Here is a 57,671-nt window from a genome sequence, read left to right on the forward strand (position 1 = left end):
TCGAAGCGGAGTTCCCGCCGGAAGACGTTCATACCTGGTTGAAGCCGCTGCAGGCCGATCTGCGCGTGGACAGCCTGGTGCTGTATGCACCAAATGCCTTCATCGTCGACCAGGTCCGCGAGCTGTACCTGGCCCGGATCCGCGAACTGCTGGCTCACTTCGCCGGTTTCAGCGACGTTTTTCTTGAAATCGGCTCGCGCCCGCGCCCTGTGGAGACGCAGAACGCGCCGGTTTCCACGTCGTCGGCGCCTGTGTCCAGCGAACCGCAGGTGCCGTTTGCCGGCAATCTGGACAATCACTACACCTTCGCCAACTTCGTCGAAGGCCGCAGCAACCAGCTGGGCCTGGCCGCCGCCTTCCAGGCAGCGCAGAAGCCGGGCGACCGCGCGCACAACCCGCTGCTGCTGTACGGAGGCACCGGCCTGGGCAAGACCCACCTGATGTTCGCCGCCGGCAACGCCATGCGCCAGGCCAATCCGGGCGCGAAGGTGCTGTACCTGCGTTCGGAACAGTTCTTCAGCGCGATGATCCGGGCCCTGCAGGAAAAGACCATGGATCAGTTCAAGCGCCAGTTCCAGCAGGTCGACGCGCTGCTGATCGATGACATCCAGTTCTTCGCCGGCAAGGACCGCACCCAGGAAGAGTTCTTCCACACCTTCAACGCGTTGTTCGATGGCAAGCAGCAGATCATCCTGACCTGCGACCGCTATCCGCGCGAGGTCGAAGGCCTGGAAGCGCGCCTGAAGTCGCGGCTTGCCTGGGGTCTGTCGGTCGCGATCGAACCGCCGGACTTCGAGACCCGCGCCGCGATCGTGCTGGCCAAGGCGCGCGAACGTGGCGCCGAGATTCCCGATGATGTTGCGTTCCTGATCGCCAAGAAGATGCGCTCCAACGTGCGCGACCTCGAAGGTGCGCTCAATACCCTGACCGCCCGCGCCAACTTCACCGGCCGCGCGATCACCACCGAATTCGCCCAGGAAACCCTGCGCGACCTGCTGCGCGCCCAGCAGCAGGCGATCAGCATTCCCAACATCCAGAAAACCGTTGCCGACTACTACGGCCTGCAGATCAAGGATCTGCTGTCGAAGCGTCGGACCCGCTCGCTGGCCCGCCCGCGCCAGGTCGCCATGGCCCTGACCAAGGAACTGACCGAGCACAGCCTGCCCGAGATCGGCGACGCCTTTGCCGGTCGCGATCACACCACGGTGCTGCATGCCTGCCGCCAGATCCGGACCCTGATGGAAACCGACGGCAAGCTTCGCGAGGACTGGGACAAGCTGATCCGGAAGCTGAGCGAATGATGCACGGATGCCGATGAGGCGTCATCGCACAAAACGGTGCAGAATCCGGTAGCAAGCGCGGGACACGTTGTGGATAAAAATGGCGTTTGAAATCGCGCTGGAGTTACCCACAGCTTTCCCCACCCTCTGGGGGTCGGTAATACAGAGGGTTTCGAGGCCAGAAACTCTTTTATTTACAAAGACTTAGCGTTGTTTTCCAGCGATTCTGTCTCTACCAGCACCACCAAGCTTTTGATTTATTCCACATTTTTTAAAGCATAGGGGCACGGAACCACATGCGTTTCACACTGCAGCGCGAAGCCTTTCTCAAGCCGTTGGCACAGGTCGTCAACGTGGTCGAACGCCGCCAGACCCTTCCGGTTCTGGCCAATTTCCTGGTCCAGGTGCAGAACGGCCAGCTGTCGCTGACCGGTACCGACCTGGAAGTGGAGATGGTGTCGCGGATCGCGGTTGAAGATGCCCAGGACGGCGAAACCACCATTCCCGCCCGCAAACTGTTCGAGATCATCCGCGCCCTGCCCGACGGCAGCCGGATCACCGTCTCGCAGACCGGTGACAAGATCACCGTGCAGGCCGGTCGCAGCCGCTTCACCCTGGCCACCCTGCCGTCCAATGACTTCCCGTCGGTGGACGAGGTGGAAGCCACCGAGCGCGTGGCCATCGGCGAAGCAACCCTGAAGGAGCTGATCGAGCGCACCGCGTTCGCGATGGCCCAGCAGGACGTGCGCTACTACCTCAACGGCCTGCTGTTCGACCTGCGCGGCGATGCGCTGCGCACCGTCGCCACCGACGGTCATCGCCTGGCCCTTTGCGAAACCGACCTGGCCAAGCCCAGCGGTTCCAAGCGCCAGATCATCGTGCCGCGCAAGGGCGTGACCGAGCTGCAGCGCCTGCTGGAAAGCGGCGATCGCGAGATCGAGCTGGAAGTTGGCCGTAGCCATGTCCGCGTCAAGCGCGACGATGTCACCTTCACCTCGAAGCTGATCGACGGCCGCTTCCCGGATTATGAAGCCGTGATTCCGATCGGTGCCGACCGTGAAGTGAAGGTGGACCGCGAAGCCCTGCGCGCCTCGCTGCAGCGCGCCGCGATCCTGTCCAACGAGAAGTACCGCGGCATTCGCGTGGAAGTCTCGCCGGGGAACCTGAAGATCAGCGCGCACAATCCGGAACAGGAAGAAGCCCAGGAAGAGATCGAAGCTGACACCACGGTCAGTGATCTGGCCATCGGCTTCAACGTGAACTACCTGCTGGATGCCCTCTCTGCCCTGCGCGACGAGGAAGTGATCATCCAGCTGCGCGACTCCAACTCCTCGGCGCTGGTGCGTGAATCCAGCAGCGAGAAGTCGCGCCACGTGGTGATGCCGCTGCGTCTCTGACGGAAACGCTGTTTCACGTGGAACCCAGAAGCGCCCGGGACCTCCCGGGCGTTTTTTTATGTTCCACGTGGAGCATTGTCGAAACAGATCGGAGAAAGTCCGGACGCGCCCTGCTTGGCTCCAGACCAACTCGATCTCGCTTGCTCGAAGCAACTCAGGATCCAGGACCGTGGGGGGTCGCCTTGCAGTGCTCGTCGGGCTCCATGTTTTGGGGGTTCTGGCAGCGAGTTCTTCGCATATCCCACTTCGCTGTCCTGATCTTCACTGCTGGAAGCAGCAGATCCTCTTCCTGGAGGAGGTCCTCCGCTTCTGCAAACGGCACTGTCCACAGACCGGCTCGGGGGCAATTTTGGGAAATCCTAGCTTCTAAATCTGGGTATAAATCTAAAGCGTGGTGGTGATGGTAGAGCTAGATTTCGTGGAAAAATGTATTATCTATTTGTTTTTAAAGGGATTTATGAGCCTGAAACCCCCTGTATAGAGGGTCCTCGGGCTGGGGGGTAACCTGTGGATAGTTTTGAGCGCTTAACAAAAGGGCTTTTTTATCCACAGATTGCCCATACCTTGTGTATAAGTCATACATCCCCGCTGTGGACAGCGTGGAACGAGCGTCCTGAATTTCTTGAAATCTGTGGAACCCTCCAAGGCATCGGATCGCAGATTTGAAGGAATCGGCGGGGTCATCCGTCGGAGCCACCCGCGAGGTGTCCAGCGGGTGGCCCTGCAGTGCTCGCGAAATCGGCGAAATCCGAGGGCCTGGACGCTGGAACCTCGCGCAGATTTGAAGAAATTTCGGGCCTTTGCGGCCCGGAACGTGCGAGCGCGTCATCCGCATTCCACGTGGAGCGCGTCCATCGATGGTGCAGAAGCTGCACCTTCGGCTCGACCGGCCTGCCACCGCGCCCGGCTTGACCGATGCAGTAAGCTGATGGATTCCCTGCCCCTCTACCGCCTCGTGCGGATGGTCTTTCGCGCCCCATGCAGATCCGCCGCCTCGCCTTGCATCAACTGCGTCGCTTCAGTGCGGTGGACCTGTCGCCCCAGCCGGGATTGAACCTGCTGACCGGTGACAACGGTGCCGGCAAGACCAGCGTGCTCGAAGCCCTGCATCTGATGGCGTATGGGCGCAGCTTCCGTGGTCGAGTGCGCGACGGTCTGGTGCGGCAAGGCCAGGAAGCGCTGGAAATCTTCGTTGAATGGGACGAACAGCGTGCCAATCACCCGCCCCACCGCCGAAAAGCCGGGTTGCGCCACAGTGGCCAGGACTGGAAGGGGCGATTGGACGGGGAAGATGTCGCGCAGCTGGGCAATCTCTGCGCAGCACTGGCCGTGGTGACGTTCGAGCCCGGAAGCCACGCACTGGTCAGTGGTGGTGGCGAACCCCGCCGCCGCTTCCTCGATTGGGGCTTGTTCCACGTGGAACCGGATTTTCTGGCCTTGTGGCGCCGCTACTCCCGGGCGCTGAAGCAGCGCAACGCCCTGCTCAAGCAGGGCGGGCCGTCGCGGATGCTTGATACCTGGGATCACGAGCTGGCCGAGGCCGGAGAACCGCTGACCAGCCGCCGCCAGCACTACCTGGAGCGTCTACAGCGGCGCACTGTAGCTTTGGCCGCCAGCCTGGCGCCGCAACTGGGCATCCAGGGATTGGACCTGAGCCCTGGCTGGCGGCGGCATGAACTTCCGTTGGCCGACGCCCTGCTTCTGGCCCGGGAACGGGACCGGCAGGCCGGGTATACCTCGGTCGGCCCACACCGGGCAGACTGGAGCGTGGATTTCCAGAGCATTCCTGGTCGCGATGCGCTGTCCCGAGGCCAAGCCAAGCTGACGGCATTGGCATGCCTGCTGGCGCAGGCCGAGGACTATGCGGAACAGCGCGGGGAATGGCCGGTGATCGCGCTGGATGATCTGGCGTCGGAACTGGATCGCACTCACCAGGCGCGGGTATTGGAGCGCCTGCTCAATGGCCCGGCACAGATCTTCATCACCGCCACCGAAACCCCGGCGGCATTGCAGGCGCTGACCGACATCGCCCGGTTCCACGTGGAACATGCACAGATCATGGCTGTGCCATAGTGGGCACACCAGGGCCGCTCGACCCCGGCTGGTATAATTCGGGTTGGAATCCTTTCATTCTCGGCACACCGCTCCACGCGGTGGCCGACCTGCGGAGCCTACGGCAAGCGCAATGAGCGACGAACAGAACACCCCGGCAAACAACGGCAACTACGACGCCAACAGCATTACGGCCCTGGAAGGCCTGGAGGCTGTCCGCAAGCGTCCCGGCATGTACATCGGTGACGTGCATGACGGTACCGGTCTGCACCACATGGTGTTCGAGGTGGTCGACAACTCGATCGACGAGGCGCTGGCCGGCCACGCCGACCACGTTGCAGTGACCATCCACGCCGATGGCTCGGTCTCCGTGTCCGACAACGGCCGCGGCATTCCGACCGGCAAGCACGAGCAGATGAGCGCCAAGCTTGGTCGCGAAGTGTCCGCTGCCGAAGTGGTGATGACGGTCCTGCACGCAGGCGGCAAGTTCGACGACAACAGCTACAAGGTTTCCGGCGGCCTGCACGGCGTCGGCGTCAGCGTGGTCAACGCGCTGTCGCAGAAGCTGGTGGTGGATGTGTTCCAGAACGGCTTCCACTACCAGCAGGAGTTCAGCAACGGCGCCGCCGTGACCGCGCTGGCCAAGCTGGAAACCACCACCAAGCGCGGCACCACGGTGCGCTTCTGGCCGTCGACCGTCGCTTTCCACGACAACGTGGAATTCCACTACGACATCCTGGCCCGTCGCCTGCGCGAGCTGTCGTTCCTGAACTCCGGCGTCAAGATCGTCCTTGCCGACGAGCGTGGTGATGGCCGTCGCGATGATTTCCACTACGAAGGCGGCATCCGCAGCTTCGTGGAGCATCTGGCCCAGCTGAAGACCCCGCTGCATCCGAACGTCATCTCGGTCACTGGCGAGCACAACGGCATCGTCGTGGAGGTGGCGCTGCAGTGGACCGACTCCTACCAGGAGACGATGTACTGCTTCACCAACAACATTCCGCAGAAGGACGGCGGTACCCACCTGGCCGGTTTCCGCGGTGCGTTGACCCGCGTGCTCAACAACTACATCGAGCAGAACGGCATCGCCAAGCAGGCCAAGATCAACCTGACCGGCGACGACATGCGCGAAGGCATGATCGCGGTGCTGTCGGTGAAGGTGCCGGACCCGAGCTTCTCCAGCCAGACCAAGGAAAAACTGGTCAGTTCCGATGTGCGTCCGGCGGTGGAAAACGCCTTTGGTGCGCGCCTGGAAGAGTTCCTGCAGGAAAACCCCAACGAAGCCAAGGCGATCGCCGGCAAGATCGTCGACGCCGCGCGCGCGCGTGAAGCCGCGCGCAAGGCCCGCGACCTGACCCGCCGCAAGGGCGCGCTGGATATCGCCGGCCTGCCGGGCAAGCTGGCCGACTGCCAGGAAAAGGATCCGGCGCTGTCCGAACTGTTCATCGTCGAGGGTGACTCGGCAGGTGGTTCGGCCAAGCAGGGCCGCAACCGCAAGAACCAGGCAGTGCTGCCGCTGCGCGGCAAGATCCTCAACGTGGAACGCGCGCGTTTCGACCGCATGCTGTCCTCCGACCAGGTCGGTACGCTGATCACCGCGCTGGGCACCGGCATCGGCCGCGACGAGTACAACCCGGACAAGCTGCGTTACCACAAGATCATCATCATGACCGACGCCGACGTCGACGGCGCTCACATCCGCACCCTGCTGCTGACGTTCTTCTACCGTCAGATGCCGGAACTGATCGAGCGCGGTTACGTCTACATCGGCCTGCCGCCGCTGTACAAGATCAAGCAGGGCAAGCAGGAGCTGTACCTGAAGGACGACCCGGCGCTGGACAGCTACCTGGCCAGCAGCGCGGTGGAAAACGCCACGCTGGTGCCGGCCACCGGCGAACCGGGCATCGAAGGCCTTGCGCTGGAGAAGCTGCTTCTGGCCTACGCGGCCGCGCTGGATTCGATCGAGCGCAACGCACATCGTTACGACCGCAACCTGCTTGAAGCGCTGGTCGATTTCGTGCCGATGGACCTGGAGAGCCTGCGCAGTGCGGGTGAAGGCGAAGGGCTGGATGCACTTGCCAAGCGGCTCAACCAGGGCAGCCTGGGCAGCCCGCGTTTTACGCTGGAACTGCAGGAAGCCAACGACGAGCGCCCGGCCGCTGTGCTGGTGACCCGTCGCCACATGGGCGAACAGCACGTCCAGGTGCTGCCGATGTCGGCGTTTGAAAGCGGCGAACTGCGCGCGATCCATCAGGCCTCGAAGCTGCTGCACGGCCTGATCCGCGAAGGCGCCACCATTTCCCGCGGCGCCAAGTCGATCGAAGTGGACAGCTTTGCCAAGGCACAGAACTGGCTGCTCGAGGAGGCCAAGCGCGGCCGCCAGATCCAGCGATTCAAGGGCCTGGGTGAAATGAATCCGGAGCAGCTGTGGGACACCACGGTGAATCCGGAGACCCGCCGACTGCTGCAGGTGCGCATCGAAGACGCTGTCGCTGCCGACCAGATCTTCAGCACGCTGATGGGCGATGTCGTCGAACCGCGTCGCGACTTCATCGAAGACAATGCGCTGAAGGTCGCAAACCTGGATATCTGACACAATCCGGACACGGCCGGCGCGCGGGGAGGCGCGCCGGCTTTCGACTCTTGAACGCAGGTACCTGATGTCCGCATCCGCCCCGGTTTCCGCTCCGCCCCCGGTTCCGCCGTCTTCTGTCGCGCCGCGTGCGGTTTCGCCGTTGGCGGGGTTCTTCATCGACCTGGGCATCGCCGCTGTCACGTTGTTCGGCCTGAGCCTGGTCAGCGGCGTGCTGTGGGGCTTGTACCGTGGCGTGGTGGTCGGTTACGCGACCGCGCAGGCCGGCGCTGGCGCACCCGACGCCAGTTCGGTGGCGGCGTCATTGGGCCAGCCCGGCGCACTTGCGCAGATTCTCATGGCGCTGTTTGCCACCGGCGGCGCCGCGCTGCTGCTGTACTTCTGGCGACGGCCGGCCAACGCCGCCGAACGTCATGCGTCGCGCCAGGCACTGCGCCGCCCCTCCACCTGGGGCTGGACCCTGCTGGTGGCGACCCTGATCGTGCTGGGCAGCAACGGTATCGCCTTCCTGGCCAAGCAGTTCGGCATCGAACCGGTCCCCACCAACCTGGCGCTGATGCAGAGCGCGATCGCGCGCTTCCCCTTGTTCCTGATGCTGTTCGCGGTGGTACTGGCACCGGCCTACGAGGAACTGCTGTTCCGCCGCGTGCTGTTTGGACGCCTGTGGAAGGCGGGGCGCCCGTGGCTGGGTATTGTACTGAGCAGCCTTGCTTTCGCCCTGATCCATGAAATCCCTGGCACCAGTGCAAACGGCCCGGCCGAAATCGCACAGCTGTGGCTGGTCTATGGCGGCATGGGCGCCGCGTTCTGCTGGTTGTACCAGCGCACCGGCACGCTCTGGGCCGCGATCACCGCGCACGCCCTGAACAACGGCGTGGCGCTTGCCGCGCTTGTGTTTTTCGGGGCAACGTAACGCCGTGTCCGCTTGACGAAAGATTAAGCCGCTACGCTACACACTGCGCATATGAACACGGGGGTGGACCCATGAAACAACTGCTGCTGGCCCTTGTCATCACCACCCTGGTCAGCGCCTGCGCGACCACGACCTCCCCTACCGGCCGCCGGCAGATGGTGGGCGGTGTGTCGCAGGCACAGCTGGACCAGCTCGGCGAACAGGCGTTCGCCGAAACCAAGCAGAAGGAAAAGATCAGCACCGACGGCCGCCAGAACGGTTATGTGCAGTGCGTGGTCAACGCTCTGGTCGCGCAGCTGCCGCCTCAATACCGTGGCGTACGGTGGGAGACGGCCGTGTTCGTCGACAAGGAGCCCAACGCCTTTGCCCTGCCCGGTGGCAAGGTTGGCGTGAACACCGGCATCTTCACCGTCGCCAAGAACCAGGATCAGCTGGCCGCCGTAATCGGCCATGAAATCGGGCATGTCATTGCCCGTCACCACGAAGAGCGCATCACCCGCCAGATGGGCGCACAGACCGGACTGGCGGTGCTCGGTGCGTTGGCCGGTGCGGCGTACGGTGAAGGTGCCGCCAGCACGGTCAACCAGCTTGGCGGAATGGGCGCGCAGGCGGCCTTCCTGCTGCCCGGCTCGCGCACCCAGGAGAGCGAGGCCGACGTAATCGGCCAGCGACTGATGGCCCAGGCCGGCTTCAACCCGGCGCAGGCGGTCGATTTGTGGCAGAACATGATGGCTGCCAGTGGTGGCCGCAGCCCGCAGTGGCTGTCCACCCACCCTGATCCGGCCAACCGCATCCAGGAACTGCGGCGCGATGCGCCGGGGCTGACGCCGGTCTACCAGCAGGCGCAGGCCGCCGGGCTGCGGCCAAAGTGCGGATGAGTGCGCAGTTCTATGCTGTATTGCAGCACATAAAACGATTTCTCACGCCATCTGTTTCTGATACGTTTGGCGGCTCAGATTTTTCTGACAGTCCGACTTTGCCGCTATCCGGCGGTTCGATCGAGGTGAACGATGATTTTCCGTAACCACAAAGCTGTGCTTTCCGTCCTCGTCGCGACCGCCCTGACCGGCGCCGTGGTCACTGATGCCTTCGCGCAATCCTCGCGTTCCTCCGAGCGTGGCAACCGCGGCGGCAAGCAGGCCAAGGCCGAAGCGCTGTACCCCAACGCGACCCGCCAGGAGCCGACCGTCAAGGCATCGGCCAAGCTGGGCAGCAAGCTTCAGAAAATGATTGACAGCTACAACAAGGAAAAGTTCCCGGAGACGCGCACGCAGGCCGACGCGATCCTGGCTGACAGCGCCGCGAACGAGTATGACAAGTCGCTGGCCGCGCAGCTGGCGTCGCAGGCTGCCTACCAGACCGACGATACCCCGGCTGCCATTGCCTACCTGAAGCAGGTCCTGCAGTTCAACGGCCTGGACAACAACGGCCACTTCCAGTCCATGCTGATGCTGGGCCAGTTGCAGCTGCAGGAAGACCAGACCGCCGAAGGCCTGGCGACCCTGGACAAGTACTTCGCCGAGAGCAAGTCGACCAAGCCGGAAGAGCTGATCGCCAAGGGCCAGGCGCTGTACCAGCTGGAGCGCTACCAGGAAGCGATCCCGGTGCTGAAGCAGGCCATCGCCGGTGCCACCGAACCGAAGGACAACTGGAACCAGCTGCTGATGGCGGCCCTCGCCGAAGCCGGCCAGTCCGGCGAAGCGGTGAAGGAAGCCGAGGCTCTGGCCGCCAAGAACCCGAACGACAAGAAGGCCCAGCTGAACCTGGCCAGCATGTACATGCAGGCCGACCAGATGGAAAAGGCCGCCGCGGTGATGGACAAGCTGCGCAGCAGCGGCCAGCTCACCGAAGAGCGCGAGTACAAGCAGCTGTACTCGATCTATGCCAACACCGAACACAAGGAAAAGGACGTCATCGCGGTCATCAACGAAGGGTTGCAGAAGGGCATCCTGAAGCCGGATTACCAGGTCTACCTGGCGCTGGCCCAGTCCTACTACTACTCCGACCAGGTGCCGCAGGCGATCGATGCGTGGCAGAAGGCTGCCCCGCTGTCCAAGGACGGTGAGACCTACCTGAACCTGGCACGCGTCCTGCATGCCGAAGGTCGTATCCCGGAGGCCAAGCAGGCCGCCCAGCAGGCGCTGGCGAAGGGTGTGAAGAACCAGGCTGATGCCAAGAAAATCATCAACCTGAAGTAAGTAGGAATAACGCCTGAATGCCTGCACAGTTGATGCGCAGGCGCTCAGGATTGGTATAAGCTTGGAGGTTCCTGCGGTGTCATGCACCGCTGATCAGGGATTCCGCCCCCGGCATCCCGGCCCCACTATTGAGCTCTTGGCGCATGACGGAACAACTAGTCGTTCACCGGTACGAACAACCCGATGACAAGGGGCTGAGCTGGCCTCGCATCGTCGGCATCGCGTTTGTAATTGCCCTGCATCTGGCCGCCTTCATGATGCTCCTCATTCCCGCCGTGGCTCCCAAGGCCGTTGCGGAGAAGGAGCGCAACGTCATGGTGACCATCGTCGACGCACCGCCGCCGCCGCCCCCGCCGCCGCCGCCGCCGCCGACGGATACTCCACCGCCGCCGGTGAAGAATCTGTCGCCGCCGAAGCCGTCGCCGGTCCCGCCGCCGCCGCAGGCGCCGGTCGTGGACGTGCCGGAGCCGCGCCCGAACGACATCGTCACCCCGCCGTCGCCGCCGGCACCGCCGGCACCGCCGACCTCGATCGAGGCCAGCGTGGACATCTCGTCGAAGGCCATGAATCCGCCGCGCTACCCGCCGGCAGCCTTCCGCGCGGGTATCCAGGGCGAAGTGATCCTGATCATTGATGTCGATGCCAGCGGCAACGTCACCAATGTCACGGTGGAAAAGTCCAGCCGTAACCGCGACCTGGACCGTGCTGCGATGGAAGCGGCTCGCAAGTGGCGCTTCAACGCCGCTGAAGCAGGCGGTAAGAAGACGGCAGGTCGCGTTCGCGTTCCGGTCAACTTTGCGCTGAACTGATGCGCCCGGGTGGCCGCCGGCCACCCCCGCTCCCGGTTCGATTGTTTAGCTTAGCTACACCCTTTATCACCACACACAACAAAGGTAAGCGTCATGCTGCAGGAAATTTTCATCGCCGCTGCTGCCGGGGGCAATCCGTCCAACGCCCTGTCGCAGATGGGCTTCGAGCACCTGATCCACGAAATGACCACCAAGCCGGGTGATTTCGCGGTTTCCTGGGTCGTGCTGCTGACCCTGGTCGTCATGTCGGCCATGTCCTGGTACTGGACCGTCATCAACATCTTCCGTGCTACCCGCCTGAAGAGCGCCGCCGATCGCGTCGTCAGCCTGTTCTGGGACACCCCGAACGCGCAGGACGCCATCCGTGCGATGGAAGAACAGCCGGCTTCCGAGCCGTTCTCGAAGATCGCCCTGGACGCTGCCCAGGCGGCTGCCCACCACCAGCGCGCTGAAGGCGGCGCCACCGGCGGCGTGGGTGAGAACCTGAGCCGTTCGGAGTTCGTCGACCGCGCCCTGCGTCAGGCCGTGACCCGCGAAAGCAACAAGCTGCAGTCGGGCATGACCCTGCTGGCCACCGTCGGTGCAACCGCTCCGTTCGTCGGTCTGCTGGGTACCGTGTGGGGCATCTACGGCGCGCTGATCAAGATCGGTGCCACCGGCTCCGCTTCGATCGACGCCGTTGCCGGCCCGGTGGGTGAAGCGCTGATCATGACCGCGATCGGTCTGTTCGTCGCGATCCCGGCCGTGTTCGCCTTCAACTTCTTCAGCAAGATCAACAGCGCGACCATCAGCAAGTTCGATACCTTCGCGCACGACCTGCACGACTTCTTCGCCACCGGCTCGCGCGTCCGCTGATTGCGGCGCGCGTCACCCAGCGACGAACGTAAGTAGTCACCAAGATCTAGACGGAGCCCGTTATGGCTTTCAGTAGTGGTAACAGCGGCGGCCCCATGGCCGACATCAACGTTACGCCCCTCGTGGACGTGATGCTGGTGCTGCTGATCATCTTCATCATCACGGCGCCCCTGATGTCCCACAAGGTCAAGGTGGATCTGCCGGAAGCCAACCTGATCCAGAAGCCGGAAGACGCTGAAAAGCGTTCCGGACCGATCACCCTGGCAGTCAAGGAAGACGGCTCGATCTACTGGAACGACGAAGAAATCAACAAGCAGACTCTCGAGTCGCGCTTGGCGACCGCCGCCCAGCAGACCCCGCAGCCGCCGCTGAACCTGCGTGGTGACCGCACCACCAAGATGCGTGTCATCAACGACCTGACCAAGGTCGCGCAGGAGCAGGGCATGCTTGACGTCGGCTTCGTCGCGACCAAAGAAAAGGGGCAATAAGCCATGGCATTCAGTAGTGGTGGTGGCAAGGGCCCCATGGCAGACATCAACGTCACGCCCCTCGTGGACGTGATGCTGGTTCTGCTGATCATCTTCATCGTGACCGCGCCGATCATGACGTACCCGATCGCCGTGGACCTGCCGCAGCGCGTGCTCAACCCACCGCCGCAGCTGGTCGAACCGCCGCCGCCGATCGAACTGAAGATCGACGCCAGCAACCAGGTCTCGTGGAACAACAGCCCGATCAATACCAGTGAGCTGCAGCAGCGGATGGAGCAGGAGGTCCAGCGTGACCCGACCAACCAGCCGGAACTGCGCATCGACGCCAGCCCGGATTCCGAGTACGACGTGATGGCCAAGGTTCTGGCCGCTGCGAAGAACGCTCAGATGAAGAAGATCGGTTTTGTGCAGCAGTAATCGCTACACCGCAACACAACAGTCATGACGCGACTGCAGACGCCCCTGGAGACAGGGGCGTTTTTTTTTATGCCTGCCGGCCTGGACCGCTATGATCGGCGGATGCTCGCCCTCTTCGACTCCCTGCGTCATTGGCTCGACGGCATCGCCCACCTTGGCTCGATCCTGGCGGTGGCCTACCTGCTGTACCTGCTCGCGCTGACCGGCTGGATCATGCTGCAGAAGCGTGAGCCGGTCGCCACGCTGAGCTGGATCCTGTCGTTGGCGCTGCTGCCCTACCTCGGTTTGTTCATCTACTACCTGCTGGGCCCGCAGAAGGTGAAGCGGCAGCGTCTGCGCCGTGGCCGCGCGCGGTCGGGCATGGAGCACTACAGCGACGTCTGCCCACCCGACGCCGACTGCACCGAGCTGGCCAAGATCGCCCAGGCCACGACCGGGCTTGCGCCGAGCAGCGCCACCGAAGTGACATGGCTGGTGGACGGCGCGGCGACCTACGCGGCGCTGCTTGAGGCCGTCGCACAGGCACGCGACCACGTGCATCTGGAGTACTACATCTTCAACCCGGACCATGCCGGCACCGCCCTGCGTGACGCGCTGGTGGAACGCGCACAGGCCGGCGTGCAGGTTCGCCTGCTGCTCGACGCCGTGGGCTCTTCCGCCCTGCCCCGCCGCTTCCTGCAGCCGCTGCTCGACGCCGGTGGTGAAGCGATCTGGTTCCACCCACGGCAGCTGCTGAAGCCGTTCAAGCGCCCCTGGTTGAACCTGCGTACCCATCGCAAGCTGGTGATCGTCGACGGCCGGCTGGCGTTCACCGGTGGCATCAACATCACCGACGACGAGGATGAAAGCCGCAGGGCGGATGCCTACCGCGACCTGCACATGCGCATCCGCGGCCATGTAGTGCGCAGCCTGCAGCTGGTATTTGCCGAGGACTGGCTCTACGCCAGCGGGCAGGATCCCTCGCGCATGGACATCGCCCGCCTGTGGCCAGCCGACATGCCGCTGCGCGGTGACGGTGCGATCAACGCCCAGGTGCTGGTCTCCGGCCCGGACTCGGGCTGGGAAACGATCCATCGCCTGCATGTGGCGGCGATCCAGGAAGCGCACGAGCGCGTGTGGCTGGTCACACCGTATTTCGTGCCGGGTGAAGCGGCGCGGATGGCGCTGACCTCGGCTGCACTCGGCGGCCTGGATGTGCGCTTGCTGGTACCGAAGATGAGCGATTCCTGGTTCGTGACCCAGGCCGCCCGCTCCTACTTCGATGAACTGTTGCACGCAGGGGTGAAGATCTACGAGTACGGCCCACGCATGCTGCATACCAAGGCCTTCATCGCCGATGATGATGTCTGCATCGTCGGCAGCGCCAACTTCGATCACCGCAGCTTCCGGCTCAACTTCGAGCTGTCGATGATGATCAGCGACCGTGACCGGGTGGCTGCCCTGGCCGAACTGCTGCAGGGCGAATTCGACCGTTCCACGCGGGTGCACGACCAGGCCGGCCGCTCGCTGTGGCTGCACCGCCTGCCGGAAGCCTTCGCCCGGCTGGCCTCGCCGCTGCTCTGACGCAGCGCTACACTGCGCCGATCACCCGGGGAGCCCGACTATGTACTGGTTGTACCTGCTGCTGGCGCTGGGCTGTTTCGCCTTCGCGCTGAAGACTCCCAGCGCCGGGCTGATGAGCCTGTGCCTGCTGGCCGCCCTCGCCTTCCTGCTGGCCTGGGTACGTGGCCGCTACGTGGCCCGCTTCGGTGATCTGCAGCGCGATCCGTCCACGCTGGTCGATGCCGAAGAACTGCGCCGCCTGCGTGAGCAGGCCCAGGCCCGCCGTGATGAAGACCCCATCGACCACGATCCATCCCCTCTTTCCAAGTAGTCCCGTTCCATGACCCAGCTCAGCGTCAACGTCAACAAGATCGCCGTCCTGCGCAATTCGCGCGGTGGTGCCGAACCGGACGTGGTGCGTGCCGCCCAGGCCTGCCTGGATGCCGGTGCACATGGCATCACCGTGCACCCGCGACCGGACCGCCGCCATATCACCGCCGAGGACGTGCTGGCGCTGTCCTCGCTGACCCGCGCGCGTGGCGTGGAATTCAACATCGAAGGCAATCCATTCGCGCCGCCGCGCGAGGGCTACCCAGGCCTGCTGCCGCTGTGCGCGCAGACCCGCCCGGCGCAGGCGACGCTGGTGCCGGATGGCGATGGACAGATCACCTCCGACCATGGCTTCGACTTCGAGCGTGACGGCGAGCGCCTGCGCCCGCTGGTTGCCGAACTGAAAGCAATGGGCTGCCGGGTCAGCCTGTTCGTCGATGCTGGCAACCCACTGCTGGAGCAGGCGGCCGAAGTCGGTGCAGATCGTGTCGAGCTGTATACCGGCCCCTACGCCGAAGCGCACGCGGCTGGCGACGCTGCGGCGATGCTGGAACTGTTCGCCACTGCGGCGCGGCGGGCGCAGGCGGTGGGCTTGGGCGTCAACGCCGGCCACGACCTGTCGCAGGACAACCTGCGCGATTTCCTGGCCCATGTGCCGGGCGTGCTGGAGGTGTCGATCGGCCACGCGCTGATCGGTGAGGCGCTGTACGAAGGGCTGGATGCTACGGTGCGCGGCTACCTGGCGCTGCTTTGATGTATTGCAGCCGAGCGTAGGCTCGGCTCTACAAAGGGTATCCGTATCCACTGTAGAGCCGAGCCCACGCTCGGCTCAGACTTGCCCTGAACCCTTCAGGCAGCCGTCGCAGCCATTGAGACGGCTGCGGCGTAACCTGCCGCAATGGGTATCGCGATCAAGGGCCGAGGTTCCACGTCCCACCTTGCCGGGCGCTTTGAAAGCACCGTCAGCGAGGCGGTGGACGACGGCTGGGCGGTCGATGAGAGCGAGGAATTCCTCGCCCCACGCCTGCGCACTGAAGTACGCGCCGAGACCGCACGCAGCATCATCAGCCGCAACACCTCGCCGGATGTCGGCTTCAGCCAATCAGTGAATCCGTACCGCGGTTGTGAGCATGGCTGCTCCTACTGCTTCGCGCGCCCCTCGCACGCCTATCTGAACCTGTCGCCAGGCCTGGACTTCGAGACCAAACTGTTCGCCAAGACCAATGCACCACAATTGCTGCGCAAGGAACTGTCGAAGCCGGGCTACGTACCGCAGCCGATCGCACTGGGCATCAACACCGATGCGTACCAGCCGATCGAACGCAAGTTCAAGCTCACCCGCCAGCTGATCGAAGTGATGCTGGAAACCAGGCATCCGTTCTCGTTGATCACCAAGAACGCGCTGGTCGAGCGTGACATCGATCTGCTCGCACCGCTGGCGGCGGAGAACCTGGTCAGCGTGCATTTCTCGGTGACCTCGCTGGACCCGCATCTCTCCGCGAAGCTGGAACCGCGCGCATCGGCACCGCACGCACGGCTGCGTGCGATGAAGCGGCTGCATGAAGCCGGCATTCCGGTCGGGGTGATGGTGGCGCCGGTGATTCCGTGGATCAACGACAGCGAGCTGGAAGCCGTGCTGGAAGCCGCACGCGACGCAGGTGCGAGCACCGCAGGCTACGTGCTGCTGCGCCTGCCACTGGAAGTGGCCCCGCTGTTCCGCGATTGGTTGGACACCCATCATCCCGATCGCGCCGCGCACGTGATGAGCACCATCCAGCAGCTGCGCGGCGGCAAGGACTACGACAGCCAGTTCGGTACCCGCATGCGTGGCCAGGGTGTGTATGCGGAATTGTTGAGCAACCGCTTCAAGCTGGCACGCAAGCGGCTGGGCTTCAATGCGCAGAACAGCCATTGGCCGAAGCTGGATTGCAGCCGGTTCCAGAAGCCGTTGCCGCCAAAGAAAGAGTCACCGCAGGGCAGTCTGTTCTAGAACTCTGGACCTCAGCGCCACGCAACGGTAACAATCCGCAGCAAAGGCGGGGACTGGGGAGAGGGGAGTTCAGCATCATGGATGCAGAACAGCTCCGCCTACCGGGTCGAGTCGACGCTTCCGGATCCTTGAGCGCATGAAATGAAGTTCATCTACTGGCTGGGCATCGCGTTCCTGTGGATGCTCCCATGGAACTTTCTTCTACTGACGGTGGCCAAATTGCTGTCAGCGGATCCGCTAGGCAGCGAAGAGCTGATCGGCCTCGGCACTGCCATATTTGGTGGGGCAGCGGGAGGGATCCTGTATCGCCGTCGTCCTCGCAAGCCCCTCGCTCCGTCGAGCATCCATGATCCGGTGCACGGGGCAAAGACGACTGAAGCCTTGCGGGATTCAAGTTGCGACGAACAACGACAGTCGGGGAATGGGCCTTGAAAAAGGTACCGTTGCGCCATCTGCTCCTGTGCACTGTCATTGCGGCCCTGACAAGCGGTACTTATCTTTCAATGTTTGGATCCATCGGACGTGGCGATTGGACCGGAAAGCCTACAGAAGCAGAACTGCGCGCTGCCACCGATACCTTTGAACTCCCTTCAGGGGTCCATCCCACGAACGTTACGTTCTTACCGAAGGTCACGTTCCTGGGGGCCGTCTTCGACGCCGAACTCGAATCTGATCCAGAGCAGATCGCCGCTTTCTTCATCAAACAAGCCGCAGAGAAGCGGTGGCGACTGCAGAAAGACAAACGGCAGCGCGATTACAGATTGATGGTCTTCTGCGAGGATCGCCTGGCGCGCTCGGTAGAGCTGACGACAAGGGGCAGTACGGTGAAGCTCTATGGAGGAACCTACTGGGACTCGGACAGGGGCGGCGACTACTACTGCTCTCCTGAGGCCCGGTAATCCACCGACGGCATAACGAACTTGCCTGGATACCGGCCTCAATCGGGAGGGGCGCGATGCCCTCACCCTCCCCCAAACAACTTCTGCGCGCTCTGGAACAGGATCCAACTCGTCGCGATGAACTTGTCCCCACCCTGTGGCCGGTTGCCACGATGGGTGTGGGTGAACGCAGTCGGCGCAATCAGCAGGCTACCGGTGCGTGGTGCGATCTTCCGCTCCTGGAACAGGAACTCGGTTTCGCCCTCTTCGAACTCGTCGTTGAGGTACAGCGTCCACAACACGTGCCGATGCAGGGTCTCGGCCTGCACATCCTTCGGGTACAGCTCGCAGTGCCAGTAGGGGTACCCGCCCTCGCCCGCCGCATACCACTGCAGGTTGATGGCGCCGGGGCGCAGGCAGGTGCGCGCAAGATCCGCCAGTTGTTGTGGCGGCATGTCGGGGAAGTCCTCGGCGGACAGGCGTCGCGGTTGGCCGTTGCTGTCCTGGACCTGCAACATCAGCGGCGCAATCAACGCCTGTGGATAACGGCGTAGATAAGTCAGCAGGCCATTGAACACCGCATGCTGCAGCTGATGGTCCACATCCTGCCAGCCATCAAGTCCGCTGATGCGCAGATCCTTGCTGTGCTTGAGTTCCGGGAACACACCACTGCCTACCGCACCTGGCCGCAGCCCCTGTGCGGCGCGCATCCGCTCGACGATCGCAGCGCAGACCTCGCTGGGGACCGCGTTGTGGATGACTTCGATGAAATCGACCGGGCCCTGCTCGTGCATGCATGCATTCCTTCGGCGGCAACGGCTTGATGGTGCCGTTTGCCGCCCCCGGTGTCACCCTGCGGTCATGTCATCGAACTGCCATGACGTCTGTCAGGCGATAGGCCGTCAGCCCTGTGCGTCGTCGTGCGCGTGGTGGTAGCGCACGGCTTCGGCCACTTCCTCGCGCGAACCCAGGAACACCGGCACGCGCTGGTGCAGCTGGTCGGGCTGGATGTCGAGGATGCGTTCGCGGCCGGTCCAGGCGGCGCCGCCGGCCTGTTCGACCAACAGGCCCATCGGGTTGGCTTCGTACATCAGCCGCAGCTTGCCGGCCTTGGACGGATCCTTCTTGTCCCACGGGTAGATGAAGATGCCGCCGCGGGTCAGGATGCGATGCACGTCGGCCACCATGCTGGCGATCCAGCGCATGTTGAAGTTCTTGCCGCGCGCGCCTTCCTTGCCCGCCAGCAGGTCGCCCACGTAGGCCTGCATCGGCGCTTCCCAGTGACGCTGGTTGGACATGTTGATGGCGAATTCCTGGGTGGCCGCCGGAATCTGCATGTTCTCGGTGGTCAGCACGAACTCGCCCTTCTCGCGGTCCAGAGTGAAGGCGTGGGTGCCATGGCCGACGGTCAGCACCAGCTGGGTGCTGGGCCCGTAGATGCAGTAGCCAGCGGCGATCTGCTTGCTGCCCGGCTGCAGGAAGGCGTCATCGCCCGGCAGTTCGACATTGGTCGGGCAACGCAGCACCGAGAAGATGGTGCCGACGGAGACGTTGACGTCGATGTTGGAGCTGCCATCGAGGGGGTCGAACAGCAACAGGAAATCACCGCGCGGATAGATGTCCGGCACCGGCTGGCTGTGGTCCATTTCCTCCGAGGCGCAGGCGGCGAGGTGGCCACCCCAGGCGTTGGCTTCAAGCAGGATCTCGTTGCTGATGACGTCCAGCTTCTTCTGCGCTTCACCCTGCACGTTGCCGGTACCGGCATCGCCGAGCACGCCACCGAGGGCGCCCTTGCTGACGGCGATGGAGATGCTGGTGCAGGCGCGGGCGACGACCGCGATCAGCTGGCGCAGGTCGGCATTGATGCGGCCGGCGTGCTGTTCCTGGATCAGGAAGCGGGTCAACGAAGTACGGGACATGGGCGGGCAGGTCTCGGCAGCGGGAAAACGCCTATTGTCGCCCGTATGGCGGGGGCGTGCGTGAGCGCGGGAAGGCGTAATCGTTTCCAGATGCGTTGCGCTCGTGGCGCCTTCCTTCTGTAGAGCCGAGCCCGCGCTCGGCTGCTCTTCGTCCTTCATGCCGCACAAGCCGAGCGTATGCTCGGCTCTACAGAGACCAGGGCGCAAAAAACAAAGGCGCCTTTCGGCGCCTTTGTCCTCAAGCTACTGGAGCGTTGCTTCAGCCCTTGGCGACGGTGGCCACGGCCTTGGCGACGTATTCCAGGTTGTTCTGGTTCAGCGCGGCCACGCAGATGCGACCGGTGCCGACGGCGTAGATGCCGAACTCGTCGCGCAGGCGCTCGACCTGCTCACGGCTCAAGCCGGAGTAGGAGAACATGCCGGCCTGCTCGTTGATGAAGCCGAACTGCGGGGCACCTGCAGCGGCCAGCTTCTCGACCAGGCCCTGGCGCAGGGCATGGATGCGCTCGCGCATCTCGGTCAGCTCCTGCTCCCACATCGCGCGCAGTTCCGGGTTGGTCAGCACGCCGGCCACCAGCGCAGCACCGTGGGTGGATGGGCTGGAGTAGATGGTGCGGATCACGCGCTTGACCTGCGACTGCACGGCCTTGGCGTCAGCGGCGGTCGGCGCCACCATCGACAGCGCACCCACGCGCTCGCCGTACAGCGAGAACGACTTGGAGTACGAGTTGGCGACGATGAAGCTGTCGATGCCGGCTTCGGCGATGATGCGCACCGCGGCGCCGTCCTGCTCGATGCCCTTGTCGAAGCCCTGGTAGGCCATGTCGATGAAGGGGAACAGCTGCTTGTCCTTCAGCAGCTGTGCGACCTGCTTCCACTGGGTGACCGTGAGGTCGGCACCGGTGGGGTTGTGGCAGCAGGCGTGCAGCAGCACCACGGTGCCGGCTTCCAGCTTGCCCAGGTCCGCCAGCAGGCCGTCGAAGTTGACGCCGTGGGTGGTCGGATCGAAGTAGGTGTAATCCAGCACCTCGAAGCCGGCCGCGCTGAACACGGCGCGATGGTTTTCCCAGCTCGGGTTGCTCAGCGCAACGGTGGCGTGCGGCAGCAGCTTCTTCAGCACGTCGGCGCCGACGCGCAGCGCACCGCTGCCACCAACGGTCTGTGCGGTGGTGACGCGGCCGGCGGCCAGCAGCGGCGAGTCCTTGCCGAACACCAGCTCACGCGTGGCCTGCGTGTACGCCGGCAGGCCATCGATCGGCAGGTAGCCGCGCGGTTTGGCTTCAGCGGCGAGCTGCTGCTCGATCTGCTTGACGGCGCGCAGCAGCGGAATGCGGCCGCTCTCGTCGTAGTAGATGCCCACACCCAGGTTGACCTTGGTCGGGCGGCTGTCGGCGTTGTACGCCTCGGTCAGGCCCAGGATCGGGTCGCCTGGGACCAGTTCCACGTTTGCAAAGAAGGACACGGCGGTACTCGTTCGGTAGACGGAAAGGGGGAGGAAGTGCGCTACGCGGTCTGCGGCGTTTCGGCCGGAAACAGCCCATCGTAACAAAGCCTGCCGGGGCTGGCCGCCGCCATCGTCATCCACGGCCCCCTACCATGGCGTGCGTTGCCGCCCGACCCATCAACCTGAATCATGAAAACTGCCGCACGCCGCCGTAGCCTGCCGCTTTCCGCCCTGCTGCTGTCGCCCTGGGCGGTGATGGCCGCGCCTGCGCCCACCGCCCTGCCGGCGGTGCAGGTACAGGCTGCACGGGTGCCGGGCATCGACCCGTTCGCGCTGCCGGCCAGCCAGGACACGGTCTGGATCGATGCCAGCCGCGCTGGCACCGGCGCGCAGCTGTCCGAAGCGCTGGCTGGGGTACCCGGTCTGCTGGCGCGCGACCGGCAGAACTTCGCCCAGGACACCCAGCTGTCGATCCGTGGCTTCGGCGCGCGTTCGACCTTCGGGGTGCGCGGGGTACGGGTGTTGATCGACGGGGTCCCTGCAACCATGCCCGATGGCCAAGGCCAGCTGTCACATGCCAGCCTGCTTGGTGCCGAACGCATCGAGGTGCTGCGTGGGCCGTTTTCCGCGCTCTACGGCAATTCCTCCGGTGGCGTGCTGCAGGTCTGGAGCGAACAGGGCCAGGCCGGCGACCCGTGGCGGTTGCGGCTCAGCGCCGGTGCCGACAACACGCTGAGCGTCGGTGCACAGCTGAAGGGGGCCGGCCAAGTACTGGACTACAACATCGCCGCCAATCACTTCCGCACCGATGGCTGGCGCGATCACAGCCAGGCACGCCGTGAATCGCTCAACGCGCGCATCGGGGGCGAGCTGGGCGGCGGGCGGCTGGAGCTGTTGCTTAATGCGCTTGATGCACCGGATGCGCAGGACCCGCTGGGCCTGACCCGTGCCCAGGTGGCGGCTGATCCGCGCCAGGCCACGGCAGTCGCGCACCAGTACAACACCCGCAAATCGGTGCGCCAGCAGCAGGCCGGCCTGCGCTGGACACGTGAAACCGGGCCGCAGCGCTGGCAGCTGATGGGCTATGCCGGCCAGCGCGCGGTACGCCAGTACCTGCCGATCCCACCGACCGCCCAGGCCAACCCCCTGCATGCCGGCGGGGTGATCGATCTGGAGGGCGGCTACGGCGGGCTGGACGCGCGCTGGGGCTGGCAGGGTGACCTTGCCGGCCGGCCGCTGGACCTGGTGGCCGGGCTCAGCGCCGACCGCCAGCGCCAGCATCGCACCGGCCATGAGAACTTCCTCGGCAGCGCCCTGGGCGTGCGTGGACGGCTGCGTCGTGACCAGATCGACGTCGTGCAGAACGTGGACCAGTTCGCCCAGGCCTGGTGGCAATGGAGCCCGCGCTGGTCGTTGCTGGCCGGCCTGCGCCACAGCACCGTGCGTTTCAACTCGGACGATCGCTACATGACCGCCCGCAACCCGGATGATAGTGGTCACCGGCGCTACCAGGCGACCACGCCGGCGGCCGGGATCAGCTTCGAAGCGAGCCCGCAGTGGCGGCTGCACGCGGCGGTGGGACGTGGCTTCGAAACGCCTACCTTCAACGAACTGGGCTATCGCGCCGACGGCCAAGCGGGATTGGCGCTGGATCTGGCGGCCGCCCGCAGCCGCAATCTGGAGATTGGAAGCAAGTGGCACGCGCAAGGCGGAGCCCAGCTCGATGTCAGCGTATTCCGCGCAGATACCAACGATGAGCTGGCAGTTGCCAGCAATATCGGCGGGCGCAGCACCTATCGCAACATCGGCCGCACCCGCCGCCAGGGCATGGAACTGCAGTACCGGCAGCCGCTGGGCGAACAGCTGGAACTGCAGCTGGCATGGACCTGGCTGCAGGCTCAGGTGCGCTCGCCCTACCTGACCTCGAACACCTTGGTCGCCGCAGGCAGCCGCCTGCCCGGCGTGCCCCGCCAACAGGCCTTCGCACGCCTGCAGTGGAGCCCCGCTGAGTGGCAGTGGGCGCTGGAGGCCTCGGCCAGCAGCGATACTGTGGTCAATGACGTGGCCACCGAGCGCGCGCCGGGCTACGCCCTGCTGCACCTGGAAGCCGGCCGTCGATGGACGCTGCCGGGCGGTGAGCTGCGCGCCTTCGCCCGGCTGGAGAACGTGCTGGACCAAGCCTACATCGGCTCGGTGATCGTCAATGACGGCAATGGTCGCTTCTACGAGCCGGGACCGGGACGGCGAGCCAACGTCGGCCTGCAGTGGTCGTGGCGCTGAAGGGGTAGTGCCGGCCGCTGGCCGGAATCGCGCCGCGCAGGGCGTCAGGAGGCTGCCGGCCTGCGGCCGGCACTACCGGTCAGTCGGGGGCCTTGGCCGGCACGAACGGCGAGGTCGGGTCGCTGGCCGGGAAAGTCTCCTCCAGCGCCTCGTCCTGGTTGTCGCTGGCGCGCTGCTTGCGCTCGCGGCGCTTGAGCGGGCTCTCCTGGCCACCACGGTGGCGGTCACCGCCATCCTTGCGGTCCTGGGCCGCCTGTTCAGCCTCGTGCTTCACCGGCAGGTGGTCGTGCTCGGCATCGAAGAACGGCGCGCCGGTGCCGCGGTAGTCGGCGTTGTCGGCATCGCGCTTGCCGCGCTGCTCGCCGGGAATGGGCGGGTGGTTCTCCCGCAGCGGGTCTCGCGAGGTCTCTCGGCTCATGGTCTGGTACCTGCCCTTGGGGGGATTCCACTACACCGCCCCGCAGGTAAAGCCGTTGCGAACCTGGCGTCATGAACATCTCGCTCACCCCCCGGTAACGGCACCGCGCGTATTCCTGCCCACCCGCCCCCGCTGCAGGAGCCGGCCATGCCCCGTCTTGAACGACCCGCACCGTCCGTGTTCAACGCCCTGCTCGATCCACTCGCCCAGCGCACTGCCCAGCGCCGCACGCGCCGCCAGGAAGATCCGCAGGCGGTGGCGCAGGACTACCTGCAGTACATGATCAGCGACTACGAGGAGAGGCGTGGCCAAAGCCACCGCAACTGGCGCGATCTGTGCCCGGTATATGCCTTCGCGCTGACGACCCATGCCGCGGATTGGCCACGCGGTGATGCTGCCGATACCTGCGAGGAACTGGCCGAGCATTGGGAACAGATGCGCGGGCAGTCGCGGCTGGGCTGGTCGCAGGCACGCCCGGTCGTGGAGGACGCCTGGCGCGCGCTGGACCATATCCCGGCGGCGGCGGTGAGGCCGTTGCTGCAGTAATGCCGGCCGCTGGCCGGCAACCCCGGGAAACCTCAGGCCGCGAGTTCCGCCGGCCAGTGCCCGGCACTACCGTTTTCCGTAGAACCCGCGTGCACGGTATCGACACGGGTGGTTTACACCGCCCATCCGAAGCTGGATGCCCTGATCCGCCAAAGGTAAGCCCATGGCCCGCCCGATCTGGACTGGCACGCTGTCGTTCGGCCTGCTCAATGTGCCGGTGTCACTGATGTCCGGAGAGCGCAAGGTCGATCTGCAGTTCCGCATGCTCGACTCCCGCGATCGCAAGCCGATCCGCTTTGAGCGGGTCAACGCCGATACGGGCGAGGAAGTTCCCTGGAAGGACATCGTCAAGGCCTACGAGTACGACAAGGGCAGCTATGTCGTGCTGGAGGAAGGCGATATCCGTTCGGCGGCACCAGAAAGCCACGAGGCCGTAGAAGTGGAATCGTTCGTGGATGCATCGCAGATCGATCCGCGCTACTACGAGAAACCGTATCTGCTGGTGCCCGGCAAGAAGGCCGAGAAAGGCTATGTGCTGCTGCGCGAGACCCTGCGCAGCACCGGCAAGGTCGGTATCGCGCGGGTGGTCGTGCGCACACGCGAGTACCTGTGCGCAGTGATGCCGCATGAGGACGCACTGGTGCTGATGATCCTGCGCTATCCACAGGAACTGGTGGATCCGGAGGAGTACAAGCTGCCCACCGGCAAGCTGTCCGACTACCGCATCACCAGCAAGGAAACGGCGATGGCCGAACAGCTGATCGAGTCGATGGCCGGCGACTGGGATCCGTCGCAGTATCACGATGAATTTCGCGAGCGCCTGCAGCAGGTGTTGAACAAGCGCATCAAGTCCAAGGGGGGTACCACGCGGGTCGACGATGAGCCTGCACCGCGCGACGACGCCAGCACCAATGTGGTCGATTTCATGGCGCTGCTGCAGAAGAGCCTGGATGCCAACAAGCGCACGCCAGCGAAAAAGACGGCAACGCGGAAAGCAGCCACCAAATCCACGGTAAAGAAGGCAGCCAAGAAGGCTGCGAAGAAGGCTGCAAAGAAGACCGCTGCACGCCGCAAGGCAGGTTGAGCATGTCGTTGGAGCAGTACCGGCGAAAGCGCCGACCTGGCGGCGGCGCAGGGCAGACGCCGGCGCCTGACGACACGCCCGCGCAGGGTGATCCGACGCGGCGGCCTACCTGCGCCAGGCTGGTTTCAAGCGGCTGCGCAGCGACACGCCGAAGGAGGACCTTGGAATGAACATCGCAGATACCGAAGCTGGAGGCGAGGTCCAGATTACTCATCCGGAGCGGGTGGTTTTTCCAAAGCAGAAGCTGACCAAGGGCGCCGTGGCCGACTACTACCAGCGCATGGCGCGCTGGATCCTGCCAGAAATCAGCGCGCGTCCGCTGTCACTACTGCGCTGCCCGGACGGCGTCGGCAAGGCCTGCTTCTTCCAGAAGCACCATGGTGCCGGCCTGGGCGATGCGGTACATGCGGTGCCGCTGCAGCAGAAGAGCGGGCGCGAGGATTACGTTTACATCGACGACGCACGGGGCCTGCTGCAGCTGGTGCAGATGAACACCCTGGAGTTGCATCCCTGGGGTGCAACCGTCGCCGACCCCGAGCATCCGGATCGGCTGGTGTTCGATCTTGACCCTGGAGAAGGCGTCAGCTGGGCACAGGTGAAGGCCGCTGCGCGTGACGTCCGTGACCGCCTGCAGGAGGCCGGCCTGAAGAGCTTCGTGCGGTTGTCCGGTGGCAAGGGCGTGCACGTTGTGGTGCCGCTGAAGCCCAGGGCCGACTGGGAACAGGCCAGGGTGTTCTGCGAGGCATTTGCCCGGGCGATGGCGGAGCGCGCGCCGGACCACTACGTGGCGACCATGAGCAAGGCCAAGCGTGGCGGCGTCATCTTCATCGACTGGCTGCGCAATACGCGGGGCGCCACCAGCGTGTGCTCGTGGTCGCTGCGTGCGCGTGAAAGTGCCGGTGTGGCGGTACCGCTGCGCTGGGAGGAACTGGTACGCGTCGGTGCGGCCGATGCGTTTTCGATGGCCAAGGCGCTGGCGCGCGCGAAGCGGCTGAAAGCGGATCCGTGGCAGGGCATCGATGCGTTGAAGCAGACGCTGCCGCGGATGGACCTGTAGAGCCGAGCCTATGCTCGGCTGCCTGTGTAAATGTGCATGAAAGCCGAGCACGGGCTCGGCTCTACAGGGGCGGCATCACGTTGCATCGCGCGAGGGACGACGGCCAAACCACCAGCCGGCCAGCAATTGCAGCGGCAGCGACGCCAGCAGCGAAATGACGAACCAGAACGGGAAATCCGCGCCCGTGGTCCACATGGCGTAGCCGCAGCCCAGCGCGATCAGCGACCAGATCGAGAAGCCGTGCGAACGCGGCCAGCAGGGCGCGTAGTAGGTGGCAAAGGCGATACCCGCGATGCCACCGAGCACGCTGAAGACCAGGTCCCAGCCCAGCTGCGCGCTGTTGTTGTCCGGCGGCATGCCCACCAGCGGCGGCAGCCAGCTGGCGACGCTGCTCACCAGCGCAAGTGAAAGTACGCCGCCGAGCAGGGCAACGATGGACAGGAACAGGATCTTGAGCACGCCGGGCATGCACGCATTGTACGGCCGCGCGGGTGCCCGCTGGCGATGAATCGGCATGGCCGCTGCGTCCGTGGGAGAGGGGGACGGAGCGGCGGCGGCCATGCACGGAGGGTCAGGCGGCGAAGTCCAGTACGACGCGGCCTTCGATGGTGCCCGCGTGCATGCGTGCGAACACGTCGTTGATGTTTTCCAGGCGATCGGTGCTGACGGTGGCGGCGACCTTGCCCTCGGCAGCGAACTGCAGCGATTCCTGCAGGTCCAGGCGGGTGCCGACGATCGAGCCGCGCACGGTGATGCCGTTGAGCACCATGCCGAAGATATCCAGCGGGAAGTTGCCGGGCGGCAGGCCATTGAGCGAGACAGTGCCGCCGCGGCGGACCATGCCCAGTGCCTGCTCGAACGCCTTCGGCGACACCGCGGTGACCAGTGCACCGTGTGCGCCACCGATCTCCTTCTTCAGGAAGGCGGCCGGGTCGGTGGTACGCGCGTTGACGGTGACCTGCGCGCCGAGCTGCCGCGCCAGCGCCAGCTTGTTGTCATCCACGTCCACCGCCGCCACGTTCAGGCCCATTGCGCGGGCGTACTGCACGGCCATGTGGCCCAGGCCACCGATGCCGGAGATCGCCACCCAGTCACCGGGCCTGGTGTCGGTGACCTTCAGGCCCTTGTAGACGGTCACGCCGGCGCACAGCACCGGCGCGATCTCCACGAAGCCCACGTCCTTTGGAAGCAGGCCGACATAGTTGGCATCGGCCAGTGCGTACTCGGCGAAGCCGCCGTTGACCGAGTAACCGGTGTTGCGCTGCGTTTCGCACAGCGTTTCCCAGCCCCCCAGGCAGTGTTCGCAATGGCCACACGCCGAGTACAACCAGGGGATGCCGACCCTGTCGCCTTCCCTGACGTGCCCGACCCCGCCACCCACGGCCACGACGTGCCCCACGCCCTCGTGACCGGGGATGAACGGCGGGTTCGGTTTGACCGGCCAGTCGCCCTCGGCGGCGTGCAGGTCGGTGTGGCAGACACCACAGGCCTCGATCCTGACCAGTACCTCGCCCGCCCCCGGGCGTGGTACCGAGACTTCCTCGATGACCAGTGGCTTGCCGAACTCGCGCACGACAGCGGCCTTCATGGTGGAATTCATGTTCGGATCTCCGTAGTGCGCTTGCCCACAGAATGACGCCGGCACGAGGCCGGCGCTTTGATCACGATCAAACCTTTGAAGATCCGTGCGCCGGGTTCAGCTGGCCAGCACCGAGGCCTCGCGGGCGAGGCGCTCGATGGCCTCCCAGTCGCGGGTCTGCAGCAGTGCCGGCGTGGTCAACCACGAGCCACCCACGCACAGCACGTTGGGCAGGTGCAGGAACTGCGGCGCGGTCTGCGCGCTGATGCCACCGGTCGGGCAGAAGCGCACGTCGGCGAATGGACCGTGCCAGGCCGCCAGCAGCGCGGCACCGCCGGCCTGCACGGCGGGAAAGAACTTGAACGTGTCTTGGCCGTGCTCCAGGCCCAGGATCAGGTCCGAGGCCGTGGCCGCACCGGGCAGGTACGGCATGTCGGCATCGTGCGCGGCCGCGTACAGTGCCGGCGTGGCGCCGGGGGACACCGCGAAACGCGCTCCGGCCTGCTTCGCCGCCTGCATCTGCGCCGGGGTAAGCACGGTGCCGGCACCGATCACCGCGTCCGGTACGGCCTCGACCATGGCCGTGATCGCGTCCAGCGCCTGCGGCGTGCGCAGGGTCACTTCGATCACCGGCAGGCCGCCGCGGAACAGGGCCTGGGCCACTTCGACCGCGTCATTCACGTTTTCGGGCGTGTACACCGGAATCACCGGTGCCAGTTTCAGGACCGCGCGTACGCGCGGATCAGCGGCGGACATCGAATCGCTCCTCGCCCATCAGGGCCAGCACGTCAGCTTCGCTGACAGGATTGAAATCGCCGGGGATGGAGTGCTTCAGCGCCCCGGCGGCCAGGCCGAACCGCACGGTGGCGTCGGCATCAAGGCCGGACAGGATGCCATGCAGGATGCCGGCCGCGAAGGCATCACCGCCACCGATGCGGTCGACGATGCCCTGCAGATGACGCAGTGGGGCCTGTGCGCGGGTTCCGTCGCAACCCAGCAGCACAGCGCCCAGCACATGGTGGTCCACGCTCAGCACCTGCCGCTGCGTGCAGGCCATCCACTGCAGTTGCGGAAAGGCACCGAACGCGGCGGCAGCGGCCGCGTCGATCCGCTCCATCAGGTCCGGCTGGGTGAAGCGGGTGCCCAGTAAGACCTCCATGTCGCGGTAGTCGGCGAACACGATGTCGGCCTGCGCGAACAGTTCGCGCAATACCGCCTGCGCATCGCCTCCCCAGCGCTGCCAGAGGCGGGGCCGGAAATTGCCGTCGAAGGAGACGCGGACACCGGCCTGTCTTGCCGCGCGCGCCGCCGCCAGCGTGGCCGCCGCCACGTGCGGGCCCAACGCCGGGCTGACCCCGGAGACGTGCAGCCACTGCGCGTCCTGCAGCAGCGCTGGCCAGTCGTAGTCGGCTGCAGTGCTGCGCGCGAACGCCGAATCCGCGCGGTCGTAGACCACTTCGCTCGCGCGCTGTACCGCGCCGGTGGTGAGGAAGTACAGGCCCATGCGGCCCTCGGCGTCCTCGCGCACACCGCGCGTATCCACGCCGTGCCGCCGCAGTTCACCCAGTACATGCGCCCCCAGCGCATTGCCGGCCACGGTGCTGACCATGGCCACCTGATGTCCAAGCCGGGACAGCGAGACACCCACGTTGGCTTCGGCCCCTCCCACATGGACCTGGAGTTGCGGCGACTGCAGCAGCAGTTCGTTGCCGGGGGCACCCAGGCGCAGCAACAACTCTCCAAAACACACGATACGACCCATCTCAGCTCCTTCACGCGTGCCACCAGCATGGGACACTGCATGGCGTGTAAGTGGACCACGCGAGGGGCGTGGCGATTGGCTAGCGGTGTCATTCTAGACCGAAGACGCCTTGAGAGCGCTTGGGCGATATGTCGAAACCTTTGTCCTGCAAGCGTCTTGGAGACATTGCAAATCTGTTGCGGTGCAAGATGCCCGATCCCGGTGGTGCTGCTAACGTCGGTTTTGACTAGCGGTGTCATTTCGCCGCGCAGCTGCGATACCAGACCTTTGGGAGAGGGGAAAGGCATGCAATCTCGGATCCATGGAAAAAAGACACCGGTTACCTTGCTGGCCCTGGGGGTGGGACTCGCCCTGTCCACCAGCGCGGCCGCCCAGCAGCAGACCGCTACCGACCTGGACACGGTGAACGTCACAGGCTATCGCGCCAGTGTCGAAAAGGCGCTGGACATCAAGCGCGGCGAGGCCGGCGTGGTCGATGCCATCGTCGCCGAAGACATCGGCAAGTTTCCCGACCTCAATCTGGCTGAATCGCTGCAGCGCATTCCGGGCGTGGTGATCACACGCGAAGCCGGCGAAGGCCGCAACATCTCGGTGCGCGGCCTGGGCCCGGATTTCACCCGCGTGCGCATCAATGGGATGGAAGCGCTGACCACCGTCGGCGCCGGTGACCAGAGCGGTGGTACCAACCGCGGCCGCGGTTTCGACTTCAACGTGTTTGCCTCGGACCTGTTCTCGCAGCTGGTGGTGCGCAAGACCGCCTCGGCCGACGTCGAGGAAGGCTCGCTGGGTGCCACTGTCGACCTGCGCACCGCGCGCCCGTTCGACTACGACGGCTTCACCTTCGCCGCAAGCGGCCAGGCCGGCTACAACCAGATGGCCGAAAAGGCCGACCCGCGGCTGGCCGCGCTGGTCTCCAACACCTTCGCCGATGGTACCTTCGGCGCCCTCCTGTCGGTGGCCTACTCCGAGCGCCAGGCACTGGAGGAAGGCTCCAACACCGGCCGCTGGGCCAACGGCCCGAGCAATGGCAACTTCGCTGCGTCATCGCCGTTCGCCGCCGCACGCGCCGCTGATGTATTCCACCCGCGCTTCCCGCGCTACGTGCAGATGGAACACGAGCAGAAGCGCCTGGGCGTGACCGGCTCGCTGCAGTGGAAGCCCAGCGATGCCAGTGAAGTATCGCTGGACATGCTGTACTCGAAGATCGATGCCACCCGCGACGAGCAGTACATCGAAGCGATTTCCTTCAGCCGTGGCAGCAGCAGCACCCCGCGCCTGGTCGGCAAGCCGAGCACCATCGTCAGGAACGGCGAGATCCGCAACGGCGCGCTGCTGTACGGTGAATTCGACAACGTCGACATCCGTACCGAGAACCGCCACGACGAGTGGAGCACCGAGTTCAAGCAGATCAGCCTGAACGGCCAGCACCGTTTCGGCGACGACTTCACCGTGTCCGGCAAGCTGGGCATCTCGCGCTCCAGGCACGAGAATCCAGTGCAGACCACCGTCATCATGGACAAGTACGACGTCAAGGGCTACAGCTACGACTACCGTGGCAACAGCCGCTTCCCGATCCTCAACTACGGCATCGACCCGACCGACCCCAACGGTTGGGAACTGGCGGAAATCCGCCTGCGCCCGCAGTACGTGGACAACGACTTCGATACCGGCCAGATCGACTTCAACTGGAACATCAGCCCCGGCTTCCGCCTGAAGGGCGGCGTGCTTGCCAAGGACTACACGTTCAAGACCACCGAACTGCGCCGTGCCAGCGAACTGGCCGTGCCGACCTTCGCCAGCGGCAGCAGGATCGTGCCCGTGGACATGATCAACCAGGCCGGCCTGAAGGGCATCAATGGCAATCCGTCCAACTGGGTGGTGCCGAACCTGGATGCAATCGCCGACCAGTTCGACATCTACAGCAACAGCGGCATCTATGCCGTCGCGCCGCGCGCCAACAACGTGCGCAGCGTGGAAGAGAAGGACCGTGGTGCCTACCTGATGGGCGAGTTCAGCACCGAAATCGGCTCGCTGCCGCTGTCGGGCAACTTCGGCGTGCGCTACGTGCGCACCAGGCAGACCTCCACCGGGCTGTCGACGCTGGCCAGTGGTACCACCTCCACCACCGCCACCCGCACCTACGATGACACCCTGCCCTCGTTCAACCTGGTGGCCGAGGTCACGCCCGATTTCCTGATCCGCCTGGGTGCGGCCAAGGTCATGACCCGCCCGGGCCTGGGCAGCCTGACGCCAGGTGCAACCGTGGCCGTGGCCGGTGGTGCGCGCACCATCTCCAGCGGCAATCCCAACCTGGACCCGACGCGCGCCACCAATGTCGACCTGGGCTTCGAGTGGTACTTCGCCGAAGGCGCGATGGCGGGCCTGGGCCTGTTCTACAAGGACATCGAGACCTCGGTCCAGACCCTGCGCGAGAACCGCCCGTACACCGACAGCGGCCTGCCTGCCGAACTGCTGACCGGTACCGGCGCCTCGCCCACCGACGACTTCACCTTCACCCGGCCAGTCAATACCCCCGGCGGTGAGCTGTACGGCGCCGAGGCGAACTACACCCAGCCCTTCACTTTCCTGCCGGGCAAGTGGTCGAACCTGGGCGTGCAGCTGAACTACACCTGGGTCGAATCGAAGATCCAGTACATCAACTCGGCTGGCCAGCCGGTGATGAAGAACGATCTGCTGGGCCTGTCCAAATCGTCATGGAACGCAACGCTGTTCTACGAAGGCGAGACCTTCGCTGGCCGCGTCTCCGCCACCAACCGCGATGACTACCTCACCCAGGTGCCCGGTCAGGAAACCGGCTTCAACCTGGACGGCTACCACGGCATGACCGGCACCACGGTCATTGATGCGTCCATCCGCTACAAGATCAGCGACCAGCTGGAACTGAGCCTGGAAGGCATCAACCTGACCAACGAAGCCTCGGATGAATGGGTGTACTCGCCCGCCACCGGCCGCCTGCCACTCCAGTACACCGAAACCGGCCGCCAGTTCCTGCTGGGCGTGCGCTACAAGTTCTGAGCAACGCCGGCGGCGCGTACCGATACGCGCCGCGGTTCGCCATGACCGCTGCTGCGCCGCAAGGTGCCGCTGCGGCGTGGCCTTGCTACGGTCCGGCGGCCCGCCGCCGGCCGTCGCCCGTTGAAAGGAAATGTCTCCATGCCGCACCGCACGACCGTGTCCCGCTGCCTGCTGCTGGCAGTGGCCCTGGCTGCAGGCCCCGCGACGGCCGCCGCCGATGTCCCCACCCTGCTCTTCCATGTGGATGCCAATCACGGCCTGCAGGCCGTGACCGCTCACGGTGAGGCCGTAGCGAACTTTCGCGACAAGGTCGCGGTGGTCGACGACGGCGAGCATGGCAAGGCCATCCAATGGGAAGACGACGGCGTGCTTGCCTGGGACGCGCCGGGCAACATCCTGGCCCAGCGCGGCACGCTGGCCTTCGACTGGCGTTCACGCTACGCGGTGGGTGAAGCGCCGTTCGTGATCTTCCGCGTCGGCTACGCCGACCACAGCAGCTGGGACATGGCCTGGCTGCGCATCGACTGGAACGGGCACGGCTTCGATGCCTTCGTCACCGATGCCAACCTGGCACGCACACGCGTGTCGTTCCGCATGGATGCACTGCCGCGTCCCGACCAGTGGTTGCACCTGGCCTTCGCCTGGGATGAGGACCACGGCGTGCGCCTGTTCATCGATGGCCGCGAAGTGGCGCGCGCGCAGGCCACCGGCAATTATGATGCCGCGCTGGACCAGCTCGGCCTTGCCGGGCGGGTAATGGCACCGTACCAGGTGCAGAGTCGCTACAACTTCCTGCGTGGGAGCGATTTCCAGCACATCCGGGTCTACGACCGCATGCTGGATGCGCCGGCGGTGGCAACGCTGGCGCGCGGCCGCGAGCCAGCCAGCGCCGTGGCGATCGGCGATGGCACGCGCGCCTGGCGCCACCGCTTCGGCTGGGAAGGGGCTGCACCCCCAGCGTTGGCGGCCGGCGGCACCCGCATCCGCAAGATCGAATTCGCCGACACCCGCGACCTGAAGGCGTGGATGTGGAAGGCCACCGATGGCATCGCCGAAACCACCTGGCCGGGCGTGTACAACCGCTCGCGCCTGCCCGGCCGCAATGACTACTTCCAGCTTCCGGACTGGAACACCTATGTGGAAGGCGGCCAGCACCTGGACCTGACCCTGCCGGCCACCGAAACGGTGAACCGGGTGGAGATCCGTGGTGCGGCCTTCGGCACCCTTTCCCACGGGCCCGACGCCGGACATGCCACCGACGTGCTGGTCACGCGCCCGCGCGGCGTGGTGCGCAGCGTCGACGACATTGCCGCGCAGCGCGGCGGCGTGCTGCGTTTCAGCAACGTCGAGCAGGAAACACCGATCCAGGAAATCTGGGCCTACCACGTGAGCAAGGGCACCGAGCCGGAAGGCACGGTGAAGCAGACCTACATCATCGACAGCCGGGCGCTGCCCGACTACACCAACCTGGACGCATTGCGCCGCTACATCGACGGACGTTTCCCGGCCGCCGAACGCAGCACGGTGATGGCGCTGCCGAAGGGCGCCGGTTCCCGCCGGCGGGATGCCGGCACCCTGCCCGCACATCCGCAGCCGATCGTGCACGTGCTGATTCCTTCCGGGGTGGGTGACGCGCCGGCCAACCAGCCGCTGATCCGCAGCTGGGCCTACAGCTGGGAGAACATGCACGACGGCCTGGACGGCGTGGCCATCGACCTTCCCGCGCTGGACCTGCCGCCCACCCACGATGGACTGATCCCGCTGAACATCCGCATCAAGGATCCGATCTGGCCGGCGCGCGACATGATCGATGTATCGGTGTCGGTGCCGCCACGGCAGGCGCGCACGCTGTGGCTGGACCTGCGCGATCGCATCCTCACCCCGGACAGCCTGTGGCTGAGCATCGCCTCGGCCGCACCAGGCTTCGATGCCGATGCCCTCGACGGTGCGCAGGTCCGGCTGGTGTTCAAGCCGCGTGCCGACGCGCTGAAGGAGCACGTGGCCGACCGCTTCAACCAGGTCCGCGACAACTGGGGCTTCCTGGTGGAAGAGCACACCACGTCCAAGCGCCAGCGCCTGTACGCGCGCGTGTACGCGGACCTGAGCGACCTGCTGCGGGTGGATCCGGACCATGAACTCGGCCGCCTGTACTGGAACTACATCAGCTACAACAGCCAGGGCCGCCCGCCCTACACGGCGCCTGCCGTGCCCAGGGGCGTGCCGGCGTGGGCATTCAACCAGGTGCAGGACCTGGCGCAGGTGCGGCAGTTCGTCGACTGGTGGATCGACGAACGGCAGGTGGCCTACGGTGACTTCGGTGGTGGCATTTCCGACGATTCCGACCTGACCCAGCAGTGGCCGGGGCTGGCCCTGATGGGTGTGCAGCCGGATCGATTGAACGCCTCGCTGACCGCGCTGTCCGATGCGGTGTACCGCAACGGCATGTTCAGCAACGGCTTGAGCACCATCGAGACCGACGAGCTGCATTCCTATGAGGAAGGCATCAACACCAACAGCGCCATGCTCTACCTCAACTGGGGTGATCCGCTGACGCTGGAACGCCTGATGGAAACGGTGAAGGCCTTCGACGAGCGCATCATCCTGCGCAACCCGCAGGGCCACCTGCTGTTTTCCAGCAACTGGTTCGGTGGCAACAAGGTCTACCGCGAACCGAACTGGCAGTGGCAGAAGCCGTATTCTTTCCCGGTGCTGCACCCGGCGTTCCTGCTGGGCCAGTACAACGCCGATCCCACCGGCCGCGCGCTGGTGATCGGCCTGGCCGATGGCTATCTGGCCCACGCAGGCAAGGACGACAAGGGACGCTTCACCCTGCCCAACGAGATCAACTGGGCCAGCGGTGCCACCCGCGGCGGCGAGTTGAACAACGGCTCCGGCAGCGGTGACACGATGCACACCTTCTGGGCGGCGTGGCGCTGGAGCGGCGATGCGAAGTACCTGCAGGCACTGGACTACCGCGTGGCCCGTGGCGGCCCGGGCGCACTGGCCAACCTGGGCGAGAACGTCGTGGACGTACTGGGCCGGCAACAGGACTGGTACCCGCTGCTGCGCGCCGAGGCCGACGCGGGAAAAACCGGTTTCGCCAGCCTGATGGCCTGGCAGGCCAGCGGCGACAGGTCATACATCGCCGCCCTGCATGCCGACGGCCTGCAGGCGAAAGTGCAGCGCGCATACATGAACACCGAGGGCCACTGGTGGTCCGACCGCGTGGAAGCGCCCAGTGAATTCCTGCAGCGCGCACGCCTGGGCGGCATCGCGCTGAAGCGCAACCAGAGCTGGCCCGGCCATACCGTCAGCTGGCGCTTCGACCGCGAGGACGCGGCCGAACAGGTCGCCCTGCTGGTGCATGCGCCGTCGCGTGAACGTTTCACCGTTACCAGCTACAACCTGGGCACGCGCACCATCGGCGCCGACATGACCGGCTGGAACGTGGCCAGCGGGACCTGGCGGATACGCAGCGGCGTGGATGCCGATGGCGATGGCCACATCGACGGCACGCCCGCCGAACGCCGCGTACAGCTGGAAACCAGCGCTTCGGTGGCGCTGCAGTTCCGTCCCGGGCGTACCGAGGTGTTCGAGTTCGAACGCGTGTCCGAGGGAACACCGGTGGAAACACGGCCGGACCTGGGCGTGGGTCGCGGCGACGTACGCATCGACGGCAGCCAGCTGCAGGTGACCGTGCACAGCCTGGGCCATGTCGGCACCGGCGTGGCCGTAGCAATGCTGGAAGACGCGCGCGGTCGCGAGATCGCCCGCACGGACGTGCCGGCGCTGGGGGCACCCAGTGACCTGCAGCCGAAGACCGTGCAGGTCTGGTTGCCATTGCCGGCCGGCGACCGCAGCGGCCTGCGCGTGCGCGTGGCGCTGGCCGACGGTGGCGAGGAAGTGACCCGGCTCAACAACGTGGTCGGCGTGCCGCGATGATGCCTGCATTACGCCGGGCGTGATCCGGCGTGGGTCAGGACGCCTCGGTCTCCAGCCGTTTCATCCGGCGCTGGTACCAGCCATCATCCAACGGCTCGAACACCGCGCTGCGTTCCATCACGCCCTCGTAGACATGCAGCGACACGGCCACGTCCGCGTCGCTGGCGTTGCACAGCGTGTGGTACTCGTGCGGCGGAATCAGGCTGCCGGCACTACCGCGGTGCCCGTACAGCGTGGGCTGGGCGGCAAAGCGATGACGTTCGCCATCCTGTTCAATCAGCGCATAGGGAGTGACGATCAGTTCGCCCTGCCAGACGCCTTCCACGCACCACATCGCATCGTGGTCGTGCAGCGGCGTGCCCTGGCCGGGGCCCCAGCACATGGCGATGACGCTGTAGCCCAGGGTCGGGCTGCGGTGCAGTTCACGGCGTGCGTAATGCCCTTCGACCGGGCGCCGCACGCAGGGGGGCAGCTGGATGGACGGATCGACGATGGCCTCGCGCAGCACCTGCTGCAGCGCACCGGTGATGGCCTCCGGCGTGCCCAGCATCACCGCGGCATCGATCGCAGCGAACAGCCGCTCCCGGCCGGTGAATGACGGTGGCAAGGACATCGTTCCCATGCCCCGACTCTAGCCGAGAGGGGTTAACAGAATGTTTGCACCGCGGTGTCATCACTGCGTGCCGCGCTGCACGAACGGTACTTTTGCATACAGCGCACGTTCGCCGGCACGAGGATCGTCCACCACGCAGCTCTGGCGATCAAACAGCATGGTCTGCCGCCGGGGCAGCGCGTAGGGGGGCCATTGCGGCATTCCGCGATGATTGGGGTCGCCGTTGCGCGCGAAGGCGATCAGTGCGTCGCTCATTGTCGCCGCCAGCGTGTGCGCGTCCGCGCCGCCACCGGTGCGTGCGCCGGGCAGGCCGGCGTTGTCGAACACCAGCGGGATGTCCAGCGTGTGGAAGGCGCGCAGCCGGCCTTGCTCCACCGGTGAGCCCCAGTCCAGCTGGTAGGCCCAGGTGGGCGCGGCCCCGCTGGGCTGGCGCGCACGCGCTTCCAGCTCCTCCACTGCGCCGCGCCAGGAACGTCCTGCGGTAGTGGCCGCGAAGAACACCTCCGAAGGCGTGTAATGCGGGTACAGGCGCCGGTACTCGGCGATCACCGTCTGCGGCAGCAGATCCACGAACTGCTGGCGTTGCAGCTGTGCCGGCAGCGTCTCCCAGGTCAAGGTGAAGTTGGCCGGATCGTTGCCGAGGAAGGCACGGGTCTCGTCGCGCGTATTGCCGATGACCATCGGAATGCTGGCCGACTGCCGCGGCGCCTGCGGCCAGAACGGATGCACCGGAAGGGAGACTTCGTCCAGTACCGGCCCGAAGTACAGCGACGTGCTTTCCACCCGCGATGGATCGCGGGCACGGGTGGCTGCAAGCAGATCCGTGGCCGGGAGCCGCAGCAGGGCAGACAGGTCCTTTGCACCCACTGCCTCCATTGCGATGGCAGCGCGCTGCGCGGCGGCACGCGGGCCGGCCGCGGTGACCTGCTGCCCGCTCATCGTCCACGCGCGCTGGAACAGGCCGCGTGCCGCCGGCATCGCCATCAGCGTGGCGATCTTGGCGCCGCCCCCGGACTGGCCGAACACGGTGATGTTTCCAGCGTCACCGCCGAAGATCGCCGCGTGCTCGCGCACCCACTGCAGCGCCTGTACCAGGTCGAGCTGGCCGACATTCCCCGACGCGGCGTAGCGTGCGTCGCCAAGTGCGCCCAGGTACAGGTAACCGAAGGTGTTCAGCCGATGATTGAGGGTCACCACCACCACATCGCCGCGGCGGCACAGCGCACTGCCGTCGTACAGCGGATCGCTGCCGGAGCCGTTGTTGAACCCACCCCCGTGTATGTAGACCAGCACCGGGCGGCGGCCGCCATCCCCCAGTGCGGGGGTCCAGACGTTGAGGAACAGGCAGTCTTCGCTGCCGGGGCCTTCCGCGCCGCCCTGCGGTGCGGCCGCGCCATAGTCCAGTGCATCGGCGATCCCGTTCCATGCCGCTTCCCGGCGTGGTGGCTGGAAGCGATGGGTGCCGGTATCGGCGCCGTAGCGCACGCCACGGAATACCAGCACGCCTTGTTCATGCTGGCCGCGCAGGCGCCCCCCGCGCACGCGGACGATCGGCAGGCGTTCGTCGCGTGCAGCGGGCATCGCCGCTGCCGGCAGTGCCACCAGCGTGGCCGTGGCCAGCGCCCAGCGCGCGCTGTCACGCAGGAAACGGCGGCGCTGCAGATCGTCGGGTGCTCCCGTCATCGGCTGCGCTCCGCATCCTTTCCTGCTGTCAGCCATGCTTGCGCCAGCGCTGGCCACTGCGCCAGGGTGGAGCCGGGCTGCAGGCGCATGCCGAAGCCGTGGCCACCATGGGCGAACACATGCAGTTCGTGCTCGACACCCGCCCTGGCCAGCGCCTGCGCCATCACCTCGCTGTTGTGCACGCTGACCACGCGATCGTCGTTGGCATGGATCAGCATCGTCGGCGGCATGTCCGCATGCACGTGCTCCTGCACCGAGTACTGCGTCGCCAATGCGGGGTCAGGGCGCTCGCCCAGCAATCGCCCGCGCGAACCACTGTGCGCATGCGCGCCCATGTCGATGACCGGGTAGACCAGCACCGCCCGTGCCGGGCGCGCGCTCAGCTGATCGATCGCATCGCGTGCGGGATAGACCGGCGCATCGAAGCCGGTGGCCAGCCGCGCAGCCACGTGGCCGCCGGCGGAAAAGCCCATGACCGCCACATTGTCCGCCTCCAGGCCGCGGCGCGCGGCCTGGTCGCGCACGACCCGCAGCGCACGCTGGGCATCGGCCAGCGCCGCCTGGCGGTCCCTGCCCGGCTGCGGCAGGCGGTAGCGAAGCACGAACAGGGTGAAGCCTGCCCGCTGCACCCAGTCCGGCACCAGCGCGCTGCCCTCCTTGTCGATTACCACCCGCTGGTAGCCGCCGCCCGGAATGACCAGCACCGCCTGCCCGTTCGGACGTGGCGGCGCGTGCACGATCATGTATGGCGCATCGATCCCGTCCACGAACCGGTCCGGATGGGCCGGATCGGGGCTGCGCTCAACCACCCGCGCCTTCCGCGCCGGAGCGCTCTGGCCAGGTACCTGGCCGTCCGGCCACAGCGGCAGGCGTTCGCCCGCCACCTCCCCGGCAAGCCGCTGGCCGTCGCGCAGCGGGACGTCGCTGGCACGTGCCGGGGCAAGCGTCAACAGAACGCACAGGAACAGCACAAGAGGGGGCAGACGCATGGCGGACCGGGCTCCAGCGAAGGGTGGGCAGCGTGCCGCAGGCGCCCCGGAAGCGGGTGTGATGCGCTGCGGCTTGCGTGATGACACCGGTTTACCATATACACCTCCTGCAGACGCTGTCGATGGGCAGTGCAACAACGCAGAGGGAGACCGTTCTTGAGCAACGAACACGGCACACAGGGGCAGAGGCCGGCGCCGGACGGTGCAGCCGCCATCGCCCGCGCCTTCACCGATGCACGCCGCGCAGGCAAGGCCCTGCCCGCGTTCCCCGGAGAGATCCCCGTCGATCTGGTGGCTGCCTACCACGTGCAGGACCAGGCCATTGGCCTGTGGAGCGATACGGTGGTCGGCTGGAAGGTGGGTTACATCGCTGCCGAGCGCCGCGACGGCTCCGGCGATGAGCGCCTGCTGGGGCCGATCTTCAAACGTCAGCTCTGGAATGATACCGGTGGAACAACCGACATCCCGGTCTTCGTCGGGGGCTTCGGCGCAGTCGAAGCAGAGTACGTGCTGGAGCTGTTGGAGGACGCGCCGGCCGGACAGCTGGACTGGTCCCCGGAACAGGCCGAAGCGCTGCCTGCGCGCCTCTATATCGGCGTGGAAGTGGCCAGCAGCCCGCTGGCCACCATCAACGAACTTGGTCCGCGCGTGGTGGTGTCCGACTTTGGCAACAACAACGGCCTGGTGCTGGGCCCGGAGATCGTCGACTGGACCGCACGCGACGAAAACTCGCTGCGTGCCGAGACACTGATCGAAGGTGAGGTGGTCGGCACCGGTGGCGCCACCCGCCTGCCCGGTGGCCTGCGCGCGGCCTATGCCTTTGCGCTGTCCCGTTCGGCCCTGCGTGGCCGGCCGCTGCGCAAGGGCGACCTGATCGCCACCGGCAATGCCACCGGCATCCACGATATCGAGGCAGGACAAACGGCGCTGGTGCGCTTTGCCGGCTTCGGTGACATTGCCTGCCGGGCCGTGCCCGCGGGATGACCGCGGGGCTGCCCTGGTGAACACGCGCGGGAGGGCGCAGATGATCACACGACGTAACTTCCTGGCCGGTGGCGCTGCTGCCCTGGCCACCCCGATGCTCGCCGCCTGTGGCCGCGGGCCGGGCGGCGATATGGCCGGTGGCGCGCTGTTGACCGCCACCGACGTGCATGTGGCCGACTACCCTACCGTCACCGCGGTGAAGTGGATCGGCGAAACGCTGCAGCGCGAAACCAACGGTCGCCTGCGCCTGCGCCAGTACCACTCCGGCCAGCTGGGCCGCGAATCCGAGGCGATCGACATGGCGCGCTTCGGTGCCATCGATATCACCCGCGTGTATGCCGGTGCGCTGAACAATGCCTTTCCGCTGACCCAGGCGCTGTGCCTGCCCTACGTGTTCACGTCGGTGGCGCACCAGCGTGCCGCGCTGGATGACGGCGTGGCCGAAGCCGTGCTGCGCGGCTTCCAGGGCCGCGGCCTGGTCGGCCTGGCGATCTACGATTCCGGTGCACGCTGCTTCTACAACACCAAGCACCCCATCGTTTCGCCCAAGGACCTGCACGGCCTGAAGCTGCGCGTCGCCTCATCGGACATCTTCATCCAGCTGATGCGCCTGCTCGGCGCCAACCCGACGCCGATGTCGCTGGGCGACACGTTCTCCGGGATGGAAACCCACATGATCGACGGCGCCGAGAACAACATGCGCAGCTTCCATTCCAGCCGCCACTTCGAAGCGGCGCACTACTGGTCGCAGAGCGACCATTCGTACGCGCCGGATGTGTTGCTGATGTCGCGTGCCAGTTTCGAACGCCTGTCGCCTGACGACCGCCAGCTGCTGCTGCAGATCGCGCGCGCGTCGGTGAAGGTGATGCGCGAGCAGTGGGATGCGTCGGAGGACGCCGCACGCCGCGCCGTGCTGGCCTATGGGGTGAAAGCCAACGAGGTGGACATGCCCGCCTTCCGCACCGCCGCCCAGCCGCTGCTGCAGCAGTACCTGCAGCAGCCGGAGATCGCCGCGCTGGTCGACCGCATTCGCGCCGCCTGAGGACACTGCCATGATCGAGACGACGACGCCCGCCACCGGGCCTGGCCAGCGCCTGCTGGACCGCATCGCCGACATCGCCATCTACGGCGCCGTTGCTGCCCTGCTGGGGCTGGTGGTGGTGCAGGGCTGGCAGGTGTTCGCGCGCTACGTGATCAACGATTCGCCCAGCTGGACTGAGCCGGTCACGCTGCTGCTGCTGGCCACGGCGATGAGCCTGGGTGCCGCCTGCGGTGTGCACACCAACCGCCACTTCGGCTTCTTCCTGCTGCATGCCTACCTGGGCCCCGGCCTGCGCCGTGCGGTGGACGTGCTGGTGCAGCTGGTGGTGGCGGTGCTGGGAGGCTTCATCGCCTTCTGGTCGGGTGATCTGCTGCTCGACGGCCTGGACATCAAGACCGCCGGCGCCGATCTGCCGCAGAGCATCAACTACCTGCCACTGGCGGTGGGCGGCGGGCTGATGCTGCTGTTCGCGCTGAACCGTGCGTGGAACGCGCTGCAGGCCCGCGCCACCGGCGCCGAAGACGCTGAAGGAGATCGTTGATCCATGGGTATCACCATCCTGTTCTCCGTGTTTGCCGTGCTGCTGCTGCTCGGCGTGCCGGTGGCCTACGCGCTGGCCGCTGCCGCGCTGGCCACCCTGCTCTACCTGGATATCCCCAGCATCGTGCTGGTGCAGCAGATCTCGGCCGGTACCGGCTCGGCCTCGCTGATCGCCATTCCGTTGTTCATCTTCGCGGGCGAGATCATGATGCGCGGCGGCATCTCCGAGCGCCTGATCGCCCTGGCCTCGTCGCTGGTGGGGCGCTTGCGCGGTGGCCTCGGCCAGGTCTCGATCCTGTCCTCGCTGTTCTTCGGCGGCGTGTCCGGCTCGGCCATCGCCGACGTTTCGGCGGTCGGCGGCACGATGATCCCGCAGATGGTCAAGCGCGGCTACGACCGCGATTTCGCCGTCAACGTCAGCATCACCGCCGCGCTGGTGGCGCTGCTGGTGCCGCCGTCGCACAACCTGATCCTGTTCTCGGCCGCTGCTGGTGGGGGCCTGTCCATCGCCGATCTGTTCGCCGCCGGCATTGTCCCCGCGCTGCTGATGACGTTGGCGCTGATGGTCACCGGCTATGCGGTGGCGCGCCGCCGCGGCTATGGCGTGGAGGTCTTTCCCGGCTGGCGCGCCGTGGCCCTGCGCATCGTCTCCGCCCTGCCCGGCCTGGGCCTGGTCGCGCTGATCTTCATCGGTATCCGTGCCGGCATCTTCACCGCAGTGGAAAGCGCAGCCATCGCCGTGGTCTACGCCTTGCTGGTGACCACCGTGCTGTACCGGCAACTGCGCTGGCGCGAGTTCTTCGACACCGTCATCCACGCTGCGCGCAGCACGGGCGTGATCCTGTTCGTGATCGCCACCGCCGCCGTGTTTGGCTGGCTGCTGGCCTACCTGCAGGTGCCCGCGGCCGCCGTCGAGTTCCTGCAGTCGTTCGCGCACAGCCAGTTCATGGTGCTGCTGATGATCGTGGTGATGCTGCTGCTGCTGGGCACCTTCATGGACCTGGCACCGATGATCCTGATCTGCACGCCGATCTTCCTGCCGGTGGCCCGCGCCTACGGCATCGATCCGATCCACTTCGGCCTGGTGCTGGTGCTCACCGGTGGCCTGGGTCTGGTCACGCCCCCGGTGGGCTCGGTGCTGTTCATCGGCACGGCCATCGGCAAGATCAGCGTGGGCCAGAGCATGCGCACGATCTGGCCGTTCTGGTTCGCCGCGCTCGCCGTGCTGCTGGTCGTGGCCTTCTTCCCCTCACTGTCGTTGTGGCTGCCCGCCGCGCTGCGCGGCTGAGCCACAAGGAGACTGCCATGCGTGCACTGTGTATCGCCGCCACCATCACTCTGCTCGTGCTGTTGCTGCCGGCACGGCCTGCACCCGCGGCGGAGCCCGCGCGCGCCCCGGCGCAGTGGGCGCGGGGGCTGGAACACCAGCGCCAGGCGGACCGGGGCGATGGCACGTTCCTCAATCCGGTGCTGGCCGGTGACCATCCGGATCCCTCGGTGCTCAAGGACGGGGACGATTACTACCTCACGCTGTCGTCGTTCGACGCCTACCCCGGCCTCCCGATCTGGCACTCGCGCGACCTGGTGAACTGGCAGCCGCTGGGACATGCGGTCACCCGCAACGTGGGGGCGATCTGGGCGCCGGACATCGTCAAGCATCGGGGGCGCTACTTCATCTACTTCCCGGCCCGCACCGGCGAGCGCCGCAGCAACTTCGTGGTCTGGGCCGATGACATCAAGGGCCCGTGGTGCGCGCCGATCGACATCGGCCTGGGTGGCTACATCGATCCCGGCCATGCAGTGGGTGAAGACGGCAAGCGCTACCTGTTCCTCAGTGGCGGTGATTACGTGCAGCTGGCCGACGACGGGTTGAGCGTGGTCGGCACGCCGAAACACGTCTATGACGGCTGGCGCTACCCGCAGGACTGGGACGTTGAGGCCTACGCGCAGGAAGGCCCGAAGATCCACGTCCGCGACGGCTGGTACTACATGACCACGGCAGTGGGCGGCACCGCCGGTCCGCCGACCGGGCACATGGTGATCACCGCGCGCTCGCGTTCGATCCACGGACCATGGGAGAACGCGCCCAACAACCCGATCACGCGCACGCAGTCGGCGGCCGAGCCCTGGTGGTCACGCGGCCACGCGACGGTGATCGAAGGGACCGATGGACGCTGGTGGATGATGTACCACGGGTACGAGAACGGCTTCTGGACGCTGGGTCGGCAGGCCCTGCTCGAACCGATCGAATGGACCGCTGACGGCTGGTTCCGGGCCACGGGCGGAGACCTTGGTCAGCCACTGCGCAAGCCGGCCGGACAGGCGCTGTCGCCGCATGGCATGGCGCTGTCGGATGATTTCCGCGGCAGCACGCTTGGCCCGCAGTGGGCGTTCTTCAACCCGGCGCAGGATGAGTACCGCCGGCTGGGTTTCAGTGGCAACGGCCTTGTCCTGCAGGGCAAGGGCAGCACGCCGCGCGACGCCTCGCCGCTGACCACCATCGCCGGCGACCGGGCCTATCAGTTCGAGGTGGAGATGGAGATCGCCCCCGGTGCCGTGGGCGGCGCGCTGCTGTTCTACAGCGACCGGCTGTACGCGGGCGTGGGCAGCAACGGCGAGTCGTTCATCATGCATCGCTACGGCGAGGAGCGCCCTGCCCGACCGGCCCCGGGCCGCGGCGGCCGGCTGTGGTTGCGGGTGACCAACAACCGCCACATCGTCACCTTCCACTCCAGCACCGACGGGCACACTTGGCAGAAGTATCCGGTTCAGATGGAAGTGTCCGGTTACCATCACAATGTCGCGGGCAGGTTCCTGGCGTTGAAGCCGGCGCTGTATGCGGCCGGCGACGGTGCGGTAACCTTCCGCAACTTCCGCTACCGCGCGCTGGACTGAGCGCGGAGCCGGAATCCCCAGACTTACCGGGTTCAAAACATGTCAGTGCGCAACAAGAACGATGCCGCTACGCCGGCATTGGCGAAGGGCAAGGCAGCCACCATCAACGACATCGCGCGACTGTCGGGTGTATCCAAGAAAACGGTTTCAAGAATCATCAACAACTCGCCACTGGTGCGCAAGGACACGCGCGACAAGGTGGAAGCGTTGATGCGTGAAGTGGGCTACACGCCCGATCCACTGGCCCGCGGGCTGGCGTTCCGCCGCTCCTTCCTGATCGGCATGGTCTACGACAACCCCACCGCGCAGTACATCGTGGACATGCAGTACGGCGCGCTGGATGCATTGCGTGGATCCAGTTTCGAGCTGGTGGTGCATCCCTGTGACAGCCGCAGCCCCGGCTACATCGAAGGCGTGCGTCGCTTCGTGCAGCAGCAGAAGCTGCACGGCGTCATCCTAGTGCCGCGTGCCTCGGAAGACCAGGCGCTGGCGGACATGCTCGATGAAATCGGCTGCCGGTTTACCCGCGTGGCAGCGCTGCCGCTGGACGAAAGCTCGCAGATGGTGGTTACCCATGACCGCGATGGTGCGGCCGAAGCCGCCGACTACCTGCTCTCGCTCGGCCACCGTGACATTGCCCTGGTGACCGGTCCCAGCGCCTACCGTTCGGCCCATGAACGTACCGCCGGCTTCATCGACGCACTGTCGCAACGCGGTATCGAGCTGCCGAAGGACCGCATCATCGAGGCCGGCTACACCTTCGAATCCGGTGTCGCCGCTGCCGAGAAACTGCTGCTGGGCAAGCGCCGCCCGACCGCCATCTTCACCGGCAACGATGAAATGGCCGCCGGTATCTACAAGGTGGCGCTGCGCGCGGGCATCAACATTCCGCGCCAGCTGTCCATTGTCGGCTATGACGACAGCCCGCTTGCCTCGCGCCTGTGGCCCTCGCTGACCTCGGTGCGCCGGCACACGCGCGATACCGGACGCACCGCCGCGGCGATGCTGATCCAGCCCGAAGGCCAGGCCGCGCTGCCCATTGCCAGCGTGCGGCCGCACCTGATCGTCCGCGATTCCTGCCAGCCGCCGGAGGATTGATCCCCAAGGATCAATCCTGCAGGTCACGATCTCTGGTCGTGACACGCCCCTGCCCCATCCACCCGATCCACCGCGCCCTGCCCGGGCCATCCCGGCATCGTGCGACGCAAAATGACACCGGTTTCCTGTCTGGCTAGAATCGACCGTGAACCGCGCCGGGGCCGACCCGTCGGCCCGCCCCCCGCTCTGGAGACGCCATGTACAGCAAGACCCATTACGCCACCCATCCCGATGCCATCCACGGTGCCAGCAACGACCAGCTGCGTGACCTGTACCTGCTCGATGGCCTGTTCAACGCCGGTGCGGTGACCCTCAAGTACACCCACTACGAGCGCTTCGTGATTGGTGGCGCCGCCCCGGTGGACGCACCGCTTGCGCTGCCGACCCAGACCGAACCCGTTTCGGCCGCAGGCCACCCGTTCCTGGAGCGCCGGGAACTGGGCGTGATCAACGTCGGCAGCGGCACTGGTACGGTCACCGTGGATGGCACCGGCTACACGCTGGGTCCGAAGGACGGTCTGTACGTGGCCATGGGCAGCAAGGAGGTCGTGTTCGCCTCGCAGGACGCCGCCAACCCCGCCCAGTTCTATCTGGCCTCGACCCCGGCCCATGCCCGCTTCGAAACCAGGCAGCTGTCCATCAAGGACGCCGTTGCACTGGACCGCGGCGCGCTGGAAACCAGCAACGAGCGCACCATCTACCAGTACATCGTGCCGGCCACCTGCCAGTCCTCGCAGCTGCTGCTGGGCCTGACCGTGCTCAAGCCGGGCAGCGTGTGGAACACCATGCCGCCGCACCTGCACGACCGTCGCAGCGAGGTCTACTTCTACTTCGACCTGGGTGACAGCGACCGCGTCTACCACTTCATGGGCGAGCCGGCCGCGCAGCGTCACATCGTGATCCAGAACAACGAAGCGGTAGTGTCGCCGCCGTGGTCGATCCACATGGGCGTCGGCACCAGCAACTACGCCTTCATCTGGGCGATGGGTGGCGAGAACCTGGACTACACCGACATGCACGTGCTGGACATCTGCCAGCTCAAGTAAGCCCGCCTGGCCGCCGCGCACCGTGTGCCGGCCGTCGACACCGCTCGTCTCTATCAAGGAACGCATACGCAATGGCTAATCCCTTCAGCCTGGAAGGCAAGGTCGCTCTGGTAACCGGTGGCAATACCGGTCTGGGCCAGGGCATCGCCGTGGCACTGGCCGCCGCTGGTGCCGACGTCGCCGTGGCCGGCATCGCCCCGCCCACCGATACCATCGAAAAGATCACCGCGCTGGGCCGCCGCTGCCTGGCCATCGAAGCCAACCTGATCAGCATCGAGCCGGTGGCGCGCGTGGTCCGCGAGACCATCGAAGGCCTGGGCGGGTTGGACATCCTGGTCAACAACGCCGGCCTGATCCGCCGCGCCGATGCGGTGGACTTCAGCGAGCAGGACTGGGACGACGTGATGAACGTCAATCTCAAGTCCGCGTTCTTCATTTCGCAGGCCGCCGGCCGCCACTTCATCGAACAGGGCCACGGCAAGATCATCAACATCGCTTCGATGCTGTCCTTCCAGGGCGGTATCCGCGTGCCGTCGTACACCGCCAGCAAGAGCGGCATCGCCGGCATCACCCGGCTGCTGGCCAACGAGTGGGCGGGCAAGGGCATCAACATCAATGCCATCGCCCCGGGCTACATGGCGACCGACAACACCGCCCAGCTGCGCGCCGACGAAGCGCGCAACAAGGCGATCCTGGAGCGCATCCCGGCCGGTCGCTGGGGCACGCCGGATGACCTGGCCGGTGCGGCGGTGTTCCTGGCCTCGTCGGCGTCGGATTACATCAACGGCGCCGTGCTGCCGGTCGATGGTGGCTGGCTGGCGCGCTGACGCGTGATCCGCGGTAGTGCCGGCCGCTGGCCGGCGTCCTGGCAATGCTTCCGCCGTTCATGAGGTTGCCGGGCAGCGGCCGGCACTACCGGAGACCGGACATGCGCACCCTGTTGCCTTTGTTGTTGCTGCTGTCGTTCACCACCGCGCAGGCGGCGCCCGTGCGGGTCTTCATTGCCGGTGACTCCACTGCGGCCGCATACGGCCCCGAGCGCGCGCCGCAGGCCGGCTGGGGCCAGGCGCTGCAGAGCTACCTGGACCCGGCGCGCTTGGAGGTGCACAACCACGCCAAGGGCGGGCGCAGCACGCGCAGTTTCATCGAGGAAGGGCGCCTGGAGGCCATCGCCGCCGAGCTGCGCCAAGGCGACGTGCTGCTGATCCAGTTCGGCCACAACGATGCGAAGTTCGAAGACCGCACGCGCTACACCGATCCGGACAGCGACTACCCACGCCTGCTGATGCGTTACGTACAGGTGGCCCGCGCAAAGGGCGCCACGCCGGTGCTGGTCACGCCGGTGGCGCGGCTGCTGTACGACTTCGGTTCACTGCTGGATACGCATGGCCGCTACACGCAGTCGATGAAGGCGTTGGCCGCGCGCGAGCAGATTGCGCTGATTGATCTGAATGACCGCAGCATGCGCTGGATCCGCGCGCTGGGTGAGGAGGGCGCGCGACCCTACTTCCTGTTCGTGCCCGAACAGAACAAGGCCGACGGCACCCATTTCAGCGTGGCCGGCGCACATGCGGTGGCCTGCCTGGTATTGCGCGAGGCGGTGCCGCTGCTACCCGCGCTGCAGCCGGCGCTGGTGCGGGATATCGACTGCGACGTGGTGGCGGAAGGGCAGGGTAGCGACCCAGCCCTGCCCTCGCAGGTGGTGCACGAAGACAGTGTTGTGCGCACGCAAGCAGGCCCGCACGGCGGTGCCGGCCCGACCACGGCGTATCCGTTCTTCGCCGATGCCGAAGGGCTGCCGTTCGTGCTGCGCAAGCGTGTGCTGCACAGAGGCGCGGGCATCGGCCTGCATCCGCAGCACAAGGACGAGATCTATTACATCGTCAGTGGGCAGGGCAGTTATGTGCTGGATGGCAGGCAGTACGACGTGCACGCCGGGCACGCGCTGCTGACCCGCAAGGGCAGCCACCATGCGCTGCAGCAGGTGGGTGAGGAGGATCTGGTGGTGCTGCTGGTGTACCCGCGCTGATTGAAACGTAGCCGAGCATGGGCTCGGCTCTACAGAACAGCGCCGGCGTGCATGGTCATCGTCGTTCGACAGGCTCCGGGCCGAAGTGCTTCAGCCCCAACCTGGCCAGGTCTTCCGGTCGCTCGAATAGGCTTCGTCGAAGGCGTGCAGCGCCTCCTGCTCCTGTTCGGTCATCGCGCCGTACATGTCGGTCAGTTGCTTGACCGCCGGGTCATCTTCCAGCCGGTCGACCAGCCCGCGCATGCCGGCCAGGATCGCGTGGGTCTTCGCCGCGCCCATCGCCTGCAGCGCACGTAACGCCAGCTGGCAGGTCGGGTCGCCCCAGTTGCACAGGAACTGCATGAAGCCGCCGTTGTTGATGTCGGCCTCCATGCGCCACAGCGCCACCAGCTGCTGGTCTTCGTCGGACAGCGCATCACACGTCGCCGCCGTCCGCCCAGCCTTCACCCGTGCCGGCCTGGAACACGTGATCGTCAGCCTGCACGTCACCGGCAGGCAGGTGCGCCTGGTCGGCCAGTGCCGCGTAGATTGGGGTGAAGTCCGGCGACGTCGCCTGCATCAGCTGTTCAAAGCTGTCGATGACGAAGTAGGTCTTCTGGAAGGTGTCGATGCGGTACTTCGTTCGCATGATCCGCTGCAGGTCGAAACCGATGCGGTTGGGTGCGGCCGATTCCAGCGAGTACAGCGACTCGCCCTTGGACGACACGATGCCGGCACCGTAGATGCGCAGGCCGTCGGGCGTGTCGATCAGGCCGAACTCCACCGTGTACCAGTACAGGCGGGTGAGGTTCTGCAGCGCGTCCGGGCCGATCGCGTGGGCTTTGACGCCGCCACGGCCATAGGCCTCCATGTAGTCGGCGAACACCGGGTTCATCAGCAGCGGCACGTGGCCGAACAGGTCGTGGAACAGGTCCGGCTCGGCGATGTAGTCGATCTGGTCCGGGCGACGGATCCACCAGGTCACGGGAAAGCGGCGGTTGGCCAGGTGGTCGAAGAAATCCAGTTCCGGCAGCAGGCCTTCGACGCCGACCAGGGTCCAGCCGGTGGCCGCGCCCAGCACTTCGTTGAGCTGGTCGAAGCGCGGAATCATGTGCGCGTTCATGCCCATCTCGTCCTGCGCGTCCAGGAATTCCTGGCAGGCACGGCCGACCAGCAGCTCGCGCTGGCGCTGGTACAGCGTGCTCCAGGTGGCGTGGTCGTCGGCGCTGTAGGTGTCCCACGGCTGCTCGACGAGCGCGGTGGTGTACACCGGCACGTAGCCCTTGTCGGTCTGCTGGTGTTCGACGCGGCGGGGCTGGGCGAGGTCCATGGGGCACTCCTTGAAGGGATAGCCACGATGCTAGGGCAGGGCGCGCGCAACAGGGTTGCAAAAGTTGCGCCGATTGGCATTGTTGGCGCAATATCCTTGCGCAGTCACCATGTTGCGGAGCAGCAATGGCCGGAGAAGTCCAGTTTGATCGCACGGATATACGCCTGCTGGCTGAAATCCAGCGGGATGGGCGCGCCACCAACGCGGAGCTGGCGACTCGGGTGAACCTGTCGCCCTCGGCCTGCCTGCGCCGCCTGCAGCGGCTGGAAAGCGAGGGCGTGATCGTCGGCTACGGCGCGCGGCTGGAGCCGCGGCAGCTGCGCCTGGGCCTGCAGGCCTTCGTGCGCGTGCAGTTGGAAAAGCACGACCAGGCCGCCATCGGCCACTTCGTGGACAGCGTGCAGGGCTGGGACGAGGTGGTGGCCTGCCATGCGCTGACCGGCGACATGGACTACCTGCTGCACGTCTACGTGCGCGACCTGGAGCACTTTTCGCACTTCCTGCTGGACCGCCTGCTCAACGCCGGCGGCGTGGCCGACGCCAATTCCAGCTTCGTGCTGCGCACGGTGAAGGGTTTCCAGGCATTGCCGTTGTCGCAGCTGGAATGAGCGCAGCGGCGATTTGACGCGGCCGGGCGGGTAGCCGAGCATCACCGCCCTGCGCGCGCCGCAGCGCTCCTTTCCGGTTCCACGCATGTCCGAACTCCAGCACCCGGTGCCCACCACCATCTTCCTGCCGCTGCAGCGCAAGTCGCTGGCACGTTACATCGCTCACGGCACGCCGCCGCAGACGGCAGTGGAGCAGGCCGGGCTGATGGCCGCGCAGTTGTGCCGGACGCGCCTGCATCCAGCGGCCGAGATCGAACGCCTGCTGCATGATGCCTGCGCGCTGTTTGCCGGCAACGAAGGCGCCGCCGCGCAGCTGGCCGGCCCCGGTGGCGGAGGCCAGCCGGAGCTGGATGCCTGGCTGACCGCATTGGCCGCCCACGGCGTGCTGCTGGCGCCGGCGCAGATCCTGCAGGACGTCATCGCGCAGTCGCCATTGGAGTATCCGGGCCTGGCCCTGCAGCAGGCCTGCCAGGAAACCCTGACCGAGCATGAGATCCGCTTTCCCGCCACCTTTTCCAGTGACGAGGCGCTCACGCAGGATGACGTGGCCGCCGAGGACGCGCGTGCGGTCGAACACCATGGCCTGTACACCTCCGAGCAGGCCCGCGTGCTGCGCGCCATCGCCGCCAACCCCGATGAGCTGATCGACCTCGATGGCTATGCCGGCACCGGCAAGGGCCACCTGGTGCTGGCGCTGATGGAGGCGCGGCCCGGCCGCTACACCTACGTGGCGCCCTCGCGTGGGCAGGTGGAAGCCTTCCGCAGCCGCGTGCCGGCCAGCACCGCGGTGCGCCTGCTGACCCAGATCGAGTTCGCCAACCGCGTGGCGCAGCATGCCGCGCGCAGCGGCCACACCGGTGGCTTCGTTGCCAGCTACCGGCGCAGCACCCGCACGCCGCGCGAGATTGCCGGCCGCATCGGCCTGCAGGGCATCGGTGGGCGCAGCCCGGAGCAGGTGCTGCTGACTGCGTTCGAGGCCATCAACCGTTGGTGCGCGTCGTCTGCACCGGGCTTGGCGTTCCAGCATTTCGACCGGTCGGTGCCCGCCGCGATGCTCGACGTGTCGCCGTACATGGCGGCCGCCGAGCACGTCTGGCGCTGCATGTTCGACGCCGAACTGCAGCGGGGCACGCTGCTGAGCCTCAGCCCGGCGCACATCGGCAAGTGGTTGGCACTGCGCGGCGTTACCCCGCCGCTGGACATGGGCATGCTGCTGGTGGACGAGGCGCATGACCTGAGCCCGTCGTGGAAGCAGTTGCTGGCCGGCCATGCGCCTGGCGTGGTCAGCCTGGGGGATCCGCACCAGTGCCTGACCGGTACGGTGCCGCGCTGGGCCGCGTCGAAGGTGCTGGAAATGCACCAGTCGGTGCGCCAGGGCAACCAGGTCGAGGGCCTGGTCAACCAGACCCTGGCACTGGATGGACTGGGGCAGGACAGTGGGCCGTTCGTCGGTGCCGCCGACCGCGCCACCGGTGTGCTGCATTACCGCCACTGGGCGCAGGTGCCGAGCGAGGGCCTGCGCATCCATGGCAGCGTCGCCGATCTGGCCCTGGATGCGGCACAGCTGCACGCGCTCGGGCTGCGGCCCTATCTGCATCCGGCATCGCTGCGCGCGCTGCGCAGCGTGCTGCAGCGGCCGCTGGATGCGTGGCGCCGGCGCCGCGACAGCGCCTCGGACCCGGCACAGGAGCGCTTCCTGGCCACGCAGGCCGACGAAGGGCAGGGCGCGCTGGTCGAACTGTTTGCGTCTGCCGATCGGGTGCAGTCACTGCTGCAGGCGCTCGACGACCAGGACACGCCTGCTGAAGGGCGGGTGGCGCTGTGCCTGGCCGAACACGCGAAGAACCTGCAGTTCGACGTGGTCTCACTGTCACCCGGTTGCTTCAGTGCGGGGCAGGGCGGGCGCATCTGGCACAACCCGGTGCGCGCGGTCTATCTGGCACTCACCCGTGCGCGACGCCAGCTGCATGTGCCGGCCGATGGCATGGAACAGCTGCAGCACACGGCGACACTGCAGGAGCAGGCCCGTCAGGCGCGCAGGCGCGAGCGGCAGCAGGCCAGCGGTTACCGGCCTGCGCGCTAGAACGCGCGCGTCGCTGTCTGGCAGCGACACGCCGGCTCAGCTCAGCACTTGTCCTTGCGGCCCATCAGCTTGCCCAGGCGCGAGGCTTCCTCGCACTTCGGCGCGGCCACGGGTGCCGGTGCGGCGGCCGCGGCGCGTGCACGCTGCAGCTGCTGGATCTTCGCGCGGATCTGCGGCATCGCGGCCATTGCGGCCTTTTCGCCCTCCAGGATCGCAGTGCCACGCTGGCTGAAATCGGCGGCGCCGATGTCCAGCACCTTCGGGCGGATGACGATGTCGGCGCGTGCCAGTTCCTGCTCGCCCAGGCGCTGGCCCATGATCGAGATGGACTGGTTGACGATGCCCAGCATGTCGGTCGGCGCCTTGCCGCTGGCCTTGCTGGAGATGTCCACGGCGATCACGAAGTCGGCGCCGAGCTGGCGCGCGGCATCCACCGGCACCGGGCTGACCACGCCGCCATCGATGTAGTTGCGGCCACCGATCTTCACCGGTTCGAACACGCCGGGAATGCTGCTGGAGGCGCGCACGGCCTGGCCGACGTTGCCGCGCACGAAGATCGCGCGCTCGCCTGTTTCCAGCTGGGTCGCGACGGCGGCGAACGGCTTCTTCAGGCGCTCGGCGGGGCGGTTGGCGACCTGCTCGTTGACGTAGTCCTGCAGCTTCTGGCCCTGCACCAGGCCACCGGAGAACAGGCGCACGTCGCGGATGCTGGCTTCATCCAGCGCCACTGCCTTGCTCTGCATCTGGAACGCATCCATGCCGCTGGCATACAGCGCGCCGACCACGCTGCCGGCACTGGTGCCGGACACCACGGCCGGTTCGAAGCCATTGGCCTCCAGCATCTTGATCACGCCGATGTGGGCGAAGCCCTTGGCTGCGCCACCACCGAGGGCGATACCGATCTTCACCGGCTTGGCCTGCGGTACCACGGTTGGCGCCGGCGGCGGCGCAGGGCGGACCGGGTCGCCACCGCAGCCGGCCAGCAGGCCGATCAGGGCGACGGACAGCAGCATGCGGGGTCGGAACAGGCTCATCGGCAGTGCGCTCGCGGCGCCGGATTCAGGAAAGGGCGCCAGCATACCGAAGCGGTGGCGGGGCGGGCAGGGTGGGGGTATTCCCTATTCATAGAACACCACGGGTAGCGCCGGGCCATGCCCGGCGAGCGCAGCGGTGGTCAGAACCGGTTGTCGCCGTCCAGCATCCGGCCCAGGCCGCCCAGCACCGAGCCTTCGCCGCGGTTCTGGCCGCCGCCCTGCGGCGCGGCCATCCACATGCGGCCGGCCAGGCGCGAGAACGGCAGCGACTGCAGCCAGACCTTGCCTGGACCGGTCAGCGTGGCCAGGAACACGCCTTCGCCGCCGAACAGCATGCTCTTGATGCCCGCAACACGGCGCACGTCCATGTCCACGGTGGGGTGGTAGGCCACCACGCAGCCGGTATCCACGTCCAGCCGCTCACCCGCGGCCAGTTCGCGCTCGACCACGCAGCCGCCGGCGTGAATGAACACCCAGCCGTCGCCCTCCAGCTTCTGCATGATGAAGCCCTCGCCGCCGAACAGACCGGTCATGATCCTGCGCTGGAACTGCACGCCGATCTGCACGCCGCGCGCGCCGGCCAGGAAGCTGTCCTTCTGGCAGATCAGGCGGCCGCCGTGCTGGTCCAGCTTCATCGCCAGCACCGTGCCCGGGTAGGGCGCGGCGAAGGCGACCTTGCCCTTGCCGTGGCCGCTCTGGGTGTAGACGGTGGCGAACAGGCTCTCGCCGGTCAGCACGCGCTTGCCGGCGGCCATCACCTTGCCCATGAAGCCGCCGCCCTGGTCGCCGTTGGCGGCGCCGAACACCGTGTCCATCTGTACCGTGGCGTCCTTGAACATCAATGCGCCGGCCTCGGCAATGGCGCTCTCGCCGGGGTCGAGCTCGATCTCCACGAACTGCATTTCATGGCCGACGATGCGGAATTCGATGTCGTCGGCGCGGCCGCTGGCGGAGGGGACCGGCGGCGGGCTGTTCGGCATGCCCGGGGCCGCAGATTGCAGTTCCGGCACCTCGGCAATCGAGGTCCATCCGCTCATGCCCTGGCACCAGGCCAGCGCGCGCGGGTTGGCCTGCGCATAACGGCGCGCAGCCTGGTCATCAAGCGGGCCGATACGCTCGGCCTGGGCGGAGGCATGGAAATACCACTGGGTCATCGCGGCGGCTCCGCAGGGCTGGAAACCCCCGAGTCTAGCGAGGGCGCCCGGGCCGGGGCGACAGGCCCATGAACGGCGGGCATTTGCGGGGCAGGTGCTGTATTGCAACAATTATCTGGTAGCGCCGTTTTACCACCCCTCCAAACACAGCCTACCGCCATGTCCCCGACCCGTACTTCCCGTGGCCGCCTTCCGGTCGCACGCCCCCTCGTTGCCGCTCTTTCCGCCCTGCTGCCGCTGGTTGCGGCCGCCCAGGAAACTCCCGCTGCCAAGGATCCGGTTGCCCTCGATGCCCTGCAGGTGACCGCGCAGCGGCGCGTCGAGAACGCCAAGGACGTACCGGTCGCACTGAGCGCGATCCAGGGCGAGAAGCTGGATGTGCTCGGCTCGGCCGGCGATGACATCCGCTTCCTGGCCGCACGCGTGCCCAGCCTCAACATCGAGTCGTCCTACGGCCGTGCCTTCCCGCGCTTCTACATCCGCGGCCTGGGCAACACCGATTTCGACCTCAATGCCTCGCAGCCGGTGTCGCTGGTGTATGACGACGTGGTGCAGGAAAGCCCGCTGCTGAAGGGATTCCCGCTGTTCGACCTGGCCAACGTGGAAGTGCTGCGTGGCCCGCAGGGCACGCTGTTCGGCCGCAACACCCCGGCCGGTGTGGTCAAGTTCGATTCGGCACGCCCGTCGCAGGATGCCGATGGTTACCTCCGTGTCGGCTACGGCAGCTACAACAGCTGGAACGTGCAGGGCGCCTACGGCGGCCCGCTGACCGACCGCTGGTCGGCACGCGTCTCGGCCATCTACCAGCGCCGCGACGACTGGGTCGACAACACCCGCGTCGGCGCTCCCAACAGTGGCTTCGAAGGCTATGACGAAGCCGCCGGCCGCGTGCAGTTCCTGTACGAAGGCGACGACTTCGAAGCACTGTTCAATCTGCACAAGCGCAAGCTCAACGGTACCGCCCGCCTGTTCCGCGCCAACATCATCCAGAAGGGTGGCAATTCGCTGGTCGAGAACTTCGACCGCGACAAGGTGGCCAACGACGGCGTCAACTTCTCCGACCTGGAGACCTGGGGCGGCAGCGCGCGCCTGCAGTGGAACCTCGGTTCGGTGACCCTGCATTCGATCACCGGTTATGAAACCGCCGAGTCGCTCAACCGTGGCGACATCGACGGTGGCTACGGTGCGGCCTTCCTCGGTGCCGGCAACTACGGTCCGGGCCTGATTCCGTTCTCGTCGGAGTCGGCCGACGGCCTGCCGCACCACCGCCAGTGGACGCAGGAAGTGCGCATCGAGTCCAACGAATGGGGCCGCTTCGACTGGCAGGCCGGCGTCTTCTACTTCGATGAAGACGTGACCATCAACAACTTCAACTACGACTCGCTGACCCCGGGCAATCCGCAGACCGGCCACGTGGTGCAGAACCAGCGCAACAAGGCGTGGGCCGTGTTCGCTTCGGGCGACTTCGATGTCACCGACCGCTTCAAGCTGCGTGCCGGCGTGCGCTATACCCAGGACAAGAAGGACTTCAGCGCCAGCGTGCTGCAGGCCGTTCCGTTCGGCACCCCGGTCAGCGGCCCGTACCTGGCCAACACCGACGTCAACGACGTCAGCTGGGACGTCAGCGGCGTGTACAAGCTGACCGACGACATCAACGCCTACGCCCGCGTCGCCAAGGGCTTCCGCGCGCCGTCGATCCAGGGCCGCCTGGCCTTTGCGCCGGGCCTGTCGCAGGCCGATTCGGAGAAGGTCATC

Annotated in this window: 49 protein-coding genes and 1 pseudogene (2 of these 50 cut by a window edge); 35 read left to right on the forward strand and 15 right to left on the reverse strand. The window is 66.3% G+C overall.

The window, feature by feature from the left end; all coding sequences use genetic code 11:
- The 17 genes from dnaA to AC5P8C_RS16065 form a co-directional block, all read left to right on the forward strand.
- Window positions 1-1,301: the 3' portion of a chromosomal replication initiator protein DnaA gene (gene dnaA / locus AC5P8C_RS15985; RefSeq protein ID WP_019658797.1), read on the forward strand. 31 nt of this gene lie to the left of the window's left edge; only the last 1,301 of its 1,332 coding nucleotides appear in the window; its start codon lies beyond the left edge, outside the window; it ends in the stop codon at window positions 1,299-1,301.
- 275 nt (window positions 1,302-1,576) lie between these two features.
- On the forward strand, window positions 1,577-2,677 hold the full coding sequence (dnaN, locus tag AC5P8C_RS15990) for a DNA polymerase III subunit beta (RefSeq protein WP_005411731.1): 1,101 nt from the start codon (window positions 1,577-1,579) through the stop codon (window positions 2,675-2,677).
- 978 nt (window positions 2,678-3,655) lie between these two features.
- A complete protein-coding gene (recF, locus tag AC5P8C_RS15995; RefSeq protein WP_495219084.1) occupies window positions 3,656-4,750 on the forward strand; it encodes a DNA replication/repair protein RecF in 1,095 nt (364 codons plus the stop codon).
- A 112-nt stretch (window positions 4,751-4,862) separates the two neighbouring features.
- Window positions 4,863-7,322, forward strand: a complete 2,460-nt coding sequence (gene gyrB / locus AC5P8C_RS16000; RefSeq protein ID WP_019658799.1) for a DNA topoisomerase (ATP-hydrolyzing) subunit B — start codon at window positions 4,863-4,865, stop codon at window positions 7,320-7,322.
- Between the two features lie 67 nt (window positions 7,323-7,389).
- On the forward strand, window positions 7,390-8,235 hold the full coding sequence (locus AC5P8C_RS16005) for a CPBP family intramembrane glutamic endopeptidase (RefSeq protein ID WP_019658800.1): 846 nt from the start codon (window positions 7,390-7,392) through the stop codon (window positions 8,233-8,235).
- 71 nt (window positions 8,236-8,306) lie between these two features.
- A complete protein-coding gene (locus tag AC5P8C_RS16010; protein WP_495219086.1) occupies window positions 8,307-9,113 on the forward strand; it encodes a M48 family metallopeptidase in 807 nt (268 codons plus the stop codon).
- A gap of 132 nt (window positions 9,114-9,245) precedes the next feature.
- Complete coding sequence (locus AC5P8C_RS16015) at window positions 9,246-10,433, forward strand: tetratricopeptide repeat protein (protein WP_021204595.1); 1,188 nt, start codon at window positions 9,246-9,248, stop codon at window positions 10,431-10,433.
- A gap of 143 nt (window positions 10,434-10,576) precedes the next feature.
- A complete protein-coding gene (locus AC5P8C_RS16020; protein WP_495219163.1) occupies window positions 10,577-11,242 on the forward strand; it encodes an energy transducer TonB in 666 nt (221 codons plus the stop codon).
- A 93-nt stretch (window positions 11,243-11,335) separates the two neighbouring features.
- Complete coding sequence (exbB, locus tag AC5P8C_RS16025; RefSeq protein WP_004132614.1) at window positions 11,336-12,097, forward strand: TonB-system energizer ExbB; 762 nt, start codon at window positions 11,336-11,338, stop codon at window positions 12,095-12,097.
- A gap of 62 nt (window positions 12,098-12,159) precedes the next feature.
- Window positions 12,160-12,585: an ExbD/TolR family protein gene (locus AC5P8C_RS16030; protein ID WP_005411739.1), complete on the forward strand. Its 426-nt coding sequence runs from the start codon at window positions 12,160-12,162 to the stop codon at window positions 12,583-12,585.
- Window positions 12,586-12,588: 3 nt separating this feature from the next.
- Complete coding sequence (locus tag AC5P8C_RS16035; protein WP_005411740.1) at window positions 12,589-13,002, forward strand: ExbD/TolR family protein; 414 nt, start codon at window positions 12,589-12,591, stop codon at window positions 13,000-13,002.
- Between the two features lie 102 nt (window positions 13,003-13,104).
- The gene (gene cls / locus AC5P8C_RS16040; RefSeq protein WP_026346894.1) at window positions 13,105-14,565 is read left to right on the forward strand and encodes a cardiolipin synthase; all 1,461 of its coding nucleotides are present in this window, start codon (window positions 13,105-13,107) and stop codon (window positions 14,563-14,565) included.
- 40 nt (window positions 14,566-14,605) lie between these two features.
- A complete protein-coding gene (locus AC5P8C_RS16045; RefSeq protein ID WP_019658804.1) occupies window positions 14,606-14,875 on the forward strand; it encodes a hypothetical protein in 270 nt (89 codons plus the stop codon).
- A 9-nt stretch (window positions 14,876-14,884) separates the two neighbouring features.
- Complete coding sequence (locus AC5P8C_RS16050; protein ID WP_495219087.1) at window positions 14,885-15,628, forward strand: pyridoxine 5'-phosphate synthase; 744 nt, start codon at window positions 14,885-14,887, stop codon at window positions 15,626-15,628.
- Window positions 15,629-15,772: 144 nt separating this feature from the next.
- Window positions 15,773-16,864: a PA0069 family radical SAM protein gene (locus AC5P8C_RS16055; RefSeq protein WP_478408210.1), complete on the forward strand. Its 1,092-nt coding sequence runs from the start codon at window positions 15,773-15,775 to the stop codon at window positions 16,862-16,864.
- Window positions 16,865-17,005: 141 nt separating this feature from the next.
- Complete coding sequence (locus tag AC5P8C_RS16060) at window positions 17,006-17,296, forward strand: hypothetical protein (RefSeq protein ID WP_019658813.1); 291 nt, start codon at window positions 17,006-17,008, stop codon at window positions 17,294-17,296.
- A complete protein-coding gene (locus tag AC5P8C_RS16065) occupies window positions 17,293-17,763 on the forward strand; it encodes a hypothetical protein (protein WP_227844176.1) in 471 nt (156 codons plus the stop codon). Before AC5P8C_RS16060 ends, AC5P8C_RS16065 begins: the two co-directional genes overlap by 4 nt.
- Before the next feature lie 62 nt (window positions 17,764-17,825).
- On the opposite strand, the gene AC5P8C_RS16070 is transcribed toward AC5P8C_RS16065, so the two are convergent.
- From AC5P8C_RS16070 to AC5P8C_RS16080, 3 genes are all read right to left on the reverse strand, one after another.
- On the reverse strand, window positions 17,826-18,536 hold the full coding sequence (locus AC5P8C_RS16070) for a 2OG-Fe(II) oxygenase (protein WP_019658815.1): 711 nt from the start codon (window positions 18,534-18,536) through the stop codon (window positions 17,826-17,828).
- Window positions 18,537-18,644: 108 nt separating this feature from the next.
- Window positions 18,645-19,661 (reverse strand): class 1 fructose-bisphosphatase, encoded by a 1,017-nt coding sequence (locus AC5P8C_RS16075; RefSeq protein ID WP_014035428.1) that lies wholly within the window; start codon window positions 19,659-19,661, stop codon window positions 18,645-18,647.
- Window positions 19,662-19,920: 259 nt separating this feature from the next.
- Window positions 19,921-21,123, reverse strand: coding sequence for an amino acid aminotransferase (locus AC5P8C_RS16080; protein ID WP_099588736.1), 1,203 nt, complete (start codon window positions 21,121-21,123; stop codon window positions 19,921-19,923).
- 171 nt (window positions 21,124-21,294) lie between these two features.
- On the opposite strand from AC5P8C_RS16080, the gene AC5P8C_RS16085 reads away from it, so the two are divergent.
- Window positions 21,295-23,385: a TonB-dependent receptor family protein gene (locus AC5P8C_RS16085; RefSeq protein WP_495219089.1), complete on the forward strand. Its 2,091-nt coding sequence runs from the start codon at window positions 21,295-21,297 to the stop codon at window positions 23,383-23,385.
- A gap of 79 nt (window positions 23,386-23,464) precedes the next feature.
- Here AC5P8C_RS16085 and AC5P8C_RS16090 read toward each other — a convergent pair whose 3' ends face one another.
- Window positions 23,465-23,803: a hypothetical protein gene (locus AC5P8C_RS16090; RefSeq protein ID WP_005411772.1), complete on the reverse strand. Its 339-nt coding sequence runs from the start codon at window positions 23,801-23,803 to the stop codon at window positions 23,465-23,467.
- 147 nt (window positions 23,804-23,950) lie between these two features.
- Here AC5P8C_RS16090 and AC5P8C_RS16095 point away from each other — a divergent pair, with 147 nt between their 5' ends.
- From AC5P8C_RS16095 to ligD, 3 genes and pseudogenes are all read left to right on the forward strand, one after another.
- The gene (locus AC5P8C_RS16095; protein WP_019658818.1) at window positions 23,951-24,349 is read left to right on the forward strand and encodes a hypothetical protein; all 399 of its coding nucleotides are present in this window, start codon (window positions 23,951-23,953) and stop codon (window positions 24,347-24,349) included.
- Between the two features lie 163 nt (window positions 24,350-24,512).
- Complete coding sequence (ku, locus tag AC5P8C_RS16100; protein WP_019658819.1) at window positions 24,513-25,433, forward strand: non-homologous end joining protein Ku; 921 nt, start codon at window positions 24,513-24,515, stop codon at window positions 25,431-25,433.
- A gap of 109 nt (window positions 25,434-25,542) precedes the next feature.
- Window positions 25,543-26,490, forward strand: a pseudogene (gene ligD / locus AC5P8C_RS16105) (non-homologous end-joining DNA ligase); the annotation flags it as partial.
- 75 nt (window positions 26,491-26,565) lie between these two features.
- Here ligD and AC5P8C_RS16110 read toward each other — a convergent pair.
- From AC5P8C_RS16110 to AC5P8C_RS16125, 4 genes are all read right to left on the reverse strand, one after another.
- Window positions 26,566-26,958, reverse strand: coding sequence for a hypothetical protein (locus AC5P8C_RS16110; protein ID WP_495219091.1), 393 nt, complete (start codon window positions 26,956-26,958; stop codon window positions 26,566-26,568).
- Window positions 26,959-27,061: 103 nt separating this feature from the next.
- Complete coding sequence (adhP, locus tag AC5P8C_RS16115) at window positions 27,062-28,090, reverse strand: alcohol dehydrogenase AdhP (RefSeq protein ID WP_155028730.1); 1,029 nt, start codon at window positions 28,088-28,090, stop codon at window positions 27,062-27,064.
- Window positions 28,091-28,186: 96 nt separating this feature from the next.
- Entirely contained in the window at window positions 28,187-28,825 is a 639-nt protein-coding gene (gene eda / locus AC5P8C_RS16120; RefSeq protein ID WP_308305323.1) for a bifunctional 4-hydroxy-2-oxoglutarate aldolase/2-dehydro-3-deoxy-phosphogluconate aldolase, read from the reverse strand.
- Window positions 28,812-29,831 (reverse strand): sugar kinase, encoded by a 1,020-nt coding sequence (locus AC5P8C_RS16125; RefSeq protein WP_495219094.1) that lies wholly within the window; start codon window positions 29,829-29,831, stop codon window positions 28,812-28,814. Before AC5P8C_RS16125 ends, eda begins: the two co-directional genes overlap by 14 nt.
- A gap of 285 nt (window positions 29,832-30,116) precedes the next feature.
- Between AC5P8C_RS16125 and AC5P8C_RS16130 the strand changes: the two genes are divergently transcribed.
- Together AC5P8C_RS16130 and AC5P8C_RS16135 are read left to right on the forward strand one after the other, a co-directional pair.
- The gene (locus tag AC5P8C_RS16130; RefSeq protein WP_029550752.1) at window positions 30,117-32,867 is read left to right on the forward strand and encodes a TonB-dependent receptor; all 2,751 of its coding nucleotides are present in this window, start codon (window positions 30,117-30,119) and stop codon (window positions 32,865-32,867) included.
- Window positions 32,868-33,005: 138 nt separating this feature from the next.
- Window positions 33,006-36,809 carry a LamG-like jellyroll fold domain-containing protein gene (locus AC5P8C_RS16135; protein WP_311068832.1) on the forward strand — a complete coding sequence of 1,268 codons (3,804 nt, stop codon included), beginning with the start codon at window positions 33,006-33,008 and terminating at the stop codon, window positions 36,807-36,809.
- A gap of 34 nt (window positions 36,810-36,843) precedes the next feature.
- Here the strand turns inward: AC5P8C_RS16135 and AC5P8C_RS16140 are convergent, their stop codons facing one another.
- The 3 genes from AC5P8C_RS16140 to AC5P8C_RS16150 are packed head-to-tail and all read right to left on the reverse strand — an operon-like array spanning window position 36,844 to window position 40,076.
- Window positions 36,844-37,431, reverse strand: coding sequence for a cysteine dioxygenase family protein (locus AC5P8C_RS16140; RefSeq protein WP_019658826.1), 588 nt, complete (start codon window positions 37,429-37,431; stop codon window positions 36,844-36,846).
- A 51-nt stretch (window positions 37,432-37,482) separates the two neighbouring features.
- On the reverse strand, window positions 37,483-39,105 hold the full coding sequence (locus AC5P8C_RS16145; RefSeq protein WP_495219095.1) for a carboxylesterase/lipase family protein: 1,623 nt from the start codon (window positions 39,103-39,105) through the stop codon (window positions 37,483-37,485).
- Window positions 39,102-40,076 (reverse strand): alpha/beta hydrolase, encoded by a 975-nt coding sequence (locus AC5P8C_RS16150; RefSeq protein WP_495219165.1) that lies wholly within the window; start codon window positions 40,074-40,076, stop codon window positions 39,102-39,104. The genes AC5P8C_RS16145 and AC5P8C_RS16150 overlap by 4 nt, the downstream gene beginning before the upstream one ends.
- 174 nt (window positions 40,077-40,250) lie before the next feature.
- Between AC5P8C_RS16150 and AC5P8C_RS16155 the strand changes: the two genes are divergently transcribed.
- The 9 genes from AC5P8C_RS16155 (at window position 40,251) to AC5P8C_RS16195 (ending at window position 49,728) form a co-directional block, all read left to right on the forward strand.
- A complete protein-coding gene (locus tag AC5P8C_RS16155; RefSeq protein WP_019337392.1) occupies window positions 40,251-41,078 on the forward strand; it encodes a 2-keto-4-pentenoate hydratase in 828 nt (275 codons plus the stop codon).
- 40 nt (window positions 41,079-41,118) lie between these two features.
- Window positions 41,119-42,120, forward strand: a complete 1,002-nt coding sequence (locus tag AC5P8C_RS16160) for a TRAP transporter substrate-binding protein (protein ID WP_019337391.1) — start codon at window positions 41,119-41,121, stop codon at window positions 42,118-42,120.
- Window positions 42,121-42,130: 10 nt separating this feature from the next.
- Complete coding sequence (locus tag AC5P8C_RS16165; RefSeq protein WP_019658831.1) at window positions 42,131-42,661, forward strand: TRAP transporter small permease; 531 nt, start codon at window positions 42,131-42,133, stop codon at window positions 42,659-42,661.
- A gap of 3 nt (window positions 42,662-42,664) precedes the next feature.
- Window positions 42,665-43,948 (forward strand): TRAP transporter large permease, encoded by a 1,284-nt coding sequence (locus AC5P8C_RS16170; RefSeq protein ID WP_005421133.1) that lies wholly within the window; start codon window positions 42,665-42,667, stop codon window positions 43,946-43,948.
- 17 nt (window positions 43,949-43,965) lie between these two features.
- Window positions 43,966-45,555, forward strand: a complete 1,590-nt coding sequence (locus tag AC5P8C_RS16175; RefSeq protein WP_495219096.1) for a family 43 glycosylhydrolase — start codon at window positions 43,966-43,968, stop codon at window positions 45,553-45,555.
- 39 nt (window positions 45,556-45,594) lie between these two features.
- The gene (locus AC5P8C_RS16180; RefSeq protein ID WP_019337388.1) at window positions 45,595-46,653 is read left to right on the forward strand and encodes a LacI family DNA-binding transcriptional regulator; all 1,059 of its coding nucleotides are present in this window, start codon (window positions 45,595-45,597) and stop codon (window positions 46,651-46,653) included.
- A gap of 197 nt (window positions 46,654-46,850) precedes the next feature.
- Window positions 46,851-47,699: a 5-dehydro-4-deoxy-D-glucuronate isomerase gene (gene kduI, locus AC5P8C_RS16185; RefSeq protein WP_495219098.1), complete on the forward strand. Its 849-nt coding sequence runs from the start codon at window positions 46,851-46,853 to the stop codon at window positions 47,697-47,699.
- 71 nt (window positions 47,700-47,770) lie between these two features.
- Entirely contained in the window at window positions 47,771-48,526 is a 756-nt protein-coding gene (kduD, locus tag AC5P8C_RS16190; protein ID WP_005421125.1) for a 2-dehydro-3-deoxy-D-gluconate 5-dehydrogenase KduD, read from the forward strand.
- Window positions 48,527-48,627: 101 nt separating this feature from the next.
- The gene (locus AC5P8C_RS16195; RefSeq protein ID WP_495219100.1) at window positions 48,628-49,728 is read left to right on the forward strand and encodes a GDSL-type esterase/lipase family protein; all 1,101 of its coding nucleotides are present in this window, start codon (window positions 48,628-48,630) and stop codon (window positions 49,726-49,728) included.
- 90 nt (window positions 49,729-49,818) lie between these two features.
- Here the strand turns inward: AC5P8C_RS16195 and AC5P8C_RS16200 are convergent, their stop codons facing one another.
- A complete protein-coding gene (locus tag AC5P8C_RS16200) occupies window positions 49,819-50,175 on the reverse strand; it encodes a DMP19 family protein (protein WP_495219101.1) in 357 nt (118 codons plus the stop codon).
- Entirely contained in the window at window positions 50,144-51,037 is an 894-nt protein-coding gene (phhA, locus tag AC5P8C_RS16205; protein WP_019658833.1) for a phenylalanine 4-monooxygenase, read from the reverse strand. The genes AC5P8C_RS16200 and phhA overlap by 32 nt, the downstream gene beginning before the upstream one ends.
- 125 nt (window positions 51,038-51,162) lie before the next feature.
- On the opposite strand from phhA, the gene AC5P8C_RS16210 reads away from it, so the two are divergent.
- Both AC5P8C_RS16210 and AC5P8C_RS16215 read left to right on the forward strand, forming a co-directional pair.
- Window positions 51,163-51,645 (forward strand): Lrp/AsnC family transcriptional regulator, encoded by a 483-nt coding sequence (locus tag AC5P8C_RS16210; RefSeq protein ID WP_004153377.1) that lies wholly within the window; start codon window positions 51,163-51,165, stop codon window positions 51,643-51,645.
- Window positions 51,646-51,730: 85 nt separating this feature from the next.
- Window positions 51,731-53,728 carry a hypothetical protein gene (locus AC5P8C_RS16215; protein WP_019658834.1) on the forward strand — a complete coding sequence of 666 codons (1,998 nt, stop codon included), beginning with the start codon at window positions 51,731-51,733 and terminating at the stop codon, window positions 53,726-53,728.
- A gap of 41 nt (window positions 53,729-53,769) precedes the next feature.
- On the opposite strand, the gene AC5P8C_RS16220 is transcribed toward AC5P8C_RS16215, so the two are convergent.
- Both AC5P8C_RS16220 and AC5P8C_RS16225 read right to left on the reverse strand, forming a co-directional pair.
- A complete protein-coding gene (locus AC5P8C_RS16220) occupies window positions 53,770-54,762 on the reverse strand; it encodes a patatin-like phospholipase family protein (protein WP_019658835.1) in 993 nt (330 codons plus the stop codon).
- Between the two features lie 140 nt (window positions 54,763-54,902).
- Complete coding sequence (locus AC5P8C_RS16225; RefSeq protein ID WP_019658836.1) at window positions 54,903-55,916, reverse strand: TIGR00266 family protein; 1,014 nt, start codon at window positions 55,914-55,916, stop codon at window positions 54,903-54,905.
- Between the two features lie 159 nt (window positions 55,917-56,075).
- On the opposite strand from AC5P8C_RS16225, the gene AC5P8C_RS16230 reads away from it, so the two are divergent.
- A protein-coding gene (locus tag AC5P8C_RS16230) for a TonB-dependent receptor (protein WP_058983198.1) crosses the window boundary here: on the forward strand, window positions 56,076-57,671 show its 5' portion. Its footprint extends 675 nt past the window's final position; only the first 1,596 of its 2,271 coding nucleotides appear in the window; its start codon is at window positions 56,076-56,078; the stop codon falls past the right edge of the window.

The organism is Stenotrophomonas sp. YJH_SMC_46, assembly GCF_059370315.1.

Excerpts from the sequence above, each read along its gene's own strand:
- dnaN (WP_005411731.1), top strand. The coding sequence starts at position 1,577 with ATGCGTTTCACACTGCAGCGCGAAGCCTTTCTCAAGCCGTTGGCACAG.
- recF (WP_495219084.1), top strand. The coding sequence starts at position 3,656 with ATGCAGATCCGCCGCCTCGCCTTGCATCAACTGCGTCGCTTCAGTGCG.
- gyrB (WP_019658799.1), top strand. The coding sequence starts at position 4,863 with ATGAGCGACGAACAGAACACCCCGGCAAACAACGGCAACTACGACGCC.
- AC5P8C_RS16005 (WP_019658800.1), top strand. The coding sequence starts at position 7,390 with ATGTCCGCATCCGCCCCGGTTTCCGCTCCGCCCCCGGTTCCGCCGTCT.
- AC5P8C_RS16010 (WP_495219086.1), top strand. The coding sequence starts at position 8,307 with ATGAAACAACTGCTGCTGGCCCTTGTCATCACCACCCTGGTCAGCGCC.
- AC5P8C_RS16015 (WP_021204595.1), top strand. The coding sequence starts at position 9,246 with ATGATTTTCCGTAACCACAAAGCTGTGCTTTCCGTCCTCGTCGCGACC.
- AC5P8C_RS16020 (WP_495219163.1), top strand. The coding sequence starts at position 10,577 with ATGACGGAACAACTAGTCGTTCACCGGTACGAACAACCCGATGACAAG.
- exbB (WP_004132614.1), top strand. The coding sequence starts at position 11,336 with ATGCTGCAGGAAATTTTCATCGCCGCTGCTGCCGGGGGCAATCCGTCC.
- AC5P8C_RS16030 (WP_005411739.1), top strand. The coding sequence starts at position 12,160 with ATGGCTTTCAGTAGTGGTAACAGCGGCGGCCCCATGGCCGACATCAAC.
- AC5P8C_RS16035 (WP_005411740.1), top strand. The coding sequence starts at position 12,589 with ATGGCATTCAGTAGTGGTGGTGGCAAGGGCCCCATGGCAGACATCAAC.
- cls (WP_026346894.1), top strand. The coding sequence starts at position 13,105 with ATGCTCGCCCTCTTCGACTCCCTGCGTCATTGGCTCGACGGCATCGCC.
- AC5P8C_RS16045 (WP_019658804.1), top strand. The coding sequence starts at position 14,606 with ATGTACTGGTTGTACCTGCTGCTGGCGCTGGGCTGTTTCGCCTTCGCG.
- AC5P8C_RS16050 (WP_495219087.1), top strand. The coding sequence starts at position 14,885 with ATGACCCAGCTCAGCGTCAACGTCAACAAGATCGCCGTCCTGCGCAAT.
- AC5P8C_RS16055 (WP_478408210.1), top strand. The coding sequence starts at position 15,773 with ATGGGTATCGCGATCAAGGGCCGAGGTTCCACGTCCCACCTTGCCGGG.
- AC5P8C_RS16060 (WP_019658813.1), top strand. The coding sequence starts at position 17,006 with ATGAAGTTCATCTACTGGCTGGGCATCGCGTTCCTGTGGATGCTCCCA.
- AC5P8C_RS16070 (WP_019658815.1), bottom strand. The coding sequence starts at position 18,536 with ATGCACGAGCAGGGCCCGGTCGATTTCATCGAAGTCATCCACAACGCG.
- AC5P8C_RS16075 (WP_014035428.1), bottom strand. The coding sequence starts at position 19,661 with ATGTCCCGTACTTCGTTGACCCGCTTCCTGATCCAGGAACAGCACGCC.
- AC5P8C_RS16085 (WP_495219089.1), top strand. The coding sequence starts at position 21,295 with ATGAAAACTGCCGCACGCCGCCGTAGCCTGCCGCTTTCCGCCCTGCTG.
- AC5P8C_RS16090 (WP_005411772.1), bottom strand. The coding sequence starts at position 23,803 with ATGAGCCGAGAGACCTCGCGAGACCCGCTGCGGGAGAACCACCCGCCC.
- AC5P8C_RS16095 (WP_019658818.1), top strand. The coding sequence starts at position 23,951 with ATGCCCCGTCTTGAACGACCCGCACCGTCCGTGTTCAACGCCCTGCTC.
- ku (WP_019658819.1), top strand. The coding sequence starts at position 24,513 with ATGGCCCGCCCGATCTGGACTGGCACGCTGTCGTTCGGCCTGCTCAAT.
- AC5P8C_RS16110 (WP_495219091.1), bottom strand. The coding sequence starts at position 26,958 with ATGCCCGGCGTGCTCAAGATCCTGTTCCTGTCCATCGTTGCCCTGCTC.
- adhP (WP_155028730.1), bottom strand. The coding sequence starts at position 28,090 with ATGAATTCCACCATGAAGGCCGCTGTCGTGCGCGAGTTCGGCAAGCCA.
- eda (WP_308305323.1), bottom strand. The coding sequence starts at position 28,825 with ATGTCCGCCGCTGATCCGCGCGTACGCGCGGTCCTGAAACTGGCACCG.
- AC5P8C_RS16125 (WP_495219094.1), bottom strand. The coding sequence starts at position 29,831 with ATGGGTCGTATCGTGTGTTTTGGAGAGTTGTTGCTGCGCCTGGGTGCC.
- AC5P8C_RS16130 (WP_029550752.1), top strand. The coding sequence starts at position 30,117 with ATGCAATCTCGGATCCATGGAAAAAAGACACCGGTTACCTTGCTGGCC.
- AC5P8C_RS16135 (WP_311068832.1), top strand. The coding sequence starts at position 33,006 with ATGCCGCACCGCACGACCGTGTCCCGCTGCCTGCTGCTGGCAGTGGCC.
- AC5P8C_RS16140 (WP_019658826.1), bottom strand. The coding sequence starts at position 37,431 with ATGGGAACGATGTCCTTGCCACCGTCATTCACCGGCCGGGAGCGGCTG.
- AC5P8C_RS16145 (WP_495219095.1), bottom strand. The coding sequence starts at position 39,105 with ATGACGGGAGCACCCGACGATCTGCAGCGCCGCCGTTTCCTGCGTGAC.
- AC5P8C_RS16160 (WP_019337391.1), top strand. The coding sequence starts at position 41,119 with ATGATCACACGACGTAACTTCCTGGCCGGTGGCGCTGCTGCCCTGGCC.
- AC5P8C_RS16165 (WP_019658831.1), top strand. The coding sequence starts at position 42,131 with ATGATCGAGACGACGACGCCCGCCACCGGGCCTGGCCAGCGCCTGCTG.
- AC5P8C_RS16170 (WP_005421133.1), top strand. The coding sequence starts at position 42,665 with ATGGGTATCACCATCCTGTTCTCCGTGTTTGCCGTGCTGCTGCTGCTC.
- AC5P8C_RS16175 (WP_495219096.1), top strand. The coding sequence starts at position 43,966 with ATGCGTGCACTGTGTATCGCCGCCACCATCACTCTGCTCGTGCTGTTG.
- AC5P8C_RS16180 (WP_019337388.1), top strand. The coding sequence starts at position 45,595 with ATGTCAGTGCGCAACAAGAACGATGCCGCTACGCCGGCATTGGCGAAG.
- kduI (WP_495219098.1), top strand. The coding sequence starts at position 46,851 with ATGTACAGCAAGACCCATTACGCCACCCATCCCGATGCCATCCACGGT.
- kduD (WP_005421125.1), top strand. The coding sequence starts at position 47,771 with ATGGCTAATCCCTTCAGCCTGGAAGGCAAGGTCGCTCTGGTAACCGGT.
- AC5P8C_RS16195 (WP_495219100.1), top strand. The coding sequence starts at position 48,628 with ATGCGCACCCTGTTGCCTTTGTTGTTGCTGCTGTCGTTCACCACCGCG.
- phhA (WP_019658833.1), bottom strand. The coding sequence starts at position 51,037 with ATGGACCTCGCCCAGCCCCGCCGCGTCGAACACCAGCAGACCGACAAG.
- AC5P8C_RS16210 (WP_004153377.1), top strand. The coding sequence starts at position 51,163 with ATGGCCGGAGAAGTCCAGTTTGATCGCACGGATATACGCCTGCTGGCT.
- AC5P8C_RS16215 (WP_019658834.1), top strand. The coding sequence starts at position 51,731 with ATGTCCGAACTCCAGCACCCGGTGCCCACCACCATCTTCCTGCCGCTG.
- AC5P8C_RS16220 (WP_019658835.1), bottom strand. The coding sequence starts at position 54,762 with ATGAGCCTGTTCCGACCCCGCATGCTGCTGTCCGTCGCCCTGATCGGC.
- AC5P8C_RS16225 (WP_019658836.1), bottom strand. The coding sequence starts at position 55,916 with ATGACCCAGTGGTATTTCCATGCCTCCGCCCAGGCCGAGCGTATCGGC.